The 57,507-nt window shown below is 60.3% G+C and carries 53 protein-coding genes and 1 pseudogene (1 of these 54 only partly in view); 17 read left to right on the forward strand and 37 right to left on the reverse strand.

The window, feature by feature from the left end; translation table 11 throughout:
• Together FHT70_RS30375 and FHT70_RS17855 are read left to right on the forward strand one after the other, a co-directional pair.
• A partial coding sequence (locus tag FHT70_RS30375; RefSeq protein ID WP_246721862.1) for a DUF4082 domain-containing protein occupies positions 1-2,510 on the forward strand: 2,510 nt, incomplete at its 5' end.
• A 299-nt stretch (positions 2,511-2,809) separates the two neighbouring features.
• Positions 2,810-3,835 carry an acyltransferase gene (locus FHT70_RS17855; protein ID WP_183703522.1) on the forward strand — a complete coding sequence of 342 codons (1,026 nt, stop codon included), beginning with the start codon at positions 2,810-2,812 and terminating at the stop codon, positions 3,833-3,835.
• A 694-nt stretch (positions 3,836-4,529) separates the two neighbouring features.
• Here FHT70_RS17855 and FHT70_RS17860 read toward each other — a convergent pair.
• The 4 genes from FHT70_RS17860 to FHT70_RS17875 form a co-directional block, all read right to left on the reverse strand.
• On the reverse strand, positions 4,530-5,174 hold the full coding sequence (locus tag FHT70_RS17860; protein WP_183703525.1) for a hypothetical protein: 645 nt from the start codon (positions 5,172-5,174) through the stop codon (positions 4,530-4,532).
• A 1,523-nt stretch (positions 5,175-6,697) separates the two neighbouring features.
• Positions 6,698-8,197 carry an AMP-binding protein gene (locus tag FHT70_RS17865; protein WP_183703528.1) on the reverse strand — a complete coding sequence of 500 codons (1,500 nt, stop codon included), beginning with the start codon at positions 8,195-8,197 and terminating at the stop codon, positions 6,698-6,700.
• Positions 8,198-8,226: 29 nt separating this feature from the next.
• Entirely contained in the window at positions 8,227-9,057 is an 831-nt protein-coding gene (locus tag FHT70_RS17870) for a p-hydroxycinnamoyl CoA hydratase/lyase (protein WP_183703531.1), read from the reverse strand.
• 87 nt (positions 9,058-9,144) lie between these two features.
• On the reverse strand, positions 9,145-10,596 hold the full coding sequence (locus FHT70_RS17875) for an aldehyde dehydrogenase (RefSeq protein ID WP_183703534.1): 1,452 nt from the start codon (positions 10,594-10,596) through the stop codon (positions 9,145-9,147).
• 118 nt (positions 10,597-10,714) lie between these two features.
• On the opposite strand from FHT70_RS17875, the gene FHT70_RS30380 reads away from it, so the two are divergent.
• From FHT70_RS30380 to FHT70_RS17895, 4 genes and pseudogenes are all read left to right on the forward strand, one after another.
• Entirely contained in the window at positions 10,715-11,209 is a 495-nt protein-coding gene (locus tag FHT70_RS30380) for a MarR family winged helix-turn-helix transcriptional regulator (protein WP_183703537.1), read from the forward strand.
• A gap of 43 nt (positions 11,210-11,252) precedes the next feature.
• Positions 11,253-12,461 carry a 3-(3-hydroxy-phenyl)propionate transporter MhpT gene (mhpT, locus tag FHT70_RS17885; protein ID WP_246721863.1) on the forward strand — a complete coding sequence of 403 codons (1,209 nt, stop codon included), beginning with the start codon at positions 11,253-11,255 and terminating at the stop codon, positions 12,459-12,461.
• Positions 12,462-12,476: 15 nt separating this feature from the next.
• Positions 12,477-13,465 (forward strand): annotated as a pseudogene (locus FHT70_RS30385) (amidohydrolase family protein).
• Positions 13,353-14,975: an acyl-CoA dehydrogenase family protein gene (locus FHT70_RS17895; RefSeq protein ID WP_246721873.1), complete on the forward strand. Its 1,623-nt coding sequence runs from the start codon at positions 13,353-13,355 to the stop codon at positions 14,973-14,975. The pseudogene FHT70_RS30385 and the gene FHT70_RS17895 overlap by 113 nt, the downstream one beginning before the upstream one ends.
• A 247-nt stretch (positions 14,976-15,222) precedes the next feature.
• Here FHT70_RS17895 and FHT70_RS17900 read toward each other — a convergent pair whose 3' ends face one another.
• The 7 genes from FHT70_RS17900 to FHT70_RS17930 all read right to left on the reverse strand — a co-directional run bounded on the left by FHT70_RS17900 (position 15,223) and on the right by FHT70_RS17930 (position 20,661).
• Positions 15,223-16,107, reverse strand: a complete 885-nt coding sequence (locus FHT70_RS17900; protein ID WP_348649556.1) for a LysR substrate-binding domain-containing protein — start codon at positions 16,105-16,107, stop codon at positions 15,223-15,225.
• A gap of 6 nt (positions 16,108-16,113) precedes the next feature.
• Entirely contained in the window at positions 16,114-16,983 is an 870-nt protein-coding gene (locus FHT70_RS17905; protein ID WP_183703546.1) for an alpha/beta hydrolase, read from the reverse strand.
• Entirely contained in the window at positions 16,980-17,381 is a 402-nt protein-coding gene (locus FHT70_RS17910) for a hypothetical protein (protein ID WP_029616264.1), read from the reverse strand. Before FHT70_RS17910 ends, FHT70_RS17905 begins: the two co-directional genes overlap by 4 nt.
• Positions 17,378-18,565 carry a muconate/chloromuconate family cycloisomerase gene (locus FHT70_RS17915; protein WP_183703549.1) on the reverse strand — a complete coding sequence of 396 codons (1,188 nt, stop codon included), beginning with the start codon at positions 18,563-18,565 and terminating at the stop codon, positions 17,378-17,380. The genes FHT70_RS17910 and FHT70_RS17915 overlap by 4 nt, the downstream gene beginning before the upstream one ends.
• A gap of 73 nt (positions 18,566-18,638) precedes the next feature.
• Positions 18,639-19,508, reverse strand: a complete 870-nt coding sequence (locus FHT70_RS17920; RefSeq protein ID WP_183703551.1) for a dioxygenase — start codon at positions 19,506-19,508, stop codon at positions 18,639-18,641.
• Positions 19,509-19,544: 36 nt separating this feature from the next.
• Positions 19,545-20,069 carry a flavin reductase family protein gene (locus FHT70_RS17925; protein WP_183703554.1) on the reverse strand — a complete coding sequence of 175 codons (525 nt, stop codon included), beginning with the start codon at positions 20,067-20,069 and terminating at the stop codon, positions 19,545-19,547.
• Positions 20,056-20,661, reverse strand: coding sequence for an FAD synthetase family protein (locus FHT70_RS17930; protein ID WP_183703557.1), 606 nt, complete (start codon positions 20,659-20,661; stop codon positions 20,056-20,058). The genes FHT70_RS17925 and FHT70_RS17930 overlap by 14 nt, the downstream gene beginning before the upstream one ends.
• 228 nt (positions 20,662-20,889) lie before the next feature.
• Between FHT70_RS17930 and FHT70_RS17935 the strand changes: the two genes are divergently transcribed.
• On the forward strand, positions 20,890-22,467 hold the full coding sequence (locus tag FHT70_RS17935) for a 4-hydroxyphenylacetate 3-hydroxylase N-terminal domain-containing protein (protein ID WP_183703560.1): 1,578 nt from the start codon (positions 20,890-20,892) through the stop codon (positions 22,465-22,467).
• Between the two features lie 712 nt (positions 22,468-23,179).
• Here the strand turns inward: FHT70_RS17935 and FHT70_RS17940 are convergent.
• The 5 genes from FHT70_RS17940 to FHT70_RS17955 form a co-directional block, all read right to left on the reverse strand.
• Entirely contained in the window at positions 23,180-23,863 is a 684-nt protein-coding gene (locus FHT70_RS17940) for a phosphatase PAP2 family protein (protein WP_183703563.1), read from the reverse strand.
• A 166-nt stretch (positions 23,864-24,029) separates the two neighbouring features.
• Positions 24,030-24,800: an SOS response-associated peptidase gene (locus FHT70_RS17945; RefSeq protein WP_183703646.1), complete on the reverse strand. Its 771-nt coding sequence runs from the start codon at positions 24,798-24,800 to the stop codon at positions 24,030-24,032.
• A gap of 323 nt (positions 24,801-25,123) precedes the next feature.
• Positions 25,124-25,444 carry a hypothetical protein gene (locus tag FHT70_RS17950; protein WP_183703566.1) on the reverse strand — a complete coding sequence of 107 codons (321 nt, stop codon included), beginning with the start codon at positions 25,442-25,444 and terminating at the stop codon, positions 25,124-25,126.
• A 2-nt stretch (positions 25,445-25,446) separates the two neighbouring features.
• Positions 25,447-25,647: a hypothetical protein gene (locus FHT70_RS30390; RefSeq protein WP_246721864.1), complete on the reverse strand. Its 201-nt coding sequence runs from the start codon at positions 25,645-25,647 to the stop codon at positions 25,447-25,449.
• A 143-nt stretch (positions 25,648-25,790) separates the two neighbouring features.
• Positions 25,791-26,516, reverse strand: coding sequence for an SOS response-associated peptidase (locus tag FHT70_RS17955; RefSeq protein ID WP_183703569.1), 726 nt, complete (start codon positions 26,514-26,516; stop codon positions 25,791-25,793).
• A 92-nt stretch (positions 26,517-26,608) separates the two neighbouring features.
• Here FHT70_RS17955 and FHT70_RS17960 point away from each other — a divergent pair, with 92 nt between their 5' ends.
• Complete coding sequence (locus tag FHT70_RS17960; RefSeq protein WP_311044535.1) at positions 26,609-27,022, forward strand: ATP-dependent carboligase; 414 nt, start codon at positions 26,609-26,611, stop codon at positions 27,020-27,022.
• 455 nt (positions 27,023-27,477) lie between these two features.
• Here the strand turns inward: FHT70_RS17960 and FHT70_RS17965 are convergent, their stop codons facing one another.
• On the reverse strand, positions 27,478-27,702 hold the full coding sequence (locus FHT70_RS17965; protein ID WP_183703572.1) for a hypothetical protein: 225 nt from the start codon (positions 27,700-27,702) through the stop codon (positions 27,478-27,480).
• A 309-nt stretch (positions 27,703-28,011) separates the two neighbouring features.
• A complete protein-coding gene (locus FHT70_RS17970; RefSeq protein WP_183703575.1) occupies positions 28,012-28,425 on the reverse strand; it encodes a hypothetical protein in 414 nt (137 codons plus the stop codon).
• Between the two features lie 198 nt (positions 28,426-28,623).
• On the opposite strand from FHT70_RS17970, the gene FHT70_RS17975 reads away from it, so the two are divergent.
• Positions 28,624-29,121, forward strand: coding sequence for a hypothetical protein (locus FHT70_RS17975; protein WP_183703578.1), 498 nt, complete (start codon positions 28,624-28,626; stop codon positions 29,119-29,121).
• 64 nt (positions 29,122-29,185) lie between these two features.
• On the opposite strand, the gene FHT70_RS17980 is transcribed toward FHT70_RS17975, so the two are convergent.
• Positions 29,186-29,527 (reverse strand): NIPSNAP family protein, encoded by a 342-nt coding sequence (locus tag FHT70_RS17980; RefSeq protein WP_183703581.1) that lies wholly within the window; start codon positions 29,525-29,527, stop codon positions 29,186-29,188.
• Between the two features lie 215 nt (positions 29,528-29,742).
• A complete protein-coding gene (locus FHT70_RS17985; RefSeq protein WP_183703585.1) occupies positions 29,743-31,704 on the reverse strand; it encodes an elongation factor G in 1,962 nt (653 codons plus the stop codon).
• Positions 31,705-31,937: 233 nt separating this feature from the next.
• Between FHT70_RS17985 and zwf the strand changes: the two genes are divergently transcribed.
• A complete protein-coding gene (zwf, locus tag FHT70_RS17990; protein WP_183703588.1) occupies positions 31,938-33,407 on the forward strand; it encodes a glucose-6-phosphate dehydrogenase in 1,470 nt (489 codons plus the stop codon).
• 141 nt (positions 33,408-33,548) lie between these two features.
• Here the strand turns inward: zwf and FHT70_RS17995 are convergent, their stop codons facing one another.
• The 9 genes from FHT70_RS17995 to FHT70_RS18035 are packed head-to-tail and all read right to left on the reverse strand — an operon-like array spanning position 33,549 to position 42,929.
• Positions 33,549-34,439 carry an intradiol ring-cleavage dioxygenase gene (locus FHT70_RS17995; protein ID WP_183703591.1) on the reverse strand — a complete coding sequence of 297 codons (891 nt, stop codon included), beginning with the start codon at positions 34,437-34,439 and terminating at the stop codon, positions 33,549-33,551.
• Positions 34,440-34,446: 7 nt separating this feature from the next.
• Positions 34,447-36,201, reverse strand: coding sequence for an FAD-dependent monooxygenase (locus FHT70_RS18000; protein ID WP_183703594.1), 1,755 nt, complete (start codon positions 36,199-36,201; stop codon positions 34,447-34,449).
• Positions 36,194-37,309 carry a branched-chain amino acid ABC transporter permease gene (locus tag FHT70_RS18005; RefSeq protein ID WP_183703597.1) on the reverse strand — a complete coding sequence of 372 codons (1,116 nt, stop codon included), beginning with the start codon at positions 37,307-37,309 and terminating at the stop codon, positions 36,194-36,196. The genes FHT70_RS18000 and FHT70_RS18005 overlap by 8 nt, the downstream gene beginning before the upstream one ends.
• A gap of 7 nt (positions 37,310-37,316) precedes the next feature.
• Positions 37,317-38,180 carry a branched-chain amino acid ABC transporter permease gene (locus FHT70_RS18010; RefSeq protein ID WP_097597505.1) on the reverse strand — a complete coding sequence of 288 codons (864 nt, stop codon included), beginning with the start codon at positions 38,178-38,180 and terminating at the stop codon, positions 37,317-37,319.
• Entirely contained in the window at positions 38,167-38,886 is a 720-nt protein-coding gene (locus tag FHT70_RS18015) for an ABC transporter ATP-binding protein (RefSeq protein WP_183703600.1), read from the reverse strand. The genes FHT70_RS18010 and FHT70_RS18015 overlap by 14 nt, the downstream gene beginning before the upstream one ends.
• A 2-nt stretch (positions 38,887-38,888) precedes the next feature.
• Positions 38,889-39,608 (reverse strand): ABC transporter ATP-binding protein, encoded by a 720-nt coding sequence (locus FHT70_RS18020; RefSeq protein WP_183703602.1) that lies wholly within the window; start codon positions 39,606-39,608, stop codon positions 38,889-38,891.
• Between the two features lie 50 nt (positions 39,609-39,658).
• On the reverse strand, positions 39,659-40,939 hold the full coding sequence (locus tag FHT70_RS18025) for an ABC transporter substrate-binding protein (protein ID WP_183703604.1): 1,281 nt from the start codon (positions 40,937-40,939) through the stop codon (positions 39,659-39,661).
• A gap of 56 nt (positions 40,940-40,995) precedes the next feature.
• Positions 40,996-42,057, reverse strand: coding sequence for a maleylacetate reductase (locus tag FHT70_RS18030; RefSeq protein ID WP_097597514.1), 1,062 nt, complete (start codon positions 42,055-42,057; stop codon positions 40,996-40,998).
• Complete coding sequence (locus tag FHT70_RS18035) at positions 42,054-42,929, reverse strand: dioxygenase (RefSeq protein ID WP_097597516.1); 876 nt, start codon at positions 42,927-42,929, stop codon at positions 42,054-42,056. Before FHT70_RS18035 ends, FHT70_RS18030 begins: the two co-directional genes overlap by 4 nt.
• A gap of 98 nt (positions 42,930-43,027) precedes the next feature.
• Here FHT70_RS18035 and FHT70_RS18040 point away from each other — a divergent pair, with 98 nt between their 5' ends.
• Both FHT70_RS18040 and FHT70_RS18045 read left to right on the forward strand, forming a co-directional pair.
• On the forward strand, positions 43,028-43,978 hold the full coding sequence (locus FHT70_RS18040) for a LysR family transcriptional regulator (protein WP_183703607.1): 951 nt from the start codon (positions 43,028-43,030) through the stop codon (positions 43,976-43,978).
• A 343-nt stretch (positions 43,979-44,321) separates the two neighbouring features.
• Complete coding sequence (locus tag FHT70_RS18045) at positions 44,322-46,028, forward strand: adenylate/guanylate cyclase domain-containing protein (RefSeq protein ID WP_183703610.1); 1,707 nt, start codon at positions 44,322-44,324, stop codon at positions 46,026-46,028.
• Between the two features lie 319 nt (positions 46,029-46,347).
• Here the strand turns inward: FHT70_RS18045 and FHT70_RS18050 are convergent, their stop codons facing one another.
• Entirely contained in the window at positions 46,348-47,289 is a 942-nt protein-coding gene (locus tag FHT70_RS18050) for a LysR family transcriptional regulator (RefSeq protein WP_183703652.1), read from the reverse strand.
• Between the two features lie 103 nt (positions 47,290-47,392).
• On the opposite strand from FHT70_RS18050, the gene FHT70_RS18055 reads away from it, so the two are divergent.
• Both FHT70_RS18055 and FHT70_RS18060 read left to right on the forward strand, forming a co-directional pair.
• Complete coding sequence (locus tag FHT70_RS18055; protein WP_085777303.1) at positions 47,393-48,133, forward strand: SDR family oxidoreductase; 741 nt, start codon at positions 47,393-47,395, stop codon at positions 48,131-48,133.
• Between the two features lie 79 nt (positions 48,134-48,212).
• Positions 48,213-48,602 (forward strand): limonene-1,2-epoxide hydrolase family protein, encoded by a 390-nt coding sequence (locus FHT70_RS18060; protein ID WP_183703613.1) that lies wholly within the window; start codon positions 48,213-48,215, stop codon positions 48,600-48,602.
• Between the two features lie 351 nt (positions 48,603-48,953).
• On the opposite strand, the gene FHT70_RS18065 is transcribed toward FHT70_RS18060, so the two are convergent.
• Positions 48,954-49,505: a DUF1003 domain-containing protein gene (locus FHT70_RS18065; RefSeq protein WP_085777301.1), complete on the reverse strand. Its 552-nt coding sequence runs from the start codon at positions 49,503-49,505 to the stop codon at positions 48,954-48,956.
• 342 nt (positions 49,506-49,847) lie between these two features.
• Between FHT70_RS18065 and FHT70_RS18070 the strand changes: the two genes are divergently transcribed.
• The gene (locus tag FHT70_RS18070; protein ID WP_183703654.1) at positions 49,848-51,116 is read left to right on the forward strand and encodes a DUF892 family protein; all 1,269 of its coding nucleotides are present in this window, start codon (positions 49,848-49,850) and stop codon (positions 51,114-51,116) included.
• 203 nt (positions 51,117-51,319) lie between these two features.
• Here the strand turns inward: FHT70_RS18070 and FHT70_RS18075 are convergent, their stop codons facing one another.
• The 6 genes from FHT70_RS18075 to FHT70_RS18100 all read right to left on the reverse strand — a co-directional run bounded on the left by FHT70_RS18075 (position 51,320) and on the right by FHT70_RS18100 (position 55,948).
• Positions 51,320-52,225 (reverse strand): NAD(P)/FAD-dependent oxidoreductase, encoded by a 906-nt coding sequence (locus tag FHT70_RS18075; RefSeq protein WP_183703615.1) that lies wholly within the window; start codon positions 52,223-52,225, stop codon positions 51,320-51,322.
• A gap of 112 nt (positions 52,226-52,337) precedes the next feature.
• Entirely contained in the window at positions 52,338-52,556 is a 219-nt protein-coding gene (locus FHT70_RS18080) for a hypothetical protein (protein WP_183703618.1), read from the reverse strand.
• Complete coding sequence (locus tag FHT70_RS18085; protein WP_097597531.1) at positions 52,553-52,813, reverse strand: DUF982 domain-containing protein; 261 nt, start codon at positions 52,811-52,813, stop codon at positions 52,553-52,555. The genes FHT70_RS18080 and FHT70_RS18085 overlap by 4 nt, the downstream gene beginning before the upstream one ends.
• A gap of 312 nt (positions 52,814-53,125) precedes the next feature.
• Complete coding sequence (locus tag FHT70_RS18090; protein WP_183703621.1) at positions 53,126-53,593, reverse strand: DUF2269 domain-containing protein; 468 nt, start codon at positions 53,591-53,593, stop codon at positions 53,126-53,128.
• Positions 53,590-54,876, reverse strand: a complete 1,287-nt coding sequence (locus FHT70_RS18095; protein ID WP_183703656.1) for an SDR family oxidoreductase — start codon at positions 54,874-54,876, stop codon at positions 53,590-53,592. Before FHT70_RS18095 ends, FHT70_RS18090 begins: the two co-directional genes overlap by 4 nt.
• 325 nt (positions 54,877-55,201) lie before the next feature.
• Entirely contained in the window at positions 55,202-55,948 is a 747-nt protein-coding gene (locus tag FHT70_RS18100) for a glucose 1-dehydrogenase (protein WP_183703624.1), read from the reverse strand.
• Between the two features lie 107 nt (positions 55,949-56,055).
• Between FHT70_RS18100 and FHT70_RS18105 the strand changes: the two genes are divergently transcribed.
• Both FHT70_RS18105 and FHT70_RS18110 read left to right on the forward strand, forming a co-directional pair.
• Positions 56,056-56,400 carry a helix-turn-helix domain-containing protein gene (locus tag FHT70_RS18105; protein WP_183703627.1) on the forward strand — a complete coding sequence of 115 codons (345 nt, stop codon included), beginning with the start codon at positions 56,056-56,058 and terminating at the stop codon, positions 56,398-56,400.
• Positions 56,401-57,368: 968 nt separating this feature from the next.
• Positions 57,369-57,507, forward strand: the beginning of a protein-coding gene (locus tag FHT70_RS18110; RefSeq protein WP_311044534.1) for a hypothetical protein. It continues 164 nt past the right edge of the window; 139 of the gene's 303 nt are visible here — the first part of the coding sequence; its start codon is at positions 57,369-57,371; the stop codon falls past the right edge of the window.

A 57,507-nucleotide genomic window follows, 5' to 3' on the forward strand; every position in this document is an offset into this window, starting at 1 on the left:
AACCCAACTTCACCGACGGGCCGGGAGTGGACTGGGAAGTCGGGATGCGCTTCGTCAGCAGCAATACCGGTTCGATCCAGGCGGTCCGCTATTACAAGTCCCCCAGCGAGACCGGCACGCATGTCGGCCGCATCTGGTCGGCTACCGGGCAGCAGCTGGCAAGCGTCACCTTCACCAATGAGACCGCCTCAGGCTGGCAGCAGCAGACCTTGGCAAGCCCACTGGTCATCAATGCCGGCACCACCTATGTCGTCTCGGTCAATGCCAACAGCTACTATTCGCTGACCTCGAACGGCTTCGCCAACCCGATCAGCAATGGCGGATTGACCGCCCCGGCCGGCGCCGGTGTCTACAACGAAACCATCGGCACGTTTCCAGCCCTCGTCTACCAGAACGAAAACTACTTCCGCGACGTCGTCTTCTCTGCTGGATCAAGCGTTGCCTTGCGGGACAACGCCACCATCTACGTCAGTGAAACAGCGGGCGCTGCAACAATCACCGTCGTTCGCACAGGCAGTACGAGCGGGCAGCTGACACTGGAGTACACGACCAACGAGATCGGCGGAGCCGGAGCGGCACAGGCTGGAGCGGACTATACGTTGCCGACCTTCAATGGCCGAGCCAATACCGGCCAAGTTGTTTTCGAGGACGGCGAGAGCAGCAAGACGTTTGCCATCCCAATCGTCAATGATCCTGATGCCGAAGGAACCGAGACATTTTCTGTCGGCATCCAGAATCCCGGACCTGGTGGCTCCCTGGCAGCGCCGCGGACTGTTCTGGTCTCCATCGTCGACAACGATTCCGCACCCACCATCTCCCTGAACAATCCGGTCATCACCTTGTCGGAGGCGGCCGCCGCCGCCACCATCACGGTTCAGCGCAGCGGAAACATCGATGCCACGGCCACCGTCGCATATGCAACGAGCAATGGCAGCGCGATCGCGGGCTCCGATTATACGACAACAACGGGCGTGCTCACCTTTGCCGCAGGGCAAGCGATCCAGACCATTTCTGTTCCGCTGCTCAACAACACGACGGCCGAGAGCAACGAAAGCTTCACTTTAACCTTGAGCAACCCGACAGGTGCTGTCCTGGGGAGCCAAACGACTGCGACCGTCAACATCCTGGACGACGACAGCAACCTCGGCAATCTGGTCCGACAGACCGTCGTGTCCGGCTTGACCGAGCCAACGGCCCTCGATTGGACCCCCGATGGCCGCTATATGATTGTCGCGCAGCAGAATGGCATTGTGCGGGTGGTGGACAACGGCACGCTCAGATCGACGCCGCTTGTCGATTTGTCCAGCCAGGTCAACTATACGCCCGGAGATCGGGGGATGCTGGGGCTGGCAATTCATCCGAACTTCGCGGCAAATCCATACGTCTATCTGCTCTACACCTACGATCCGCCGGAAACCGCGAATGGAACCGGCCTGGCGGGACCGGATACCAAAGGGAACCGTCCTTCGCGCCTCATTCGGCTTACGGTCAACCCCAACACGATGATTGCCGATCCGGCCAGCATGGTCGTGCTGGCCGGTACCAACAGCACCTGGGCATACACCAGCCGTCCGGATCTCGACAGTACCGGCGCTGTGAACATACCGCCGTCCGGCATCGTCAACGGCACCACCATTACCGCCCCTGCAAGCCAGATCGAGGTGGGAACGCAGGACAACGATCCAGATCGCGCCGGAATCCAGAACCAGAATATTCGGGACTATCTGGCGACGGACAGTGACTCCCATTCCAATGGAGCACTCCATTTCGGGCCCGACGGCATGCTGTACTTCAGCAACGGAGACGGCACCTCATACAATTTCATGGACCCTCGCACGGTTCGCGCCCAAGACGTTCACAATCTGTCCGGCAAAGTCCTGAGGATAGATCCGATGACCGGCGCGGGCGTTCCGGGGAACCCCTTCTATGACCCCGCAGATCCGAACAGCAATCAGTCCAAGGTATTCTATTCGGGCGTGCGCAACGCCTATCGCTTCACCTTCGATCCAGTGACCAACCTGCCCGTGCTCGGAGATGTCGGCTGGACCACTTGGGAGGAAATAAACACCGGCCCTGCAGGATCGAATTTCGGTTGGCCCTATCTGGAAGGTCCTGGCCGAACGGGCGGCTACCAGGATCTCCCTCAGGCGATCAGCTTCTACAACAATGGGAACCGAAACAGCCCTTCTGATCAGGCTGCTGTTTTTCCGCTGCTATCGAGAAGCCACGGTTCGCCCGACAACGCCACTGCGATCACCGTCGGGGACTTCTACAACGACAACACCCTGATGTTTGCGGATCTTGTCAATGGAAATGTCTACACCGCAACGATGAACGCAAGCCGGCAGATCTCGAACGTACAGGTCTTCGATACGGGCGTCGCCTATCTCGTAGACATTCAGAAGGGACCGGACGGCTGGCTTTACGGCGCTGATTTGGGCACCGGCACTATCCGTCGCTGGGCAGACCCCAATGCGCCGACCGGCGCGACCCTGTTGACACCGACTTGAGCCGCAGCATTCAGGATGGGATTGGTGGCACGGCTCATTCGGTCGTCGTGAACAAGGCTGCCGGCGTAACCGGTGTTTCACACCCACCTTGAACGATTCATTTGATAAGCAGATGTTTACCGTCGCGACGCATGGATAGGTGTTCATATCAATTTGATTGCAAACTGCTATATAGCTTCCCACTCTCATCGGCACGGACGGCGATCTACCCCTGCTCTATCAATAGTAAAAATTAGAATGTTAAACATTGTGAACGTTGTAAGTCGGAAGTCACCCTATCGGTCTGAATTCTGTTTCTTATGATCTACATGCCCACGTCCATATCCAACGTTCGGCGCATGCACGCTCTTGACGGCTTGCGCGGCCTGGCAGCGCTCGGTGTCGTGGCCTATCACTATCTCGATACACCCGCTTACTATGGTCTCCTTGGCGTCGAGCTGTTCTTTGTCATCAGCGGCTTCGTTATCCTGATGACGCTGGAGCGCGTTCGCTCGCTTTCCCAATTTGCCATGGGCCGTGCCTGCCGCCTGTATCCCGCTTACTGGCTTTCCGTCGCGGCAGCTGGCCTATTCTTGTGGGCAACCAACCAAACCCCCGGGAAAACCGTCCTCATCAATGCCACGATGCTACAGGCTTTCCTCTACGCGCCCAATCTCATCAGCCCATATTGGACCCTGGCGTACGAACTCGTGTTCTACGCTGCGATGGCCATCGTGTTTGCGGCCAAACGCCTTCGGAATATCGACGTTGTTGCGGTTGCTTGGCTGGCCCTCATGATCCTGGTCAGAAGCCTCATGCTCCTGACTGGACATGGCTTTCGCCTCTACAACGACTGGATGGTGCAGTCGCTGCTCATGCCGCAGTTCGGCCACCTGTTCATCGCCGGCATGATGCTCTACCGGATCAATACCGGCCGGGCGACGATATTGACCCGGGTGGCGCTCGTCCTTTCCGTTCTTTACTCGCTCTTCGGCCGTTCGGATTGGGCGCATATCGGTCCGCTCCTCTATTTCTCGGTCAATGCGGCGTTCGTCGTCGCCGTGTGGGCCGCCTCGACGGGCCGCGCACGAGCTTTGGCCACACCATTGCTGGCCGAGCTGGGGGTCTGCTCCTATTCCCTCTACCTGTTGCACTTGCCCGTGAAGCTGATTTTGAGCCATCTTTTCGGTCAACTGAGCGAGCAGCCGTGGTTCCCCTTCATTGTCCTTTTCCCAGCCGCCGTCGGGGCCGCGCTTCTTTCACGGAGATACGTCGAACAACCTGCTCAGCTGTGGGCCAGGAAGCGGCTCGAGCCTGCCCCTGCGACGGCCGAAAAAACTGTTTGAATCGCGCAGGCTGCGGAGACGGTGCGGTATTTCAGCTCAAGCAAGAGAAGACGAGACGGGCGTCACCAATGTCGTCGTCTGGCCCAGGCCATTCGAGCGTTCACGACGGGTTGCGCTCGGTGCCTCGACGGTGGCGGTCAACGGTCGCATCCAGCGGGAGTCAGAAGGACACATTCGGCCCGAAGCGGACAGGCCGGCTCCCTGAGGCGATTTGTCTTCGCGCCCATAGTTGACGGCCCCATGGGCAGGTGACATTTTCACGAGCATGGGTTTCCCCCGTACGCGCCCCAGTTGGTACCTCCTGAATAGGTGACGTCATCGTGAGTATGGGTCCGCACCGCAAAACCGATCTCGAATGTCGAAGTACGCGAAAGACAAGTAAAGCTGGGTCAGAAGATCGCTCTGCTGGTCGGCGCAATCGCAATCGCGGGCTTGGCGATCCAGTTCCTGTTGCAGCTTTGGCCTCTACGTCATTGACGTCCTCGCCGCCCTCTCAATGCCGTTACACGCGTTGCTCCGCTTCATAAGTCCATGGCAGTAGCTCATCGAAGGGTATCCATCCGAGCAAGGGATTTCGGGGATCGCACGGGGTAATGTCGGTTCATGGAAAGGCGCGTGTGAATTGCGCCGGGCGGCAGGGCTGGGAACGAAGTCTTGCTTCGCGTTGGGAGCAGACTGGGAAACGTCAAGCTGGTCAATGCGCCGTAATTGGACTCGGAGAGGTGACATCGATGCAGATGGGAGTCTCCAGATCAAGGGTCCAACAGGGTGGGATTGTCGGTTTCATTGCGTGGGCTCTGTCATAGTCCATAATTTGGACAGCCACTGGAAATGGCAGCTCTCCTGCACCCTGATCGTAGCGCATGATTGTCCTAATGAATTTCCCTGAGGTCTTCGATATCCAGATTTCTATCGCCGCACTCCATTTGTATCGGTGCCAATGTGCGGAGTAGTGAAAAGCAAGACCTTCTTCGGTTTGCGAGTCGCCGAGCTCTTTACAAGACGTGAAGACTGGCAGTCCCGAATCTGCATCGAGTGGGGTACGAATAGGCAGCCGCCGTTCTTCACCCCAGCCGGCATTTTCAATTTTGTAATAGACGAGATTGTCTATCGCTCGCACTTCCACGTAAGGCCTGAGATGACCATCTTCTTGCAACTCTGATAAGGTATAGCTGTAGCGCCCGCTATTATGCATGTTTTCGTATGCACGGTTGACGGCATAGCAGGATTTATCCTCCCCATTGAAGGCCAGATGAGAAGAGCGACTACCTTCCGCGCTGTGAGCGGTTGCGGTCTTGGTCAGAATTAAACAAAAAACGGCTGCAGCTATAACACGCATGGGAGACCTGGGAATGAAATGACTGATAAAGTCTGAAGATCTATTTATGCGTCGCATTGATGTCTGTGCAATTTCTTGCTTTTCTACGTCGACGGGGAAATCTGTAAGCGACACGCTGGTGTGATAGTGTCCACCACGAGGGTCAGGTTGTATGTTCGGACGCGAGCCCACCAACAGCCGGGATCAGAGGTGGTAAGTTAAGTGTCCTGTCCACCGCGCCACTGAAGTCGACTAACGCCCTACCAGAGCGCTAAGGGAGGGACTGAATATGCGGAGATATATATTTAGTTTTGTAAGAATTCTTATGATTATAGAAGATAGACATGGAATCTATGCTGTAATATCCGGGCTTTTAATTTCTGTATTTGCCTGGATTCCTCTGGTTATCTTGGCGAAAGAGTTGTCCTCTGAGTTCGCAATCGGACCGGCGCTTGCGAATTCGTGCGTTCTACTTGTATTTTCGCCTTTTGTTGTATTGTTTTACGTTTCATTTGCCTTGTTATCTGATGAGATTTCTGGATATTTAACCGGGCGAACCGTGATCGGAAAAGAACCTGGTTCTCTTAAGCGCAAAATTCGGCAGATAGCGCGGGTCTAAAATCGACGGAACAGCGCCATCTTTATAATCCGGTCCGTGAGAAATATCGAAAGTGTCGGGCCGTGCGGAGCGTCGCTTGGGAGCGGACCGGAAAATTGCCTCCGCACGACCCAACTCTGAGATGGGGTGGATCGCAAGCAGAAAAGGCGTGTGCGATCCGAAGTTACTACCTCTCTGCCGGCGATCCGGTGAGTTAACCTCACTGTGCTGCCTGTGGTTCCCGTACACTACCGGACAAAAGCCCTCGCAAGGGGGCAAGTCTTGGCAGGTGACGCCAGGCATTGTGGAGATTGGAACATGAGCCGCCGCCAAACATTATGTGCTTGCAACCTGGCTCATTCCCATTGAAGGAGATTCCACGTGAATAACTTAATCTGGCTCGTCGGCGCCGTCGTCATCGTGCTCGCTATCCTGAGCTTCTTCGGCTTCCGTTGAGAAAGAAGTGCGGCGGCTCAACTGCACCATCCATGAACGCAGGAGCACGCCGCTACGCCGGACGAAGAACCCGACCGGCGCAGCATGTTATATGGGGAGCATTAGCAGCGACTTAAATGTCTGCTGTCGTACCCACTGTGGATCGAGGCTGTCCGGTCGAACTCGCGACTGGATGCGTCCGCCTTTGATGGCGCCCCACATGGATACGGCGCCATGAGGCCGCGGGTGTTAGAACCCTTCACTTTGATACGATCCGCGGATGAGCTCGACTGAACATCACTCGTGACCGATGTTCCGACCCACGTTGTCCTTGCCGCCCTAATCTGTGATCGCCTTTCCATGGACGAGCAACGGGAGTTTCGCCATGGAGAGTACATTGGAGGTTCTCACGACCGGGAAGTCCGGACGTGAGGTTCACCGGCAACGGCCGGACGAGGTCAAGGCGCAGATCGTTTCGGAGAGCCTTAGGCCCGGCTTGCCGCCCGACGCTCTAGCGTTCCTCCAGAGCTTCCTTGCGCAATACGTGTTTCATCACTTTCCCGGAGCCGGTCCGGGGCAGGCTGGTGACGAAGCGAAACTCCTTCGGCACCTTGTAGCGGGCGATCAGCGACTGGCAATGCCGTGCAAGTTCCTCAGGGTCGGGGCGCCGATCCGGGGCCATGACAACATAGGCTCGTCCGACCTCGCCCCAGCGCTCGTCTGGAATGCCGATGACCGCCACCTCACGGACACCGGGGTGTTCGGCAAGCGCTGCCTCTATTTCGACCGGGTAGACGTTCTCGCCGCCGGAAATGAACATGTCCTTGCGGCGGTCCACGATCGAGATGAAACCGTCCTCGTCGCGGCGTCCGACATCGCCGGTTCGAATCCAGCCATCCGCCGTGAAGCTGCGCTGCCGTTCTTCCGGCCGGTTCCAGTAACCGGTGACGACATTGAGCCCGAAGACCAGGATCTCCCCCGGAGACCCGTCGGGCACGTCGCGGTCGTCGTCATCCACCAGCCGTATGGCCGTCAGTGGTCCCGCAAGGCCGACCGCGCCCGCCTTGGCGCGCAGAAGCTCCTGCGACAGGGGCATGCCGAGAGTGGTTCCGGTTTCGGTCATGCCGTAGCCGTCGACCATCCGCACGCCGTGATCGAGCCACCAGCGGATATTGGCCGGCGGGTTCGGCGCACCCCCGGTGAAGAGCGCCTTGAGCCTGCTCCACCGTTCGGGCGCGAAGTTCGACGCACGGCGAAGGGCTTCCGCCATCTGGGGCACGCAGAAATAATGCGTGACGCCGAAGTCGGGATTGCCCAGCCGCTCATTGGTCAGTTCGGGATCGAAGCCGGGCGAGACGATGAAGGTGCCGCCGCGCAGCATCGGCGGCCAGATCTGCGTGACAATGCCGATGACATGGAACATGGGGCTGTCGCAGAGGAACACGCAACCGGTGTCCACCTCGCCCAGAATATTGAAGTTCACCGCCGTCGCCAGCAAGAATTGCGAGGTCAGCAGCGCACCCTTCGGCACGCCTGAGGTGCCGGAGGTATAGAGAATGATGCAGGTGTCGTGACCGGAGTGCGACGTGCATCGCGGTCCCGGCTCCGCGACCGCGACATCGGAGGCGAAATTGCGAAAGCTCTTGGCGCGGCAGCCGGGCGGCAGTTCCGGGATACCCTCGTCGGTATAGAGGATCGACGGCGTGCAGTCCCTCAGCAACTGCCCGAGTTCCTGCTGTGACAGGCGCCAGTTGAGCGGAACGAAGATCGCGCCGAGCCGCATCAGCGCCTGCTGCAGGATGACCTGATGCACGTTGTTGCGGGCAAGCACAGCCACCCGGTCGCCCTTCACGATGCCTTCAGCGCCCAACACGGTCACGGCGCGCTGGATATCCGTGTCAAGCTCCCGGAAGCTCCACTGCCGATTGCCGGCAAGAGCGACGCAGGCCGTCGCCGCCGGCCGGAGGCGCGCGTGAAGCGCCACCGGATCGGGTGAAATGAAGTCCAGCATTTTTCCTCCTCCCTTTCTCCTCCTCGGATTCAGAGAACCGTGCGGTCTTTGTCATAGGCCCCGAGGCCCGGCTTGTAGGATTTTCCGTCGATGAACTGCCGGATGCCCTCCTTGCGCCCCTCGTTGTCGAAGGAGTTTGCGGCCTCCTGGGCGCGGACGAGATAATCCTCCGCCTCGTCATAGGTCATCACGCCGACGCGGCGGATGGCGTCCTTGGTGGCTTTGAGCGCGACCGGGTTCTTTGCGCGCAGGATCTTCGCCACCTCGATCACCCTATCCTTGAGCTGGGCAAGCGGCACACTTTCGTTGACGAGGCCCCACTCGGCAGCCGTCTTTCCGTCGATCGGCTCACCCAGCAGCGCATGATACATGGCCTTGCGGAAGGGCAGCAATTCCACGGCGACCTTGGTCGCTCCGCCGCCCGGCAAGATGCCCCAGTTGATTTCCGAGAGGCCGAACTTCGCTTCATCCGCCGCGAATGCGAGATCGCAGGCAAAGAGCGGACCGTAGCCGCCGCCGAAGCACCAGCCGTTGACCATGGCGATGGTCGGCTTCTGGTACCAGCGCAGCCGACGCCACCAGCCATAGCTTTCCCGCTGTGACCGGCGGACCCCCTTGAGCCCTTCGGCCTCCGTTTCCCGGAAATATTCCTTGAGATCCATGCCGGCCGTCCAGGCGGCCCCCTCCCCGGTCAGCACCAGCACCGCGACATCGGAACGGAACTCGAGTTCGTCAATTACCTCCATCATCGCCCGGTTGAGCGTCGGGCTCATCGCATTGCGTTTGTCGGGACGGTTGAAGCGCACCCATGCGATGCCATCGATGACATCAAATGCGACAGTCTCGGTATCGTTGGCCATGTGGCCTCCTTGGAAATGCATCAATCGGGTCGTTGCGGCGACGCGCGCCGCGGACTTTCTTTTCTGGCGGGCGCTGCCCCCAGCCTGTCAGAGCGGGAAGTGGCCCGGCTGTGTCTCGACGGTGATCCAGCGCAATTCGGTGAACTCGGCGATACCTGCCTTGCCGCCGAATCGGCCATACCCCGAGGCCTTGGTCCCGCCGAAAGGCATCTGCGCCTCGTCATGCACGGTCGGGCCATTCACATGGCAGATGCCCGAGCGGATGCGGCGCGCGACCGACAGCGCGCGGGACGTATCACGGCTGAAGACGGCGGCCGAGAGGCCGTATTCGCTGTCATTGGCCAGACGCACCGCGTCGTCCTCGTCCTTGGCGCGGAGTATGGCGACGACGGGGCCAAAGCTCTCCTCGGAATAAAGGCGCATGTCGGAGGTGACCTTGTCAACCACCTGCGCAGGCAGAAGCACGCCGTCGGCTGCACCTGCACCGGTGACGGTGGCTCCCTTGGAAACGGCGTCGGCTATCAGCGCTTCGACTTTTTCAACCGTGCGGGCATCGACCACAGCGCCCAGCGGAGCCTTTCCCTCGCGGGGATCGCCGGCCTTTAGCGCCTTGGCGCGTTCCGTGAACTTCACCACGAACTCCTCAGCCACTTCGGGCACGACGATGATGCGTTCGGTCGACATGCAGATCTGGCCCTGGTTGAAGAAGGCTCCGAAGATCGCGGCCTTTACCGCCTCGTCGACGTTGGCATCCTTCAGCACGAGAAGGGGCGCCTTGCCGCCGAGTTCAAGCAGGACGGGTTTCAACTGCCGGGCGGCGCGTTCCGAGATGATGCGCCCGACATTGGTCGAGCCGGTGAAGTTGATCCGGCGGATAGCGGGGTGATCGATCAAGGCGCCGACGATCTCGGCTGCGTCTTCCGGCGCATTGGTCACAAGGCTGACGACACCGGCCGGAAGACCGCCCTCCTCCAGCGCTTCGACGATCAGCGCATGGGTATGCGGGCAGATTTCCGATGCCTTGAAGACGACGCTGTTGCCGCAGGCAAGCGGCGTAGCAACGGCGCGCACACCCAGAATAACCGGCGCGTTCCACGGCGCTATGCCGAGCACGACACCGGTCGGCTCGCGGATCGCCATGGACAGGCAGCCCGGCTTGTCGGAGGGGATCACTTCGCCGGAAACCTGCGTGGTGAGGGCCGCTGCCTCGCGCAGCATGGATGAAGCCAGCATGACGTTGAACCGTGCCCAGGCGATCGTCGCTCCGATTTCCGAGGCCATGGCGGCAACGACGGCGTCGCCCTTGGCCGCCAACGCATCGGCCGCCTTCAAAAGGATGGCGCGGCGCGCATTGGGGCCGAGAGCCGCCCAGGCGGGGAACGCCGCCGCTGCCGCATCGGCCGCCGCAACGGCATCCGCGACGGTGGCTGCCACAGCCTCGCTCGCGACCTGACCCGTGACGGGATTGAGACGCCGGAAGGTCCGGCCGGTGGTGGCGGCGCGTTCCGCCCCAGCAATACGCATGGAAACAAAAGTCATCTGGCTCCTCCCAGAGCGACCCGGCAGCGGTTACCATCTGCCGGCGGGTTAACCGCTATGCGACATAGCGGATTGACTGCTATGTCGCATAGCATTATGGATATTGCAAGAGGACATCGTGAAGGACGACGAAATGCCACTGGAAATGCCGAAGCGAGAAGAGGACGTCGAGGCTTCGATCAGCCGGCTGGAGGATCTGGTCGGCTATCACCTGCGCCGTGCGTCGGTTTTCGACCTGCAGGGCGCCGTCTCGGCGCTGGAGCCGGCCAACACGCGGCCGGTGCCGATGAGCGTGCTTCTCAGCATCATCGAGATGCCCGGCATCAGCTCGGCCGATATCTGTCGTGCGCTCGGCATGCAGCGCGCCAATATCGTCTCGATCCTGGCCGATCTCGAGGAACGCGGGCTTTTCCTGCGTGAGGCGGATTCGTCTGATCAGCGAATCCAGCGTCTTTTCCCGACCCGCCGCGGCGAGGAGGAAGCCGCCCGATGGCTGGCGCTGATCGCCGACCATGAGCGCAACATGCTTTGCCGCCTAAGCGCGGCTGAACAGAAGGAGCTTCGCCGGCTTCTGGCGAAGATCTGGCAGGAGGATGGGCCGAAGCAGGGCTAGGCCCGAAACCGCGGGGAGAGGCCCCGCTTTCTGGGAGGAAGTAATGCAAACCAATATCGACCACCGCTCCGGCGGGCGGCAAGCGCTTTCGCTTGCCTTTCTCGCGGCCGTCATCGAAGGCTTCGACCTTCAGGCCGCCGGCGTCGCCGTGCCCAAGCTCGCACCGGCTTTCGGGCTGACCCCGCAACAAATCGGGTTCTTCTTTTCGGCCGCAACGTTCGGCCTGATCTTCGGGGCGCTTGCCGGCGGCCGCATTGCCGACGGATGGGGAAGGCGCACCGGTCTCGTGCTTTCGCTCGTGACCTTCGGCATCTTTTCCGTTGCAACGGTCTTCGTCTCCAGCTTCGAACAGCTCGTCGTCATGCGCTTCCTGACCGGTGTGGGTCTTGGGGGCGCCTTGCCGAACCTCGTGAACATTGCAGCGGAATCGACCGATCCGGCGCGGCGCGGGCGAGCCGTCGCGATCATGTATGCCGGCGTGCCGCTCGGCGGCGCTGTCGCAAGCGGGGTGGCCATGCTCGGCCTGCATGGCGACGACTGGCACTCGATCTTCGTCGTCGGCGGTGTCATGCCCCTCATTCTCGCACCGTTCATCCATAACCTGCTGCCGCCGCTGCGGGTGCTGAAAAGCGAGGTGAAAACCGTCTCGGGCGCCGTATCGCGCATCTTCGCGCCGCAGACGCTCATCACCACGACGGCGCTCTGGGTGTCGTTCTTCCTCGGGCTGCTGGTGGTCTACCTACTCCTGAACTGGATGCCGCAACTCCTCGTCGCCCGCGGTCTTGCCCGCAACGAGGCTTCGTTCGTGCAGATCCTGTTCAATCTCGGCGGCGTGGTCGGCAGTCTCATCGGCGGACGCATGCTCGACCAGAAGAACCCGGTCATGCCGGTTGCCCTCGGCTTTGCCGCTGCAGCGGGCGCCCTTCTCATGCTCGGCCTGCTGCCGGCCAATTTCGGCCTGACGCTTGTCGCCGGGGCGCTGGTGGGCGGTGCCATCCTCTGCGTACAGGCCATTCTCTACGGCGTGGCGCCGCAATGCTACCCCTTCGAGATCCGCGGCACGGGCGTCGGCGTTGCGGTTGCGGTCGGACGGCTAGGCTCGATTGCGGGGCCGCTGCTCGCAGGCTTCCTCGTGGCCGGCGGCAGCACGCCCTCCGACGTGATGTTCGCTCTCGTGCCGATCACGCTGCTGGCCGGCCTGACGACGGTTCTGCTGCTGGTGCGCCGTGAGCGCAGCCTGCAGATGGCCTGAGGAAGAGGCCGCCGCATGCTCGACCTATCGACGCTTCGGGCCATCGGTGTTCACACCCACGCCGAGGAGCCCTGCCGCTGCCACGCCGACGACGGCTATGACGATCTGCAGGCTGCCATGGCGCGGTATTTCCGCGCGCCGTGGCAGCACTTTCCCGTCGATGCCGAACGCGAGACCGGCTATCGGCGCTATGCCAACGAGGAGGTCGCGGAGGCGGCCTCCCGCCATCCCGATATCCTGATCCCCTTCGCCTCGATCGATCCGGCCCGCGGCCGCATGGGCGCAAGGAAGGCGCAGCGCCTCGTCGCCGATTTCGGCATCCGGGGCTTCAAGTTTCATCCGACCATGCAGGGCTTCTATCCAATGACCGGATGTGCTGGCCGCTCTACGAGGCGATTGCGGAGGCGGGCGTTCCGGCGCTCTTCCACACCGGCCAGACCGGCGTTGGGTCGGGCATGAGGGGCGGCAACGGAATGCGGCTGAAATATTCCAATCCGATGTATCTCGACGACGTGGCCATCGATTTCCCCGACATGCCGATCGTCATGGCCCATCACTATTTTCCCTGGCAGGAAGAGGCGCTCGCCGTCGCCGTGCATAAGCCCAATGTCTGGATCGACCTGTCGGGCTGGCGACCGCGTTATTTGCCACCGATCCTTGTCCAATACGCCAACACCCTGCTGAAGGAGCGAATGCTCTTCGGCTCCGACCGGCCGATGATTACACCGGAAGGCTGGATCGAGGGATTTGCCGACCTTCCGATCTGGGACGCCGTCCGCCCGAAGATCCTCAAGGAAAATGCCATGCGGCTGCTCGGCCTGCCTTCTGCCGATGAGAGAAGAAAAACCCATGATCCCCTTCGAAGCACCCGCCGAGACCATCCTCTTTTCGCTGCGGCATGTCGCCGGGGCCGGGCGAATTCCAGCCTGGGACGACGATCTCGTGCAGGAGGTTATCAGGCAGTTTTCCCGACTGGCCGAGGGTGTCGTCGCGCCCGCGGATGAGGCCGCCGATCGTGACGGTTGCCGGCTTGAGGATGGACGGGTGCATATGCCGGAAGGATTGGTCGCGGCCTATGCCGCGTTCGCCGAGCAGGGATGGCCAGGGCTTTCCATTCCGGAAGAGGCCGGCGGCCAGGGCATGCCGGCTCCGGTTCTCGGGGCCGTGACGGAGATTTTCGCCGGGGCCAGCCATGCGCTGCAAATGATTGCCGGCCTCGTTCCCGGCGCGTCGCGAACGCTTGTCGATTATGGCACACCCGATCAGCAGGAGCGCTGGCTGCCGCGTCTCGCCTCGGGCGAGTGGCTGGCCACCATGGCGCTGACGGAACCCGGCGCCGGTTCCGACCTCTCGGGCATCCGGACCCGTGGCGAACACGGACCAGATGGCTGGCGCATCTCGGGCGAGAAGATCTTCATTTCCGGCGGCGATCAGGATCTGACACCGCGTATCCTCCATCTCGTGCTCGCCCGCACGCAAGGTGCCGCGGGCAGCACACGCGGGCTTAGCCTGTTTCTCGTTCCCTCCCATGACGATGCCGGCGCGAGGCTGCCGGTGCGGGTGACGCGGATCGAGGAGAAGATGGGCCTGCATGGCTCGCCGACCTGCCAGATGCTGTTCAATGGCGCACCGGCCGAGCTTGTCGGCAATGAGGATGAAGGGCTGAAGGCCATGTTCACGATGATGAACCACGCCCGCCTCGACGTTGCCCTGCAGGGGGTTGCCCATGCCACCCGCGCGGCGCGGATCGCAACCGAATATGCCCGGGGCCGGCGGCAGGGGAAAATCGCCGGCGAGGCCGGTCCGGTGACGCTCGCGAGCCACCCGGATGTGCGGCGGATGCTCGATGAGGCCGAGGCCATCGCCATTGCCGGACGCGCGCTTTGCCATGTCGCCCTGGTCGAGCTGGAATTGCAGGAGGCGCCCGAACTCGTCGATTTCCTCACGCCCGTCTGCAAGTTCGCCTGCACCGAAGGCGGCGTCGCCGCCGCCAATCTCGCGATCCAGGTGCTAGGCGGATACGGCTATCTGCGGGAATACCGGGTCGAGCAGATCCTGCGCGATGCCCGCATCGCGGCGATCTACGAGGGCACGAGCGGTATCCATGCGCTTACGCTGGCGACGCGACTGCTGCGCCACAACGGAGGGAGCGCCGCAGATGCCTTCGCGCAGTTTGTCCGCTCTTCCGGTGCGGATTTCGAGCTTTCCGTATGGCAGGAAGCGCGCGGGCACATGCTCGCCGCCACGGATCCCGCGCCGGCGGCCGATGCCTTCATGCGGCTGACGGTGGAGACGGCATACGCGGCTATCTGGCGTCGCCTGTCTGCCGTCGCCGATCATGCTCCGGCCCCTGCCCGGCTCCGCGCGCTTGCGGCACGCCAAGCAATGTTCGGTCCGTCATCTCTGCGGCACAAGGCTGAAATCGTCTCAATAACCTTGAGGATGGACGAGCCGTCCCCGGGAGCCGCCCATCTGCACGAGCCTGCCCATATGAAAGAAAAAGAGTGGAGCTGAGCCGGTGACTGACGCGCCTGGGGCTGCTTTCGCCCGGCTGTCGCTCGTTGCCTGTCGGGGGTGTTTTCGGTGGGAATCAACACACATGAACGTCAAACCGTTCGCGGAGTTCATCGCGGAGCGCACCTACCTCTTGGTCGACGAACGTCAGAATGCCAAGGTCCGGATCTTCAGTGCACTCTGTTGTGGAAGTTTGGGCGCTGGAGATCCAATCGTCGCGCCGACCGAAACACCAGCGATCTCGGAATTACACGCGGGCAACTTTCCGCGCGAGCGCCAGAAACCCGAACAGGTGAGGCGAGCGGTTGTCGCGACGATAGTTTAGCGAGAGTTTGGTGCCCGGATTGAATCCTTCAAAATTCCGGTAGACGACCCCGGTCCGCTCATTGAGGGCGACCGACTGGGGGACGACGCACACACCCACGCCGACCGAGACGAGACTGATAGCGGTCAGGAAGTCCTGAGCCATCACCTGTGAGGCAGTGATGAAGCCGTTCCGCTTGCAGACGTCGAGGACGTAGTCCGCGTAGCTCGGCCTCGGCCGGCGCGGGAAAAGCACGAACGGCGTATCTCGCAGCTCCCCGAGTTTCAATGGATCTGGAACATTGGCGTATACGTCTGGTAGCGCAAGGACCAGCGGCTCCTCGATCAACGTCTCGGATTTCAGCTCCGGATCCTCGATCGCGGGACGCGCGACAGCAATATCGATCTCCCGTTGGATCAGTGCGCGCTGCAGCTCGGCGTTGTTCATGGCAGAGAGAGCCAGCTCGATATCCGGATGGGCGAGTCGAAATGCCTTGATGATGTTGGGGAGGACGCCGAACGTCGCAGTGCCGACGAAGGCGATCCGGAGACGCCCTGCAACCCCCTCGCCGATGCGCCTCACCTCGCGCTCCGTCTGGTCAACGCGCTCCAATATTTCTCTTGCCCGTTCCTGAAGCAGTTCGCCGGCTTGGGTGAGCCTGATCTGGCTGCGGCTGCGATCGAACAGGATCGCGCCGATCTCCTTTTCGAATTGAGCTATCTGGCGACTGAGCGGAGGTTGGGCAATGCCGAGCCGCGCGGACGCCCTTCCGAAATGCAGCTCTTCCGCTACCGCCAGAAAATAGCTCAGCCGTTTGAAGTCCATCATCGTCCGTCAGGCATGAGTCAGCTCCGCATGGGAGTGTCTCGTAAGCTCCAGCGCCTCCTGAAAATAGGGCCGGAAGGCGGCGGGGTTCTCGCTCATCGGAAAATGCCCAAGATCCTTCATGATGGCAAGGGTGGCGCCCTCAATGGCCTCCGCCGTCCGCCGGGCGTCCTCGGGTGTGCAGGTGAGGTCGTATTCGCCGCACATGATATGCACCGGCGTCTGTTTCGTGTCGATCGTTCCCAGCCTGCCAGTGAGGCTGTCGTCCTTCGTGTAGAAACTGAGATCGCCGCGGAACACGCCCGGCCCCGATTGCATGAACATCCACTGGGTGTTCCAGCGCTCGAGGGGGGGCGCCTGAGGGGCAATATTGGCGGACACGAGGGCGGCGCCCATCTCGCCGCCGTGGGCGTCGGGACGATGAAACCAATCAATGTCGTACCACGCCGGCTGGAAATCGGACGCCTCGATGGCGACGAAGCCGGCAAAGCGATCGGGATGCAGTGCTGCCAGTTGCAGAGCGATCCGGCCGCCCATTGAGCACCCCGCGAGCAGTGGCTTCTCCAGCCCCAGCGCACTGCAAAACGAGAGCACTGTTTGAATGTAGGTTCCGGTGGTCAGCAGGTATTCCGCAGTCTCGAATCCTTCCGGCGGCAAAGACTTGCCGTGCCAGGGCATGTCGAATGCCAGGAAGCGGTGCGACTTGGTGAAACCCTCGTCGTTGAGAATGAAACGCCATTGGCGTGTATCGGCCCCGGCCGTATGCAGGCAGACCACCGGACGGCCTTGGCCGGCTTCCTCGAAGTAGACCCGCAACGGTGTGCCCTCGACGGTCAGGCGGATATACCGGCCGGTGATCAGTTCGATCGACGATGTCATGGGCGTTCCTCCCGTCGACCCAGTGCCATGAATTCCTTGAAATAGCGTAGGTTCTTCACGAGAGTCAGAATGTCTCCGTCGATGCGGCCGTGCCCATATTTCACGAGGCCGAAGATGTCATGGTACCCAGGCTCTGGCAGCGGGTGCCAGAATTTGTCCAGCGCCTCACCTTTGACCCTGAGCGCGAAGCGCCACGGTAGTTTCTTGCTCGGACCTTCCTTGATCTCAACCACGCGGCCCTTCTCGAAGGTGAGGTAGAATTCATCCCGGTCTATTTCGAGCAGCACGGTCTCATTGAACAGGCGCCCGAGGCGCAGGAGATGAGGGGTGGCGTTGAGCCTCTCCGCCATGTCTTCGAGTTTGAACCGATGGAGTGCGTACGGCATTTCCGGTGTCATTGGCTTCCTGCCTTCCGGGCCATGAAGCGCACCTTATCTTCGTCGAGGATCATGCCGAGGCCTGGGCCGCTCGGTACATGGATCTCGAACTCCTCGAAGACCAGCGGCGCCGCGACCAGATCGTCCACGAGAATACGGGGGCCGAAGTGCTCGCTTCCCCATTCGAGCTTGGGGAGCGTCGAAAACACAGCCATGTGCGCTGCTGCGCCAATGCTGCTTTCAAGCAGGCATCCGCCATAAAGCTCGATACCGAATGCCTGCGCGATGCCGGCCGCTCGCTTGAGCTCAAGAAGCCCACCGCTTTTGACCAGCTTGAGAGAATAAACGCTTCCGCAGGCCTGCGAGGCGACACTCGCCAGTTCCGTGTTGGTGAAGGCCGCCTCGTCGATGAGAAGCGGGATACGGGTCCGCGAAGCGACACGTGCCATGGCGTCACGTTGGGACGCCGGAACCGGTTGCTCGATCAGGGCCACGCCGAGTTCCTCGAGCGCGGGAAAGAGCCTGAGGCATAGTGCTTCCGTCCACGCTTGATTGACATCGACGATCAGCCGCACGTCGTCGCCCAGGCCGGCGCGCAAGTGTTGCAGGCGCCTGACGTCGGCATCCGGCGTGTTGAAGCCGAGTTTGATCTTGAAGTCCTTGTGCTGACGCAGGCGTAGCTTCTCGCGTGCCTCCTCGAGTTCCTGTCCGGAATCGCCGGAGGCAAGCGCCCAGATCACGCCGATTCTGTCGCGGACCTGCCCGCCGAGCAACGCACTGGCGGGCAGGTCGAGCGTGCGGCCGACGGCATCAAAAAGTGCCGACTCAACCGCCGCCTTGGCAGCGAAATTGCGCGTGGCCGCCTTTGACATGCGCACGGCATTGGCCTCGAACATCATCGCATTCTGATCTGCTAGGGCGGGGGCGAGATATTTCTCGATGACCGCCTGTATTGACTCCACACTCTCCTCGGCCCAACGCGGCCCACCGAGCGTAGAGGCCTCGCCGATGCCCGTGACACCGTTCTCAAGCAGAACCCGCACGAGAACAAATCCCTGGTGGGCGATCTCCGTGTTCGAAAGCTTGTGCCGGCGAATGGTGGGAGCCTCGAGGATGGTCGCTACGATGGACCGAAGCCGCATGTCCCGCATACCGGCCGCGGATTGGTCAGGCGTTGGGGATGGTTCAGCGATGGCGGGGGGCATGTTCCTATTGCCTTTCGAGCTGATCCGCAGAGACGCCGCTCGGCGGATCGATGCTGGAATGCTGCTACGGTGATTACTCGGCGGCGACAGACATGGTGCCGGTAGCCGGCTTGAGCTTGAAATCGAATTCCATGACGAGGTCCGTGTCCGCGCCAGCTCCGGCTTTGCCCATCTTGCCGATGAGGCTTTCCTTAACGGCGAAGACGGCGTCGTTGTCGAGATACTCGGTGTCCGCGTCATAGATCTGCGACACAAGGCTTTGATAGCCATCTTTCTTGAGCATGAAGTGGATATGGCCAGGGCGCCACGGGTGGTGGCCCATATAGTTCAGCAGTTCGCCGGCTGCGCCGTCGTAGGGGATCGGATAGGGAACCGGCCGAATACCGACGAATTCGTATTTGCCTTTTTCGTCGGTCAGGAAGCGGCCGCGAAGATTGTAATCGGGCTGATCCGGATCCTGCTGTTCATAGAGACCGTTCGGCGCGTCCTCCCAAACGTCGACCGTCACGCCCTCAACGGGACGTCCGGCCGTATCGCGCACGGTTCCGCGGACACGTACGGTCTCAGAGCCTTCGAAGCTCTTCTGAACAATCGAGGCACCCTTCGGCAAAACCGGCGGGTTGTCGCGATAGAACAGCCCGAGGACAGTAGATTCGCTCTCACCATCGGTCACGGCGTGGTCGAGCATGTCGACCAGAACTTCGACACCCAGGATATCGGAAAGCAGAATGAACTCGTTGCGAGCGTCATCAGAGATGTGTCCGGCGCGGACGAGGAATTGACAGGCTTCAATCAGCTCCGCGTGGGTGATCTTCGCCTCGATACAGAAGGCGTGGATGTGGCGGATCAGGCTTTCAAGAATCTCACGGTTGCGGGCCGGGATATCCGAAGACAGCGCGGCGATTACGACATCCGAGATGTTTTGCTGGGTTACGTTTCGCATTTTCTCCTCCTCAAACGTGTAAGTATGCGGTTCATCTCACCACATAAGCTCGGTCTCGACCTGCAGCAGGCAAGCCGCAGTAGTTCGCGTATTTTCCATGGCGCCGAATTTGCCTTTGAAGAAAAGCAGCGGTTCATCGCCGTCGCTTCTCGCGAGCGCCTGAACCCGGCCGACGAAAATCGTGTGATCGCCGGCGAGGATTTCGTCATGGACGATGGCTGAGAACGTGACAAGCGCGCCGCGGATCACCGGAAGGCCATCGAGAGTGTCGAACAGATCGTGTAGATCAGCGTTTGGCTTGCCTGCGAAGTGCCAGGCAACAGCGTCCATGCCGCAAGCAAGAACGCTGACGGCGAAACGCCCCGATTTCTGGATCTTCTCGAGCATTCGCGCCTTCTCTGCAATTGAGATGGCAATCAGTGGCGGATCGAGAGAAATCGACATGAACGCGTTCGCGGTCATGCCGTGATCGTGGCCGTCGCAATGGGTCGTGATGATGTTCACGCCGGTCGCGAAGACACCACAGGCGTCGCGAAACGTGCGGGGATCAAGCAGTCGCATGGTGCCCTCCGTTGTCATTGGATACTCGAAACGGCGGAAGCTCCGACCATCCTTCCAGTCGTTCCGCCTCGAGGAAGCGTCCTGCGGCCCTAAGGGCTCGAATCCGAGTGCTCGATACAACCTCGCCAGACTCGCAGCATATGGCCGGAAGGATGCGAGTATCGAAGTGGCTGGCTAGCAATGCCGGGTTTCCCTTCTTGCAGGAACCGAAGCGGAAATCCGAGCCGAGCCAAATGACCTGCGGCGAAAGCCGACCGATTTCGCGAATGAAATCATTTGCTGTGCGGGCCCGATAGGACGCGTCGAAACGGGCGACGACGATGTGATCGGGGCCGAGGGCGCTTATCCGCTCGATTTTCTCATCGATCGAAGTGAGGGGGCGGGCACCGCACAGCACGGCCTTGGGAGGCGGATCGAATGTGTAGACGACAGAGGGAACGCCGAGACTTTGCGCATTTAGCACAGCCGACCGGATCAACGCCTGATGGCCGCCATGAACCCCGTCGAAGGCTCCGATCGTCAGGGCCGATCCGCAAAGCGTCAATTCTGCCTCATCTTGAATCTGCACATGAATGCGGGGGTGATGATCCATGGTCTCCTCCCATGTTCCCAGCCGTGGCGCCTTCTCCAGCGCCATCGATGAGTAAATCTAGCGCCTGACGGCATGCTCTGCGATGCCTGAAGCGGTATCGCATGATACCTATCAATCGCTCCCTTTAAGCGCATAGTTCTCTCCCTCGGAAAGGGAAGGAGTGCCCTTTCGGATCAAAGCGCCGCACCGGCACGCAGCCCACCCGGCCAAAATGGAGGAGTGAACGACATGCACAATCTGGCTATCGCGTCCGAGGAGAACGCAAACTCGACCGACGCCTACACCGGTTCGGAGTTCCTGGAGAGCATTCAGGACGGCCGCGAGATCTACATCTATGGTGAGCGCGTCAAGAACGTCACCGAGCATCCGGCATTTCGGAATTCCGCGCGCATGGTGGCGCGCTGGTACGATCGCTTCCACGAAAAGAAGAAGGAAATCGGCGTGCTGACCGACACGGGGTCGGGCAAGTTGACGCATCCCTTCTTTCTCGGCTCCAAAACGAGCGAAGACCTCATCAAGTCACGAGACGCTATTGCCGAGCTGCAGAAGGTCTCCTACGGCTGGATGGGCCGGTCCCCTGATTACAAGGCCTCGTTCCTCGGAACGCTGGGTGCGAATTCCGACTTCTACGGCGAATACGCCCAGAATGCGCGCACCTGGTATTCCCGCACGCAAGAGCGTCTCGATTATTGGAATCACGCCATCGTCAATCCGCCGATCGACCGTGACCGCTCGATCGAGGAGGTGCGCGACGTCTTCATGCATGTGGAGAAGGAAACGGACAAGGGGCTCATTGTCTCGGGAGCCAAGGTCGTCGCGACGGGCTCGGCGCTGACGCATTACAATTTCATCGCCCACTACGGCATTCCAATCAAGGACAAGTCCTTTGCGCTAATCTTTACCGCGCCAATGGACTCGCCTGGCATCAAGCTCATTGCCCGCTCGTCGTACGAGTTCAACGCGGCCGCGACCGGATCCCCGTTTGACTACCCGCTTTCCAGCCGCCTCGACGAGAACGACTCCATTCTCGTCTTCGACAAGGTATTGGTGCCTTGGGAGAACGTCTTCATCTACGGAGACGTCGACAAGATCAATCAGTTCTTCCCAGCATCGGGCTTCGTCCCACGCTTTACGCTGCACGGCCTTACGCGCCTGTCGGTGAAACTCGACTTCATCGCCGGTCTCTTCTCGATGGCTGTCGAGGCAACGGGCTCGAAGGATTTTCGCGGCGTCCAGGCCGGCGTCGGCGAGGTCATCGCTTGGCGCAACACGTTTCATGCACTCGGCGATGCGATGGTGAAGTCGCCGGTTCCCTGGCAGGGAACGGAAGGCTACAACCTTCCGAACCTCAATGCCGGCCTTGCCTACCGCGTGTTGGCGCCGATGGCCTACCCGCGGATCAGGGAGTTGATCGAGCGTCACGTTGCCAGCGGCCTCATCTATCTGCCGTCGAGTGCTGCCGATTTCGAAAGTGAGGCAATCCGTCCTTATCTCGACCGCTTCGTACGTGGCTCGAACGGCTATGCCGCGCTGGACCGGGTCAAGCTCCTAAAACTTCTGTGGGATGCCATCGGCACCGAGTTCGGCGGTCGCCACGAGCTCTATGAGCGCAACTATGCCGGTAACTATGAAAACCTTCGGATCGAGACCTTGGGAGCGGCGACAGCCACCGGCGATCTCGCGTCCATGCAGTCCTTGGTGAAGGCCTGCATGAGCGAGTACGACCTCTCCGGGTGGACGGGTTCTGATCTGATAAATCCTGATGACATCAGCCTCGTCGGCCGAGGGTCCGTCCAAGCAGCTTAGTGGTTCCACTTTGGTTCGCTTCGCCTTACCGTAGCGCCAGAAGCCTCCAACCCTTTAGATCAGGGTTGGAGGCATTTCTTTGCCACCTTGCTGTTTTTCCATACGTGCCGTTGCCGTCTGGATCGTATGAGCTCAAACCCGCCGTTCATCGTACCGGACCGCAACGGCAGCAACGAGTCGGATCGTAACCTTCGCGGTCTCCGGTATCAAAGTCCGCGTTTGGCGCATTCCTGCCATCAAAGCCGCAGCGGTAGCTTTCGGAACGGCCCACCGCTTGGTCAATATGGGAGGTAAACACCGCTGACCATCACTCGGCGATTTCTTTCGAATTGTCTTGGAAGTGGGCTCGAGCAGTCTCGTCAAGATCGATCAGCTTGTCGATCGCTTCCTGAACAGCGGCGGGGTGATCGGACATAGTGCGGTTCCGGTACGATGCCGGACAAAAAAAGCCCCGCCGAAACGGGCAAGTCTTGACAACACGGATCGCACAGGAGGAACACCCGTGCTTTCCTGTTGCCTCAACGAACGAGGACCGGCTAGGTTCCGTTACAGCGTTGGAGATAGTTAAACTCAGCTTCGGCCTTCTGATTAGGCCAATCTCCGCTTGCTACGGTTTCGATTTTCGCCAGCCGGCCGCTCAAGTCGTCTGTGTGATCCGGAACGGCCTGCAGTGGAAGGATGTGCTGTTTATCCGAGCTCGTCGATCTCGCAATCACGAGATGAGGTGTTGAATGGCCCTTCCGACGAGCCGCAGCTCGTCGAACTGCGTCACAAATTCATAGGATATGACAAAGAAACCAGAGAAGAACAGACCTGGAAAGCGCTCCTCAGCCGTTAGCACAGACGGCATCAATAGCTTCTGAAGAGGGCGTGCAACCAGAAGGGCTGTGCACACGCCTACAAAAGCGCCACCCAGGATGTCGGTCGCATAATGATAGCCAGCATAGATGCGCGGCAGGCAAATCACGAACGTCGACCAGATGAAGCAGGCCGCACCAAGCGGTCGGGATGCACGCCACATTGTTGTCGATACCGCGAAGGTCAGCGCGGCATGGTCACTGGGGAAGGAACTCCAATGCTCAAGCGCTTTCGGATCAACGCCCAAAGGCAGCACGAAGTCGGGATTGCCTGAATGCAGCGGCCTGAGACGCTCTGGCAGGAACAGTTGTATAAATCGCGATATGCCAATTCCGAAGAACATGTCGATGATGCATTCGACAACAACCGGCTTCCACTTATTTCGAAAAAACCATAGAAACCACAATAATATAAATAAAGTCAGAAATTTTACAGTGTTCAAGTCAAGAAAATGAATAATGAACTTATTCGCTATGATCGACTTGGATGAATATTGACCCATCAGCTTCATCACGAAGGTGTCGAGACCGTTCAGCATTGAGAAGCCAGCCAATTTCTTTGGTTTGGAATGATCTATGATGTATAGTTATGTCATCATCCCATTAAGACCACTCCGCGCAGCCGGCGACACAGCAATAGTGCTCGATAATCAGGTTAGCGCCCGGCGCCGATGATGCCTTTATGCCCTTGTCCACTCACGGTGATTACAGCAAACTCGTTTGCACCGGCTCCCCGGCGTTACTGATGATGGTGGAGCCATAGGCCTCGCGCGATATCACCCTGATTGCATCGTTCGGCAGCGGGCGGGCGAGCGCCTTCGCCTCTTCCCAAGGGGCGCGCATCCACACGTCGACTTCTTCTTGCGTCAGCAGCAAGACCGGCATCGCCTTTCCATGGATCGGTTTGACGACGTCGTTGGGGTCGGTGGTCAAGAAGCCGTAGAGGTCGTCGCTCGTAAGACCATCCTTGACTTTCCGAACGCTTTGCCATTGCGGAACGTGGATCCCAGCGAAGAACATCAACGGCCTACTGTCGTCACGGGCGAACCACGCGTTCGGCGTGCTTCCACCGTCCTGTTTGCTGGCGGGATCGGGTTCGGCAAAACTGGTCACCGGCACTATGCAACGGCTCTGGACGCCGAACCATTTCTTCCAGTGCGAAACATTGAGGTTGCGGACGTTGGTGACGCCCTTATCCGGCTCCATCCGGATGAGCATGTCCATGTCGACGGGCTTGGCTTTTTGGCGCAATTTCTCTGCCCGGGCCTCAGCTGCCTGTTTGATCACGAAGAATGGCGAAGGAAGACCCCATCTCGCATGGACAAGCTGCTTGCGGCCATCTGCTGTGTTGCGGACGATCGGGCCCAATTGGTCCGGGTTCATCTGGTAGGCCGGCATCAAATTGACCAGACTCTCGACGTCTTTAGCCCACTTATTGACCCAATCCTTCGCATCCATCCGGTATAGGTTGCACACATCTCCCTCCTTCGGCGTCCAGGCCCCATTGCGGGCCACTTCGTCCGTATCGATAAACTGGCCGTCCCAGCGATCCCTGAATTGCTCTGCAGCTTCGCGGCTGCTGAAGCAAAAGACAAGATAGCTATCCCACTCGATCGACGCCCTATAGCTCTTCGATCTGCTGTCCAGTGCGAGCGCGGAGGTGATGACCGTACCCCCGATCGTGAACGGAATAGGGGTGTTCGCCGGAGTGATAGTTGCCCCACCAGAGTATGACATGATGAGGAAGATCAGTTTTTAGGCGCCAGCGGGCGCTAGGGTTATCTCGGCGCGATGCCATCCTACAAAACTCCGTCTTCCCAGATTGGTTTTTTGACCGACGTCACCTTGACCAGTCGGCGCACTGGAAGCTTGCCGATTTCCGCCCCCCAAATCTGAACGACCTTCAGATTCATGTATTCCCTTCGGTCGCAGAGCTGACACCGGAACCGGCCGGCCAAGCGATCGAGGCTCACGTCCTTCGTCAGCTTCAACAGATCTCGCGGAAAAAACCGGTAAGTCCTTCGACACAGCTGGCACGTTACCTCGAGCAATTGGTTAGCATCAGCCGCGTCGCGCAGGGTCCACCCGCGCAACTTCTTGGAATAGTTGATTTCCGGCATGGTCAGTCTCGGTCGTATCTCGGCCGCCACCCACGCGTGATCCCTCGGCCCATAGCGCCTTCGGTCAGCACTAGCTGCCAGCGAAGGTGACGGATGTCTGCCAGGAGCGTTCCTATCGCCGCTTGCACATCGCCTTTGTGATGGGCAAGCACCTCGGCAATCTCATCATCAACCATGGCTTCGCCAATCGGCTGCTCGCGCATCCCGTGCTCCATACTTTAGTTTTCAGATTGGCGGCCGCACGCCGATGTTCTCATTATGTTCACGCGAGCGAAGGAGTCAATAATCCTCTACTTCTTTTCGAGGGCGGCTGATGTCGTGGCAGTGTGGAGGGCGGTTCCGCCTCTCAGCGAAGCTGACGACGCTGCGGACCAAGATTAACCGGGCTGATGATCTCGGGGCCGGTATTCTTCAGATTGTCAACGCCCGTGCCGATCGGCCACATGGTCAAAAGGTCGGCCGAGTATGGCTTCATCAGGTCGGATGGATTTGGATCAGGAGATAGCCAGCGCTCATAGTCTTGCCGACGGAGAATGACCGGCATTCGTTCACTGATTGTCGTCATCATCTCATTCGGCGCGCAGGTGACCACGGCGAAGGTGCGGATATCGATGCCGGCTGGGTGGCGCCAGAGCTCCCAAATGCCTGCGAGAGCAAACAGAACGTCCGTCTTCATCGCGATAGCATAGGGTTGCTTGTCTCGGCTGTGAGCGGAGATCAACTTCCACTCAAAGAAACCGTTGACTGGAATCAAGCAGCGCCGAGACCGGTAGGCAGGCCCGGCGAGTCTGTGTGCGGCAATCTTTTCGCAGCGAACATCGACCAATGGGCGACGCCGGTCGCTAGGCGTTCTAGATGCCGGCGCCAGTCCCCACTTTGCTATTGCAAAGACCGGGGCAACGATACCGGTTTCCGGCGCTGCTTCTTGGATGATGATCGGATAGACTTGGCCTGGTGAGCCGTTGTATCGAGGGATGCGGTCAACCAAGCCGTCAAGCTCCCCGTATCCGGCGAAAGAGAAACTACGCGCGAGCTCGTGAAGCGATTCTTTGATGTAAACGCGACTACACATTCGGCATTCCATGGAGAGACTACTTATTTAGATATAACCCTCCCTCAGCAGGTCAAGGCAGCAGAAATGTTTTCCTCGCCGCGACTTATGAAGTGTCAATACTCAATATGGGTCAATTGCATTTTAAGATATGGCTGTTCAACTTGCGGTATGACAAACGCCGCCTTTTTGCTATCATTGGCTATCAGAAGTCCAGCTCGGCATTCGGGAATATCGGGGCGCTGCTGCTTGCTGCGCGAAAAGAGGGCCAGCTGGTCTACGTCGGATCGGTCGGAACTGGCTCCAGGGCAAACGACGCGCTGGAGCTCCGCGCTGCGATGGACAAGCGTAAGGCGTCAGCGCCTGCTGTGAAGTCTACCGGCCGTCGCCGCAACCTGGTTTGGATCAAGCCAACACTCGTCGCCGAAATCGACCATCGAGCATGGACACATGATGGAAAGCTGCGCCACCCGTCATACAAGGGATTGCGGGACGCTGCTGATAGTGCGGCAATTTTTGAGTTATAGGAGATGGCGATTGATGGTGATAGGCTGCCAGCAAGTCTGCGAGATGGCGCACTTTCTTTGACATTCATGCTGAGCACTGAATTCTTTGGAGGCTAGGGTGACGAAGCGCCTGTGTATTAATTGTCTAGTAGCTTTCATCCTATGTTTATGTGGTGCCTATGCCCTAAGTATTTTCAGCGGTGGCGTGGAACATGTAAATGGATTCGCGAGATACATATACAATATCCTTTGGGCACTTCTTGCGATACTATTCTTGCCAGGCCCGTTGAGTTATTTATATTCCCGGTCGTGGCCGGAGATACGCAAGGATGAAGCCAATAGAGAATTTGTGCGCAAGAATCCCTTGTTGATGTTTTTCGTCTGGCGCGAAATCAGGGACGAGGGATTGGACGTGCAGCATTAGTGGCAGTATGCCGTTAACCTGCAGGAAATCGCGCTCGCGAAGAAACCGCAGATCACGCGGTGCCATCAACATCGCCATCTTCGTGCAGCTCATTCACCGGCAGATCATTAAGGGCCTGCGCGAGGTGCAGGATAACGCGGCCGTTTTTGACTTGAAAGGGCAAGGCTAAATAGTTCCCGCCAGGCCAAAAACTATGAAAATCAACATGACAGAGGTCACTACCACGAAAGAAGGTCCGGCGATAAAGAACTTCTCTTTTGGCTTCATCAACACGCAATCATCATCACCTCCGCGATCGGCCCAGTGGGCCTCGGGCCCGAAATCTTCGGTGAAATTGAAGCCGTTTCTACTGTAGAAGATGATCGATCTGATGAACCAATACCAGTAGTAGGCGCAAAAGGGGCCGACAATGCAGAGGGCAATCCATAGCTGAATTCGATCTTCGCTCAATCAAGCTTCCCCATCAACATCGCCATCTTCGTCCAGTTCGTGCACCGGAAGTATTCTTCTCCGTCCTCTCCCAGGCGATGAACCTGATGGCGTCGCAACGCCGTTGCTTTCATCAAGGACGTCCGCCTCGTGGCAACTATTGTAAAACGAAGCGCTTCTGCTCTTGCTCGACACGTTCCGGTGGATAGCAACCCTTCGCCCAGCTATAGCTGAATGCGACTCTATCAAACTTCCCTTGGAATTCGTTGACGGACCACTGCAGCAAAGCTCCTCGCCAAAACATGCCTGCCAGCTTCTGGCAACCGAACCGAACACATCGGAGGTAGACGGCATCGGAGGGCGTACAAGTAAAGCCAAATGCCTGCAGCTTACTGGCGAGGAGAGCTGGATTGCCGTTCGCTTCACTTACAAGGCTATCCACCCATCGCTCATATTCCTTGACGAGAAGCGGCGGTTGGCTGTCAGCGCGTAAGGCCGCCGCTTTGGCGGGGTAACACCAGGCAGAAATACAAAGTATGATCAGCAACCGATAGACACGATAATTGCTCAAGAGGCGCTCCTAAGTCGCGGCTTTCAGCCGAGAGGTTTCCATCTATCAAAATAGCAGCGAAACCTCCAATCCGAGTGTCACATTGGTGGGACAAGGTAGCTTAGGAGAAAAGCGCATAGAAAGCTGCGGGAGCCGGGCCGTTGTCATACGCACCTGCGCGTGCAATTCTGTCGCGTAGACTGTTTGGGCAAGGTGCACATGGCGGCAACAACATTCGCATCTCCACCCTGGCGGAGAATTGCAGTTGCACTAATCGTAGTGCCTTTGGTGGCATCCTTCGCATATGCGGTTTACGCACCAGCCTATCAGGGCCTGCCGGATGTTATGGAGCGCGTTGTCCAAACGACTGCAGTCGTCGCGTTCTTCGGTGCGTATCCGCCAACCGTTGCATTGGGGATACCATTGATCCTCTACCTCAGGGGACGAGTACGGGCATCTCTTGCAAATTGTGCGATGGTCGGGGCCTCCATTGCGACCTTCCCGTGGTTTTGCCTAGCTATATTTTTCGGCCCCGACGAGGCCTACACGAATGATCACATGACCTACCAACACGGACTGATGACGTGGTGGGGATTGCTGGAAGCAATCGAATTGCTCACAGAAATAGCTGTATTCGGAATTGCCGCGGGGGGATTGTTCTGGCTGATCGCCGCGGCCGGCATCAAAAAACAGCCCCCTTCTAAAGTGTTTGAATAGCGGCTCTCGGTATCGCCTGATGACGGTGCCGGACATGGTCATGCGATCTCGGCTGCCGTAACCGTTATTCCGACGGGTTGGAGAAACCACGGTAGAAGCGTGTCGGCTGCAGCAGCGAACTGGTGATGTTGGCGATGATCGGCCCATCCGCCTCGCTCTTCGCCTTCGCTTCCTTCCACTCCGGATCGGCGATGAACTCGGCCCATTTTTGCTCGCGCTCCGCCAGCGACCGCCATTCGAGCAGGTAGGTCAGATCGTTGCTGGAAGAACCGATCATCGTTGTCCAGAAGCCGAGTGAGCGGATGCCGAGCCGTTCCCAGATCGCCAGCGTCGCGGTCTCGAAACGCTGTTGCAGTGCCGGCAGCCTCTCCGGCAGACAAGTATAGATGCGCAATTCGTGGATCATCGGATGCCCCTCATGAATGCTCTTTTGGAGCGTCCTCAAGCCGCTCACGGTAATGAGGGCAGCTTATAAAGTTTCGCAGGGTAATCAATGGTTCCGCGGCGCGCCATCCTCGAAAGCGAGGATCGGAGCTCAGGCGCATTCTGAAACCAGTGCGAACTGGCCGCCCCCGGCCGCATACTGCCCCCCAAGGCCGTCGAGGTATTGGCGGGAAGATTTCAGTGTGCGCCGCCCGTTTCCTCCTGTGCCCTCACGATGGCGTCCGCTTCCTTGCCGTATAGCTCCTCGAAGTGATCGAAGGTCTTGGAAAAGTAACCAATGCCCTGCGTCGCCGAGCGCAGCGCCCGCGCCAGATCGTCAAGTGCGCCGCCCGGAACAAGTGCCCGGAAGATGTCCCATCCCTTGGCGTTTTCATTCCGGTCGAAGCCGAGAACCTGACCCTTGAGCGCGGAGACGATCTGGACGAGGCTGCCGGAATAGATCGACGGAATGTGAATTTCGCTGCGGAAGACCGGTTGCATTAAAACGGCCGAGCCTTCGGAAAGCGCCTGTCGCACTCCCATTTTCGAAGCAGTCCTGAAGGCGTGTTCCGAACTGTCGACAGCATGGTGCTGACCATCGAACAGCGTTACGCCGACATCGATGACCTGGAAGCCGAGCGGCCCTTTCTCCATCGCGTCGCGCGCGCCTGCTTCGACGGCAGGGATGTAGTTGCGCGGAACGACGCCACCCTTGACGGTTTCGCTGAAGGTGAAGCCCCGGCCACGCTCGTTGGGGCGAATGCTGAGCTTCACATCCGCGAATTGCCCGGCGCCGCCGGTCTGTTTGCGATGCCGGTAGTGAACCTCGGACGGTTTCGCGATGGTTTCACGATAGATCGGGCGGGGCGTTCGATCTGTTACCTCGATGTGGAAGACGTCGGACAGGGTTCGGCAGAGATCGCGCAGATGTACCGGGCCCTGGGCGCGGACGAGCTGGGCGCCGGTGCCTTCCTCCTGCAGAACGACAAGACCGCGATCCGTCTCGGCAAGTTTTGCCAGCGTTTCGGAGAGTTTGTTTTCATCGCGTTCGCTGCCCGGGACCAGGATCCTTTCAAGCATCGGCGTCGGTGGCTGGGTCCATTCGGGCGGGGCGACCGCCGCGTTTGATGTCAACAGCGACGGGACGGGCAAGTGGTCGGACTTGACTGTTGCGAAGACATCCCCCGGTGCAGGCGTGATCGCCGAGCTGGACCGTCCGTTTGCGGGATCCTGCACGGCGCCGAGGCCGGAGCCGCCGAGTGATGCGCCTTGCCGCAGTCCCTCGCCAAACGCACGCACCAGCACAGTCTTGCCGATATTCTGGCGATGATAGGCATGGAAGCTCACGGCGGTCAGCTTGTTTTCATCGACATTGCCCGCACGAGCCAGGCGCTGTCGAAGAGCCGTGACCTGCGGCGCCTCGTGGCGCAGCGCTTTCATCAGCCTCATCATGCCGTTGCCGTGACTTGCGGCGCCGATCAGGACCGGAATAATCCTGTTTTCGCTCAGAACCCGCGATGAAATGGCATAGAGCGCGTCGCTGGGCGGCTCGCGATCTTCGATCAGTTCCTCAAGAAGCCAGTCATCGAATTCGGACAGGTGTTCCAAAAGCTCGCTGCGCGCTTCGTGCTCGCGCTCGGCAGCACTTTCGGGGATTGCGATCAGCGCCGAAGTCTGGCCTTCCCGGTAGCGCCACGCCCGTTCCGAAATCAGATCGCAACTGCCGATGATCCTGTCTCCCTCGCGGATCGGGATCTGGCGAAGCAAAAGCGTGTGGTTGGCGTAGTCTTGAAGCGCGGCGATTACGTCCCTCAGCCGCCCTCTCGGTTCGTCCATCCGGTTGACGAAGAGGATGCAAGGCGTCCCCGAGGCTTCGATTATCCGCAGATAGGGCGCGGCGAGCACGGCCTCTTCGGGAGCCGGAGAAACACACAGAATGCAGGCGTCGCTGGCAAGAAGCGCGTGCTGCACATGCGCCAAGGCTTCGTTCGGTCCCGGCGCATCGAGCGCGCACCACGCCTCATTTCCAAAGGTGAATTCCGTGAGGTTCAGTCCATAAGGGGAGCTGGATTTTCTCGGCGTTCCCTCCAACGAGCCGAGCTTTTCGACGACCGTCGATTTTCCAGTCTGCGAGGGTCCAAGTACGGTAAAGCAACGCATCGGCATTCCTCCAACTGCCATAGACACAACTTTCAGCCATCATAGGATGCCCTGAACCGCTGCAAGGCGCCAGAGGGGTTCAGCCCCCTTGCTCCGCTACACGATCCATGCCTCTATTTAACCTTAGAGGGATGAGCTTCAACGTCATGGCATCACGCACGAAGATAGCCGCTTCGCGGCAGCGCGGAGCTGGGGTCGACCTCCATCCCCAAGCGACAACGGAAGGCTTGAGGATGAGTGTTTTGCGCAAGAATTCAACTCGGGTTGGCCCCGGCTACCCACAGGTCGTTGTGCTCGTCGGCGCGACGGGCGATCTCTCAAGGCGCAAACTACTGACCGGGCTGTTCCACCTCACCAATGCGGGCTTCATCCCAGGATGTCGCATTATCGGCGTCTCGCTCGACGACATCGATGCCGATGCCTTCCGCACCATCGCCCGTGACTCACTGGACAAATTCTTGACTCGCAAGTTCTCACCGTCCGAATGGGAAGCGTTTGCCGCATCGCTCGACTATGTTCCGCTCGCTGCCGGCGCCAATGCTCTCAAGGAAGCGGTCGATAGAGCCGAGAAAGCACTGGGCGCCGAGACGCGGCGCGTGCATTATTTATCCGTGCCACCAAGCGCCGCCCTTCTGGCCGTGCAACTCCTCGCCCAGGCTGAGCTGACTGATCGCTCCCGTATCATCATGGAAAAGCCCTTCGGCACGGACCTTGCCAGTGCCGTTGAACTGAACAAGAAGCTGCACGAGGTGTTCGACGAAAAGCAGATATTCCGCATTGACCATTTCCTTGGCAAGGAGCCGGCGCAAAACATCCTGGCCTTCCGATTCGCCAATGGCCTGTTCGAACCAATATGGAACCGCAACTTCATCGACCATGTGCAGATCGACGTTCCGGAGACGCTCGGCCTTTCCACCCGCGCCGCCTTTTACGAGACCACCGGCGCCTATCGTGACATGGTGGTGACCCACCTTTTCCAAATCCTCGCCTTCATGGCGATGGAGCCGCCCACTGCCCTTGAGCCTGCGCCGATCTCGGAAGAGAAGAACAAGGTGTTCCGCTCCATGTTGCCGATTGAGCCGCGCGACGTGGTGCGCGGTCAATACATCGGCTACCGTAAGGAGCCTGGCGTCGATCCCGAAAGCGACACTGACACCTTCATCGCCTTAAAATGCGCCATCGACAACTGGCGCTGGGCTGGCGTGCCCTTCTACCTGCGTACCGGCAAGCGCATGGCCGAGGGGCAGCGTATTATTTCCATCGCATTCCGCGAGCCCCCGAAATCGATGTTCCCTGCGGGCTCTGGCGTGGGGGCGCAGGGCCCTGACCACCTTACCTTCGATCTTGCCGATGCCTCCAAGGTCTCGCTTTCCTTTTATGGCAAGCGCCCTGGACCGGGCTTCCGGCTCGACAAGCTCTCGCTGCAATTCGCCATGAGCGAAACCGGCCTGATTGGCGAAGTTCTGGAGGCCTATGAGCGTCTGATCCTCGACGCCATGCGCGGCGACCACACGCTGTTCACTACGGCCGAGGGTATTGAGCGGCTCTGGGAGGTTTCCCAATCTCTCCTCGATAACCCGCCGCCCGTACGCCTCTACGACCAGGGCGGCTGGGGGCCGAAGTCGATCCACCAACTCATTGCCCCGCACGCCTGGCGCCTACCGTTCGAGCGCGCCTGGAGGGATGCGGCAAAGCGTGATTGAGGGTCTGCAGTTGGATCGGTGCCGGCGACCAGAATGGCGCCGACCAATTGCATGCGCCGGTTGCCGAAGCGGTTCAGCCCTCCCCAAACATTGCGGTGAACTCGTCTGCGCGTGCGGCGCCGCGAAATCTCGGAGGCTGGACTATTTTCGCTTGCGTTCCGGCGCCAGCACGAAATCGTGCTCGACCTGCCAGAACGATCCTGCGAATCCGAGCTCCCTTGCCCTTGTGGGATCGTCCATCAGCTTGAATTCGGCCAGCAAACTCTCCTTGACGCCGAATACCGCATCGGAATGGATGTAGCGATCATCGGGATCGAAAATATGGGTCGTCAGCGTCTCAAACCCGTCTGCCTTGATAATATAGTGCAGATGCGCAGGCCGGTAGGGGTGACGGCCGAGCGCACCGAGCAATTGCCCAACGGGTCCATCATTTGGGATCGGATAGTATTTCGGCTTCACCGCGCGGAACCAATAGCGTCCGTCCTTGCCGGTGCGGAATACGCCGCGCAAATTGAAATCGGGCTGGATGCCCTTCTGCTGGACGTCATAGAACCCTTCGTCATTCGCCTGCCAGACGTCGAGCACCGCGTTTTCGATCGGGCGGCTTTCAGTATCGAGGATACGGCCGCTGATCACCATATCCTCACCCTTCTGGTCGAGGCAGATATTGGCGCCCATCGGCAGCTCCGGCGCATCCGCGACATGGAAGGGGCCGAGAACCGTGCTTTCGGAGGCGCCCGATGGTTTACGGTTGTTGATTGCGTCGACCAACATCGATACGCCGAGTACGTCTGACAGCAGAATGAATTCCTGCCGCCAGTCGGTGCAGGTGTGACCAGTGCGGGTGAGAAAGAGGATCGCTTCCATCCATTCATCCTGGGTCGGCTCCAGTTCTTTCACCGCCTCATGCAGCTTGCGGGTCACCACCTCCATCACCTGCTTCAGCCGCGCATCGAGTGCATTGGTGTTGCGGCCGGTGACGACCTCGACAGAGTTTTCCTCAGTGAAATAGCCTTTTTCTTCAATGCTCATTGTCGCCTCACCGATCCAGAATTGCTGTCAACACACGACGCAGCTCGTTTTCCGGATCGGCGACTGCGGCATGCGAACGCCAGCCGACATGATGGTCCGGACGCACGAGCAGAACGCCGGCATCGCGGATTTCACGGGCGCGCGCCCAGTCTCCCGTCAGGTCCTGCCATTCCTGCCGCGGGCCGATCTTGTGAGTCGTGATCGGCAGGCCGAACTCCTTCGACAAAGCCCTCGCCGCCGCAATCCAGCCGTCGCCACCGATCCCGGTCAACAGGGTGAAGACGCCATGACCGGTGAGATCGAGGCTCGATACTTTCCTGCCGCTGTCGTTGAACAGCCAGGCATGCGGCAGCCGCGCACCCGGCCACGTCGTCGGTTGGAAATGCAGCTCGGCATCCTTCTCGTAGGCTGGCTCCGGCTGCCCGTCCTTGACGACGGCATTCGAAGCGTAGCGATGGTTCATCTCCACGCCATGCGCGTCGAACTCGTAGACCTTATAGGCGATCGCCTCGCGGATTGCCGTGCGCTGGCGTTCGGCATCGGCGGTATCATCGCAGCGCGCATCCATGTTCTGCTGCATTTTCACCGGATCGACGGAATCGAGCAGACCCAGCGACTTGAAGATCGGGCCGAATTCCTCGATCGACTTGTTGGCGCGGGTAACGATCTGCTTGGCAACCGGCGCACGTTCGGCCTGGTAGCTCTCGAGCAGGGCCATGCCCGCCTGACCCTTGAGGACCAATGCGAGCTTCCAGGCGAGGTTGAAGCCATCCTGGATCGAGGTGTTGGAGCCGAGGCCGTTCGAAGGCGGATGGCGATGGACGGCATCCCCCATGCAGAACACCCGACCGTTCGACATACTCGTCGCGTACATGTTGTTCACAGTCCAGGTCGAAACGGATTTGATCTTCGGCTTGAGATCGGCAACGCCGACCAGTTCGCGCACGACCTTGGTGGCGAAAGCATCGTCGACCTGAGGCGCGGGCTGATTGATGTCGTAGCCCCAGACGATCAGCCATTCGTTCCATGGCCGCACCATGCGCACAAGGCCCATGCCGATGCCGCCGACATCGGCGCCAGGCTGCAGCACCCAGTAAAGCACCGACGGGCGATGGGCGACATAGCGTGAGAGATCAGCCTCGAACAGAATGTTCATCGAGCCGGCAACGCCCATCCTGCCTTCGAAGGTCAGGCCGGCATGCTCCGCCACCTTGGAGTTGCCGCCATCAGCGCCGATCAGGAATTTCGAGCGGATCACCAGCTCCCTGCCGGTCATGCGGTCGAGACAGGTGGTCGTGACCCCTTCGGCATCCTGAACATGGCTCACATACTCCGTCGACATGCGCGCCTGCGCGCCGCGCGAGCAGGCTGTCTTGAACAGCAGCGGCTCCATGTAAGTCTGCGGCAGGTCGTTCATGTGGGTGGGTGATGAAAGAAGGTGCTCGGCACGCGACAGCGGGTGGTTGCCCCAGCTCTGCATGCGGCCGATTTCCTCGCCGGCAACCGCCGTGCAGAAGACATTCTGCCCCATCAGATCCTGTTCGACCGCGAAGAGATAGGCCTCCTCCTCGACGTCGCGACCGAGATCGCGCAGAACCTCCATCGTCCGCTGGTTGGTGATGTGCGCGCGCGGCGTGCTAGCCAGCCAGCGATAACGGTTGATCACCATCGGCTCGAGGCCGTAGGTCGCAAGCAGCGCTGATGTCGCCGAGCCGGCGGGTCCCGTACCGATGATCAGAACGTCGGTGGTGATGTCAGCCATTTGGCCCTCCCTTTTCATCATGTAGCGTTGATCCGCCTCTCAGCAGGCGGCGGACCGGAAAGAGTTCCCAACCGGTACGGCTGGATATGAGACCCCACAGACCCCGTGGCGCGAACAGCATCGTGACGATAGCAAGCGCCCCGAGCGCAAGGAGATACCAGGAGCCGTAGCTCGAAAAGGCATTCTGCAGCAGGAAGAAGACGAGCACGCCGACCAGCGGGCCTTCGATGGTGCCGATGCCGCCTATGACGACAATGAACACGACATAGGCGGTCCAGTCAGTGAGCGAGAAGGCGGCATCAGGCGATATGCGCGCCTTCTGCAGGTAGATGAGCGCGCCGACCATGCCGGTCACGGAAGCGGTTGCCAGATAGACAACGATCTTCAGCCGCCGGGCGTCGACGCCGAGCGCACGGGCCGCTGTCTCATTGTCGCGCACGGCGGCAAGGCCAAGGCCCTGCTTGCTGCGCAGCAGCCGATAGATGAAGCCGATCGTCAGCGCGACGAGAGCCAGCGCCAGCCAATAGGTGAGCGCATCGGCCGCGGCCGCGGAACGCATGCCGAACCAGTTCTGCAGCACCGAAATACCGAGCATATCCTTGGTGGCTTCGCGTGGCAGCGAAGTTCCCGTTCCGCCGCCGAGCATCTTCCATTGGGCGAACAGCAACCGCCCGACTTCGGCGATGACCCAGGTGCCGATCGCAAAATAGGGGCCGTAAAGCCGGAAGGAAAAGAAGGCGGCTGGCGCTGCGATCAGCATTGCAAAGAGGCCGGCGAGCGGAATGGCAAGGATCGGGTCGACACCGGCAAGAATGACGAAGCCGAACAGCGCATAGGCGCCGGAGCCGACAAAGAGCTGCTGCCCGACCGAGATCAGTCCGGCATAGCCGGCAAGCAGGTTCCAGCTCTGCGCCAGCGCCAGCATAGTCAGGATGAAGAACAGATCCTGCACGACGCCGCGCGACACCATGAAGGGTGCAGCGGCGAGCGCGGCCGCCGCGACAAGCGAGAGGATGATGAAGATGCTCGAAAGCCGCGTCCGCGTTTCCACCCGCCAGCCCGGCGGTGCAGCAATTTCGGTCGGCATTGTTTCGAAACCCGGAGTCATGGCGCCCTCAATCCACGGCGCGAGGGAAAAGACCGCGCGGCCGGAAGAGCAGCACGAGCAGGAAGGCGATATGCCCGGCAAGAATCTGCCATTCGGGATTGACCGCAGCGCCGACCGTCTGGGCAACTCCCAGGATGACGCCGCCTGCAAGCGTGCCCCAAAGCGAGCCGAGACCACCGATGATGACGGCTTCGAAGGCGTAGATCAGCCGCGCCGGCCCAGCCGTCGGATCGAAGTTCGCCCGCATACCAAGATAAAGCGCGGCAACCGTCACGATCATCATCGCTAGGCCGGTCGCGACGGCGAAGATCGTATTCGGCCGAATGCCCATCAGGCTCGCCGTCACCACATCGTCCGAGGTGGCCCGGAAGGCGCAGCCGAGCTCAGTGCGGTAGATGAGCTGATTGAGACCGACGATGACGAGGACTGCCGAGGCAAAGGTGATGAGCGGCATCAGGCCGGCGCCCACACCACCGAATTGGAGTGAAGCCGTTTCGAGGGCGCCCGCGGAGATCCGCCGGCTATCGGCCGTGAAGCCCTCCAACAGACCGTTCTGAATGACGATCGACAGGCCGAAGGTGACGAGCAAGGGTGGCAGGATGTCCTTGCCAAGGGTGCGGTTCAGCAGGTGATATTGTAGCAGCCAACCGACGGCGAACATCAAGGGTGCGGCGATCAGCGCAGCCAGGAAGGGATTAAGCCCCAACAAAGAAACAAGTACCAGGATCAGGAACGCCGCCAGGACGATGAGATCGCCATGGGCGAGATTGACCAGGCGCATGATGCCGAAAACGAGGCTGAGACCTGCCGCAAACAGCGCATAGAGCCCCCCGAGCAGAACACCTTGCAGAAGCGTATCAAGCCAGTTCATGGGTGTCCGCTCCAAAATAGGCCGCATGGATATCGGCGCGATCGAGTTCTGCGGGGCGGCCGGTCAGGGTGATGCGGCCCTCCATCATGCAGTAGATACGATCGGCCACCTTCAGCGCCTGGGCGATATCCTGCTCGACGATGACGGTGGCCGCACCCGCAGCGCGGATATGGGAAAAGGCGGCATAAATGTCCTTGATGATCACGGGGGCGAGGCCGAGGCTCAGCTCGTCGCACAGAAGAACCTCGGGATTGGACATCAGCGCCCGGCCGATGGCGACCATCTGCTGTTGCCCGCCCGAGAGCGCCGTCGCCGGATTGCGGCGTCTCTCCTTCAGGACCGGAAATAGCGAATAGATGCTGTCGAGCGTCCAAGGTCCAGCGACGCGGCGGCCATAGCGGCCGATCTGCAGATTTTCCTCGACCGTCAGCGACGGGAACAACTTCCGCCCCTCCGGCACGAGCGCGATGCCGCGCCGCACGACATCGGATGCAAGCATTGCCCCAATCGGCTCGCCATGGTGCAGGACCATATCGGGCTTGTTGGCGATGACACCGGCGATCGAGCGCATCAATGTCGATTTCCCCGCACCATTGGCGCCGATAATGGCGATGGTCTCGCCCGCCTCAAGCCTGATATCAACGCCGAGCACGGCCTGGAAATCGCCGTAGGAGGCCGTGAGGCCGCGAGTTTCGATGAGGCTCATCGTCAGACCTCCATCCCGAGATAGATTTCGCGCACCTCGCTCGAAGCCATGATCGCATCGGGCTTGCCGATGCCGATCACCCGGCCGAAATTGAGCACGACGATGCGCTCGGCCACAGCAGTAAGAGCATGCAGCACATGCTCGATCCAGATGATTGCGATGCCGCGCTGGTGAACCCGCTTGATCGTCGCGACGAGCTGGCGGCATTCGCCTTCCGTCAGTCCGCCGGCGATCTCGTCGAGAAGCAACAGCTTCGGCTGGGTGGCGAGCGCACGCGCCAATTCCAGCCGCTTGCGTTCAAGCAGGGTCAACGATCCGGCAGGCACATTGGCTTTGGCGATCAAGCCGGTCTCGACAAGGATGTCCGCGCACGAAGCCGAGACATCGCTTTCCCTCGCCTTGGCACCGAAAGCACCGGCAACCAGCACGTTTTCATAGGCCGTCAGACGCGCGAAAGGCTGCGGGATCTGGAAGGTGCGGCCCATGCCGGCAAGGCAACGTTGCATCGGCGGCACATGGGTGACATCGCGGCCGTCGAACTGGATCGATCCTCCGGCAACGGAGAGATTGCCGTTGATAAGGTTGAACAGCGTCGATTTGCCGGCGCCGTTCGGCCCGATGACGCCGAGCGCCTCGCCAGGCTCGACAGAGAAGCCGATATCCTCGGCGACGACGAGCGCGCCGAACGACTTCGAGACTCCCTTCAATTCCAGTAGGGGCATTGTCGTTCTCCGTTGGCGGCCGCCCGACCGAGTGCCGGGCAACCCTCCTTTCACGCAAGGGCTTCGAGCTTGCCGCCAAGCGGTACGTTGGGCGCCAGGCCGTTTTCAACGACGACGAGATCGTAGCCGCCGCCGGATTTCAGCCGCCATTGGCCGCCGACCAGCGGCGTCTTGGCGACATTCTTTTGCGCGAACGGCGGCAGCTTCTCGTTGCCCCAGGCAACCGGCCCGACGAGCGTGTCGAGCTTGGTCTCGCCGATCGCCTTGGCGACGGCATCGCCATCGCCCGCATCCTCGGCCCGGGTCATGACATCGACGGCGAGCTCGAACAGTGCATGGGCAAAGCCAATCGGCTGGGTCCATGGGCGGCCGGTTGTCTTGGTGAAGGCAGCCGCCACGGCGGCTGCGGTCTCGCCCGTCAGCGACGATTTGAACGGATGCGTCGGGGTCCACCAAACCTCGGTCGATAGATTGTGTCCGGCATTTCCCAACGCTTCGACGGTCTGCGGGAAGAGAAGCGCCTTACCGATCGAGGCGACCTTCGGCTTCAGGCCTTGCTGCTTGGCCTGGTTCCAGAAAGTGGTGAGGTCGGGGGGGATCATCACCCCGGTCAGGATATCGGTGCCGGCCTGCTTGAAGGCGTTGATCTGCGCCGAGAAATCATCCGTCAGATTCTGATAGCGGCCGGTATCCGTCAGCCCGTAGCCGAGCTTTTCCAGGACCGGCGGGAAGCCGACGACCTTGTCGCCCCAGGCATTGCCGTCACCATCATTCGGGAACAGGCCACCGACCTTTTTATTCGTCTCGATTTGGCTCCACATGCCGGTAAAGACGGCGATAATATCCTCAAGGCCCCAGAAGAAATGATAGGCGTAATTGAAGGGCTTCCAGGAGGCCGGATCGCCGGGATTACCCTGCTGGCCGATGAACCAGGGCTGCCACGGCGCGACCGTGGAAATGCAGGGCATCTCCTCGCCCTCGCAGGTCGTGGAAACCGGATTGGTCGTCTCCGGCGTCGAGGATACGAGCATCAGGTTGATCTGGCTGTCGACGATCAGCTCCTTTGCGACCTCGGCAGCGCGGTTCGGGTTCGACTGGCTGTCCTTGACCACGACCTCGTAGTTCAGGCCCTTTGCCTTCGTCGTCGCCAGAAAGGCATCTATGACGAACTTGTCGGCTTCGCCGAAAGCGGCGAGCGGCCCCGTCTGCGGGCTGACATAGCCGAGCTTGATTGCCGCATTCTTGCCAATCGCCGGCATGGGCAGGCCCGACGTTGCAATCAATGCGCCGCCGGCGGCCGTCGTCTTCAGAAAATCGCGTCTCGTGAACATGTTTCCTCCTCCCATTGTCTCTCCTCCCAAAGAGTGCGCCCGCAGGCGCCTGTGTCTCAGTCCGTCGGCCGCCGGCCCTCCCAAGCGTCCTGTAGAAGCTGGCGGATCGCAGTCCGTTCGATCGGCCGCGGATTCCAGTAGGGATTCTCGACAGCAATCGCAGCCGCGCGATCGAGATCGATTTCTGTCAGCCCGAATTCCTTGAGCGATAAGGGAGATCCGATCGCCCTTGCGAAATCCCAGAGCCCGCCACCGATGGCGCCGCTGAAAATATCGGCCGCTCCTGCCAGCTCCGATGCCGCGGCTGCGGCATTGAAGGCGGCCGTATGCGGCAGCATCACCGCATGGGTTTCGGCATGCGGCGTATCGAAGGAACCGCCGAGCGTGTGACAAATCTTGTGATGCAACGCCATGCCGACCGTGCCGAGCACCGATCCGCAGAGCCAGGCGCCGTAAAGGGCATCGCTGCGCGCCTCAGCGTTCTTGGGATCGTTGACGATAACCGGCAGGCTTCGGGCAAAGGCGCGCAGGCCTTCCAGCGCCATCAGGCTGGAAATCGGGTTGCGGTCTTGCGCGTAAAGCCCTTCGATGGCATGGGCCATCGCGTTCAGGCCACTCGTCACGCTCATGGCGACCGGCAGGCCGAGCGTCAGCGCGGGGTCGTAAATCACGATCTCCGGCAATATGCTGGCATCGCGCACCGTCGTCTTGCGGCCGCCTTCGGTCTGCCCGAGGATCGGCGTCACCTCCGACCCGGCATAGGTCGTGGGAATCACGATCTGGAGAAGATCGGTGCGATAGGCAATCGCCTTGCCGAGCCCCGTCGTCGATCCGCCGCCGAGAGAGACGACACAGTCCGCCGCGGTTTCCGCCACCACCCGCATCGCCGCCTCCGTCACCTCGACGGGCGTGTGCATGGTCGCGCCTGAGAAGACGCCGCAGGCAAGCGGCCCGATCTCTTCGGCCAGCGCGTCTGCATCAGCCTTCTGATGCGGCGTCGAGAGGATCAAGGCCCGCTTGCGGCCGGCTTTGGCGACCCATTGCGCGACCCGATTGCGGCTGCCGGCACCGAAGACGATTTGGGCGGGACTGCCCGCATAGGAAAAATCCTGGGTCATGCCGCCCTCCCCGGCTTTGCTCGAACCATCACGAAGGTGAGGCTCAACGCCTTGGCGGGCTGTCCATCGATCTCGGACGGCTCGAAGCAGACAATGAGCTCGGGCCGCACGCCGAAGAGGGCGTCTTCGCCAAGGTGTGGATCGCTCGCATCGTAAATCTGGGTGGTGATCGTCTCGAAGCCCTTGGCACGAACGACGAAATGCAGGTTCGCCGGGCGGCGCAGCGGATAGCCCGCCTCGGCGAGCAGCCGCCCGACCGGGCCATCGTCCGGCACGCCATAACCCGACGGCATGACGGAGCGATAATGGAACCGTCCGTCGATATCGGTATGGAAGAGGCCGCGCAGATTATGTTCCGGCTGCAAATCCGGCTGCTGGTTCTCGTAAAAGCCCTCTGCATTCGCCTGCCAAGTTACGACCTCGGCGCCTGCGATCGGCAGGCCATCGAGATCCTGCACCCGCACGGCCACCGCCAGCGGCTCGCCGATGCCATCGAGCGAGATCGAAGAGCCCGATACCCTTGCTGGCGCATCATTGCGGAAAAACGGTCCGCGAATGGTATTCGGCGTCGCCGCTTTCGGTCGCCGCGAATTGATTTCCTCGACCAGGGCCGACGCGCCGATGAGATCGGACAGAAGCACCCATTCCTGTCGCCGCTCGTCCGAGGCATGGCCGACATCGGTCAGGAAGGCAATAACCTTGCGCCACTCGTCCTGGGTCGGGCGAAACTGCTTGATGAGATCATGAACATGGATGACGGCGGCAGCGATCAGCCGTGACAGATTGCCGTCACTGCCGGCGGAGAAGCGTTCCGAGAAAACCTCGGCCGACGTCGCCTCGCTGAATGTGAGCGCCTTTGCACGCTCCGCCATGCTCATCCTCCACGATCTCACGTGTATCCGAGATTGATACTAGCAGTCGGAATTGCATGGATTGATGATTTTGTTGCAAAACAATATAACGGATTGTTATGAAGTTCGATGAACGTCACCTGATCCAGCTTGCCGCCGTTGTCAAAACAGGCGGCGTAACCGAAGGTGCGGCCTTACTGGGCCTCGCTCAGCCTGCCGTGTCGCGCACCTTGTCAATGTTGGAGAAGCGCGTGGCCGAGCCGCTCTTCGTCAAGGGTCGCCGGCCATTGCAGCCGACGCCGTTTGGACTTTCGCTCGCCGAGCACGGCCTCGTCATGCTCGCAGCCTCGCGCAAGGCCTCCGATCTCGTCGAAAGCTTCCGCGTCGGCAAGAGCGGCGTCGTGCGGATCGGCGGCACGCCCTTCTTCATGGATGCGCTGATTGCCGGGCTGTGCGCAGAGTTTCAGACAAGCCGTCCGGACGTGCGGATCGATCAAAGCTACGGTTATTTCCCGGATCTGCGCGCAGCGCTGAAGGCAGATCAGATCGACCTCGCCATATGCCCGATCGACATACTCGACGAGGGTTCCGGGCTCGAATTCCAGCAGATCCTCCCGGGCCGCAATGTCGTGGCCTGTCGGGTAACCCATCCGCTGCTTCTGAAACGGCGGCCGCAGCCGAGCCATCTGCTCGACTATCCGTGGATTGCGCCGCCACCGGGAAGTCCGCTGCTGGCGGACCTGCGCGCACTGCTGCTCTCCTTCGGCGCCACCGAGATCAAGATCCGCTACAGCGGCGGCTCGCTGATGAGTGTAATCAATTATCTGAAATCGGCGGATGCGCTGACCATCATGCCGCACAGCGTCGTCTTCGCGCAGCGCAAGGAAAAGACGATCACCGCACTGCCAATCACGATCCCTCATCCAGAGCGCGCACTTGCGATCCTCAAGCGCGTCGATGCTCCACGAGCTCCCGCCGTCGATCAATTTGCCGAATTCGTCCGCATGGGTTTCCAACATCTTCGGCACTTGATCAAACGTCATGAGGAGTCGGTGATTTGGGGAGTTTGAGAGCCCCCGTTAAAAACAGTCGGTCTGCCACAAGCCTGCAGCAGTGATCTAAGGTTTGCTTTTGCCGTTGATGGACGAACCGAGACCGCGTTCTTGGCTAGAAGCCCACTATCTCAAATGTTCCAGGAGCAGGCTCGGCTGCGGCCGAGAAGGAATGACCGATTTGGGGCCGGGAGCGGTCGTCGGCCTCTCGGCTCTCAAGAGAGAACTCGACGCCGGCGGCCACAAAGAGGGATGCGGCTTGATGGAGGTGGAGGTCGCCTGGGCATTAGCCCTTACCTTTTGTTGACTCACCCGCGCTTGAACAATAACTTGGGAACTTGGTCGTGGGGCTTGTCCTCAAATGACGGATCATTCTCTTCAGCGTCGCCTTGCCGTCATCGTCGTTGCCGATGTGGTGGGATATTCACGCCTGATGGAGGCTGATGAAGTCGCAACGCTTGAGAACCTCAGGGAACTCCGTTCCGGCGTTATCGAGCCGGCTGTGTTGCGTCACAATGGTCGCATCTTCAAGGTCGTGGGCGACGGCTTCCTTATCGAATTCGCCAGCGCGGTGGACGCGGTCGACGCAGCGTTGGAAATGCAACGAGCCACCACTGCTGTTGAGGGTTCCGAAGACCGGCGCCTGCTTTTGCGCGTGGGCGTCAATCTCGGAGATGTCATCGACGACGGTTCAGACGTCCTCGGCGACGGGGTCAATGTCGCGGCGCGCCTCCAGACGCAGGCCGCGCCGGGAGGTATCTGCATTTCATCAAGCGTTCACGGCGAGATCGTCGGCGAGATCGCCGACCAGTTCTTCGATGCAGGTGAACGCTATTTGAAGAACCTGACCCGCCCAGTCCACGTGTGGCATTGGCCGGATGCGCTGCAGAGCATATTGCCGCTGCCGGAAAATCCCTCGATCGCTGTATTGCCGTTCACGAATATGAGTGGGAATGAAACGGACGAGCCTTTCGTCGACGGCTTGACTGAAGACCTGATCACCGACCTTTCCCGCACGGCTGGCCTGTTCGTCATCGCGCGCAATTCCGTCTACGGCTACAAAGGCAAGCCGATCGACGTACGGCTCGTCGCCCAGGAACTCGGCGTCCGCTACGTCCTCGAGGGGAGCGCCAGACGCGCTATGGGCCGTGTCCGCATCAATGCCCAATTGGTCGACGCGCTTGGCGGCCAGCACTTGTGGGCCGAACGGTTTGACAGGACGTTGGAAGATGTTTTCGAGTTGCAGGATGAGGTCAACGCCAAGATTGTTGAAGCTCTCGTCGGCCGGCTGACCATTCCGACGCCGCGCAATCGGCCGAAAAACTTCGAGGCCTACGATCTGTGTGTGCGCGCCCGCCTGCTGACGGAAGAGTCGCCGCAAACCGAGCGTGAGGCCTATATGCTGCTCCAACGCGCGGTCAAGCTCGAGCCATCCTATGCCGAGGCGCTCGGTCTGCTCGCCTATAACCGTTGGCTTGCCTGGACTCATTTCGGCGAGCCCGAAGATCCCAACCGTCGGATGGCGGTGACATCAGCACAGAAGGCGGTCGACCTCGATCCCAACGATGCCGGCTGCCGTTACGTTCTGGGGACCATTCTGGCTTATGAGCGGCGATGGGAGGAATCCGAGGCCGCCTTCGCCATGGCCCTGAAACTCGACCCCAACCACGCCGATACCTGGGCCGCCATGTCTGATATGTCCGTGCTGGACGGCAGGATTGCCGACGGACTGGCGCAGATCGAAAAAGCTCTGCGGCTCAATCCCTATCCAGCCTGCTGGTATCTTTGTCATCTTGGCCAGGCGCAATACGCTGCGGGTGACTATGAGGCGGCAACCGGTACACTGCGCAGGAAAGAAACGTATCGCACCAACTCACGCAAGTTCCTGGCTGCTGCGCTTGCGCAGCTGGGCCACCATGAGGAGGCGCGGCGAGAGGCAGAATTGTTCCTGATCGCCCACCCTCATTTCACGATCGGCCATTGGCTCAGCTCCCAGCCGCTGCGCGATGCATCTGTACGAGACCACTTTGTCGACGGCTTCCGAAAGGCTGGCCTGCCGGAGACGTGACAGCGGGCGGGGACAATCCCGACGCGTTCAGGACTTGATCAACGGATATGCGCTGGCGGCGCGTTTCTGCCATCTCTGTCACAGCGCCATTATTCGAAACGGCAAGAGGCGCATGATCAAGGCGCGAAGCAACCAGCGCTAGCGATGATTGCGCCATAAGACATCACCGCTAGCGGTTTGCGAGGCGCCGCGCCGCCGGCGAGTTGGCGAATACGCACCTCCGGCCTCGTCATTCCGGGCCTCGGGCCTGGAATCCATGGCCACAGCCGATCAGCGCCGAAGTCTGGCCTTCCCGGTAGCGCCACCCCAGGCCGCAACACTACTGTCCGGCAAACACCACCTCGTCCCAAGGTGGACGCGCCGGGAAAACCTCATCGAGAAATGTCAGAAATGCTTTGACATTCGGATTGGCGCGGCGGCTCTCTGGCCAGAGTGCAATCATGCTGGAGCGGTCGACGGCGAAGGCGGCGAGGATCGGCACGAGTTCGCCGCGTTTCACATAGGGCGCGGCGATGTAGGTTGGAGAGATGCCGACGCCGCCGCCCGCGACGAGGACAGCGGCGACACCATCGCTTGTGTCCACCGTGATCCCAATCTCCGGCGTGGCCTCGAAGACTCGTTTTCCTGATGCAAAGGGCCAGCGAAGTGTCTGGCCCGAGCTCTGGAAGCGGAAATTGACGCAGTCATGCCCCGCCAGTTCGTCAGGATGTCGAGGCGTACCCCGTCGTCTCAGATACTCGGGCGAAGCAAAGGCGCAAAGGCGATGCGGCGCAAGCCGTCGGGACTTCAAACGGGAGTCGGCCAGTGCTCCAACCCGAATGGCGACATCTATACCTTCCTCGATCATGTCCACGAACTGATCTCCCAGGCGCAGATCGATTGCGAGTTTCGGATGGCGTGCGCGCAAGCGAGGAAGCGCCGGGCCGAGTATATGCACGCCGACCGGAAGCGGTGCGGATATCCGGAGAATGCCGGACGGTTCGGCGCGGGCGGCCATTGCGGCCTGCTCGATATCCTCGGCCTGCCGCAACAGACGCAGCGCGCGATCGTGCAGATCGCGGCCCTCGGGCGTAAGCGTCAGAGAGCGCGTGGTACGGAGGAACAGGACAATGCCGAGCTGCTGCTCGAGCCGCTGGACGCTCTTGCTGACGGCCGACGGTGACACCGCAAGCGCGCGGGCTGCCGCAGTGTAGCTTCCAAGGGATGCGGCCCGCGCAAATGCAATCAGGCCCGTGAGACGTTCGAAACCGATTTGTGCCATGATGGCATGAGTAAAGCGAATATTGGGCCAATTATCAATCGAGGCAATTGGAATTACTTTCTGGCAATGGGCGCAATCGAGCGCCTCCAAACGGAGCCAGAGCATGGGCACTCAATCAAACATCTCGGATACCCTTTCAGGCAAAACCATACTCATCGTCGGCGGCACCTCGGGGATCGGCCTCGCCGCAGCCACACAAGCCAAGTCCTTCGGCGCAAAAGTCATCGTGGTCGGATCTGACGCCGAACGGGCAAAACAAGCCGCAGAACAACATGGCCTCAGTGGCTGGAGGGCGGCCGATGTGACCAAGCGCGCGGCCATCGAATCCGCGCTCGCTGATATCGACCATGTCGATCACCTCGTCTTGATGGCCGGAAGCTTCGTCGTCGGCAAGGTGCTGGAAGCCGACGTCGACCATCTCCGCCGCGCGTTCGAAGAGCGCGTCTGGGCGGCGATATATACGCTTCGGTCCCTTGGAGACCGGCTCGCCGCCGACGGTTCGGTGACATTCATCTCCGGAGCACTGGGCGACCGGCCGAATGCCTATGGGACCGCCGTTCTCGCTGCCGCTTCGGCAGCGATGGAAGCATTGGCACGCGGCCTGGCGTTGGAACTCGCGCCGCGCCGGGTGAACACCCTTTCGCCGGGTCCGATCGATACTCCACTGCTCGGCAAGGCACTTGGCGACGGTCGCGACGCCTTTGTCGAGGGCCTCAGGGCAACATTGCCGTTACATCGTCTCGGGAGCGCTGAGGAAGCCGGGGCGGCAGTCGTGTTCTTGATGGCGAATGGCTGGATGAACGGCGCGACGCTCAACCTGGATGGTGGATCGCGGCTGGTCTGAAGGCTTTTCAGCATTGCGAGCCAGAACTCTCTGAAATTTGTCGCTCGGGTTTCGGACCCTTCAAGAAGGAATTCACTAAATGTCGACTGACCCAACCAAGACAGCCCTGACCTTCTTCGGCCACTGGAACGCGGGCCACATCGACGAGGCGATCGCCATGCTTTCCGAAGAAGTGCTGTATGACAACGTACCGCTCCCGAATATCGTCGGGCGCGAGAACGTCCGCAAGTTTCACCGGGATTTCGGAATTGGAACGACATTCACCGTCGATTGGACGGTGACACAGATCGCGGCGGCCGGAAATGTCGTCCTTAACGAACGGCTTGATGTGTTCCTGCATGAGGGCGGTGGAAAAATCATACTTCCGGTCATGGGGACGCTGACGGTCGTGGAGGGAGCGATCACCGTGTGGCGCGACTATTTCGATCCCTCTGATTTCGATCGGCAGTTGGCTCTCATCGGGAAATAACTCAATGGAATATATTGGAGGGCCAACGGCGAGCGGGCGGCAACGCCCCCCCCCACTCACCGTCATTCCAGGCCTTGAGCCTTGAATCCATTGCCACAGTCGCGGAGGCGGGCGTGGGTCCTCGGGTCAAGCGCGAGGACGACGGAGGGGTGAACCTTCTGCCGATACAGTATGCGCGCGCCAAAGGCGCACGCACCGCCATCGCAAGCCTCAGCGGAAACCGCGGCCACATCATCAACACGGCATCCGTGGCCGCCTACAAGCTCTTTCCGACAGCGGCCGTCTACTGCGCCGACAACAACGGCGAGGCACCAACATCCGCCCGCTTTTACAGCGCGAACATTGCCCCTTCTACTTGTCTTCTCCTTCCGCCTGGATGCGATCCAACACGGCTTCCGGCGCGATGTCCTTCTTCAGCTCTTCGACCTCATGGTCCGCCTCGGTCGGGACTTCAAGCTTCTTTGCAATGGCTTCGACCATGGCGATCAGGCGTGTCGTCTCGTGTTCGTTTAATAAGCTGATCTGGAGGTCGAGATCGGCGCGGATATTGTCTTGTGCAGCCATTCGGTTCTGGTTGATCAAGACGAACGTCGAGAGAAAGATCGCCTCGACCGAAGCCTCCATAGCGAGAATCACCAAAGAGGGGTCCCAGGGTGGAACCTGCGGGAGCAATCCTACGTTGGCGATGATCCAGACCCCGTAAAACACGATGTGAATGTAGACGAACATCATGGAACCGGCGAACTTGCTGATCAAAGCAGCGGAACGCTCCTGAGCAGACGCTGCATTTTGGCTCTGCCGGCGGCGCTGCATGATAGCCTCGATGTTACGGGTTAACGCAGGCGTTAATCCTTCCGCGGCCGGTGTTGTCGGGCTTTTGCGCTCCGGATGGTCGTCGTTCATTACGCAATCCTCGGATTGATGGTTTCCACCTTTGCCGAAAACTGCCCTACGAAGATCCGGTTCAATGTTGGCTGCAATTCCCTGGGGCGAACGTCGCCCCGGCAGTTTGCGCCAAGCGTTGCCGCCGTCGTTCTGCAATATCTCGCATTGAGTGGAGTTGACTGTGGGCGCGGCGAACTCAGACAGCAATCAAGTATCATGCGGCAACTCTGCGCTGGCGAGGAGGCTTGACCGAAAGATTGCACGCGCTTGACGACCGGTGACTACCTACCTCCTCCGCCGGCCCGTGTGGAACATTCGCCACCGAGTGCGGTTATGGGCCAGTTCAAAGGAGGACGCGGCATGTACCATCACGTCAAAAAGCTCATGTACACCGTTCGGGTGGATGAGCCTGATCCCCGATTCGGAAATATGCTCCTTGAGCAGTTCGGCGGCGCCAACGGTGAACTCGCGGCGGCGATGCAATACTCGATCCAAGGCCTGAACTGCGAGGATCCCGGGCGGAAAGACCTGCTGATGGATATCGGCACCGAGGAGCTCAGCCATCTCGAAATCGTCGGCACGCTTGCCAGAATGCACCTAAAACCCTTGAAGTCCGTTCGCGAGGAGGCTGAAGCCGATCCTTTGATTGCCATTGCTGGAGGCGGCGGCGTGAACCTCTTCAATTCCATGGGCAACCCCTGGACGGCCGACTATCTGAAGATAACCGGCGAGCTGGACGTGGACTTGCGAAGCAATATCGCAGCCGAAGCCCGTGCGAAGATCGTCTATGAACGCCTGATCGACTTCTGCCGCGATTCCGGCACGAAGGACGCTCTGCAATTTCTCATGACAAGAGAGATCACCCATATGCGGGCATTCCAGCTCGCACTCGAAAGCATGGGTAAACCTCCCCTCAGTGTTGGAAGAATCGCTCCCACACCGGGGCTCGTCGACCAATTCTTCAACGACTCGACGGGCGAAGGCGACCTCGGCGAGGTCGATGTTCGCGGCCCGTGGAACGAAGGAGAGCCCTGGAAATTCGTCGAGGCTCCGGCGTTCCAGGGGTTCAAGGGCGCCGACGAGACTGCACTGGCAATCGAAGCGCGAAGCGCGCCGCCGGAAAGATCGGAAGGGATCGAGGCGGTGCTCGTGGACGAGCTTCGCGACCTGCTGCATGCCGAAAAGCAGTTGCTCAAAGCGCTCCCCAGGCTGCAGAAGGCAGCCCGCTCCCAGCAACTGCAGACCTTGCTGCAGAAACATCTTGCCGAGACCGAAGCGCAGGTCGAACGGCTGAACGAGTGTCTGCGAGTACTCGGCTCCGCGGCAAGAGCAAAACCTTGCAAGGGAATGGCTGGCCTGATCGAGGAGGGTGAAGAGGTAATGGCGGAAGGCAAGAAGAGAGAAGACGCTCCTGCAGATCTGGCTCTCATCGGTGCAGCATTGCGCGTCGAACATTACGAAATTGCCGCTTACACCACCGCGCGTAATCTTGCCCTTCAGCTTGCACAGCCGGCGGTCGCTCGATTGCTGACATTGTCGCTGGGTGAGGAACAGAATGCGGGCCATCTCTTGGATCAGCTTGCTCAACCACTTATGTCCGCGGCAAGAATGCCTGCCAGCGTCCGTTGACGTGGCTGGTAATCGTGGCACCCGCGGAGGCGTCAGAGGCGCCGCCCGCGGGTGCCGCTTTACGGCAGAATTGGGCTAAGGCTCTATCGCACGCCTCCCCGTCGAGCTTCCTGGCAGCGGCTCAACTTTGATTTGCGAGATCGTGAGCGCCGACGTAGAGCAAGGCTCCAGGCTCACCCGGGGCCCAGCAGCGACGGCATCCCTTAGCGTGCTAGAGGACTAGCCTCGTTCAGATCGTTTCGGATCGCGGTGGCCGCTATGCCCGCCTGCCCCATTGCGGTCCCGATCTGATCCAAGCCGATGACCACGTCTCCCGCTGCATAAAGGCCGGGAAGGCTTGACCTTTGGTGACTGTCGACGATGACGCAGCCGTTCTCCGACAATTCTGCGGCGACCATAGCTGCCAGTTCCGACCGAACGTCCGATCCTAGCGCCGGGTAAATAGACGAAAACACGCCGATGCTGGAAGCTGTTGCGATTGTGATCCTATCGCGCTCAGGGTCGATAGATTTTATCGGACCTTCCTGGAGGCCGATCCGCAAGTCCCGCAGCCGATTGAGCTCAATCTCCGAGAGCTCGTGTTCCTCTTGCGGAGTAATGATCGTTACGTGTGTCGTATAACTCCGCAGGAACAGCGCCTCTGCAAACGCCCTCGATCCGCAACCGATGACGGCGACAGGCTTGTCGGTGATCTCGAACCCGTCGCACACAGGACAGTAGCGGATAAGGCCGCGCGCAACAGCCTCGTCATGACGCTCGGCCAACATCGCTGGTTTGCGGTCGATGACGCCGGTGGCGAGAAGGACTGTTCGCGCCCGCATGCCGCCGTGGCTGGAAACAACGTGAAAGCCGTCATGCTCCTGCTGAAGCTGGCTGACGCTCTCAGTGCGGATCTCAACTTTGTACCTTTGAAGCTGCGTGCGCATCCTGGCGAGAAGCTCCCTTCCGCTGATACCCTCCGGGAACCCTGCGAGGTTGTGGGAAATCGGAATGGTGGCGGCACGACTGCTATGGTCATCGAATACGGTTGTCGAAAGGTGGTAGCGCGCAAGATAAATGGCCGCAGTCAAGCCAGCAGGTCCACCTCCGATGATAATGCAGTCGCGCATAGTGTCTCCAGACCGTCGCCGCTCAAGATGTCGTAAGGCATTGGAATAACTCACATCGCCTGCATCGACCAGGTAGACCGCTCCGAGGAAGCTGTCCGGCGTCCGCTGCTCTTCAGGCGGATACCAAGATGGTGATCATCACTAGTGCGGAGCCAACGCCCGCCCCAGCGAGGCCCGTTGTCATATAGCCGGCAAATCTCCCGGCTTGGCCGTGCCTGATCTCCTCAGCGGTGCCGAGAACGGCGGCCAGGCCGGCAGCAATCCAGCATGTCAGCGTCAACGTCCCCAAAAGTATCGCCCAGTGCGGTGCGTCGATTGAAAGCGCGGTCATGCGAATACCCTCGCGGCGAGCGCCGCCTCCATGAACGCCCTGCGGGCTCCCTCGGCGCTTCCACGGCGAGCGATGGCATCGACGCATCTGCGCTTGGCGATGCCGAACTCACGAGAATTGGTCGACGGCCAGCGATGGAGAAGCGCCGCAAGCGCCGCATCCGGGCCCTCAATGCGCTCACGCATGCCGTCGCCGATCCGGACATATACCGGTGGCTTCCAAGTGACATGGAAGTCGATATTGATAACCTTTTCCATTGCAGACCTCATTGCCAGGTTTTCCCCGACAACCGCCTTCAGCTGTCCGAGTTCCCAAGCCGTAATGGTTGGTCCGTTATCGGACAGCTTGGAAGAGAACATGGGGAGAAGGTCGTGATCGTTAAGATCTTATACGAGCGTCGATCGGGACGGATTCGCTGGAGTGTGCAGTCTGAGCGACGGCGTCCGCGATGACGCCAAGTTCGTGCTGCGGCGGTGGAGCCGGCGCGCGCCGAGTCCACATTTCCGGTCGGAGGGTGGCACGGAGGTCGGACAGGCAGGAGGTTGGTCGAAAAGCCGGAACTCCGCGGATTATCCAACCGGGCGGGTGATCATCAGCCAGAGAATTGCCAGCACCGCCGCGAAAGCCGGAAAGCCGAAATAAAACCAGGTCCAGAACAGCCGATGGTATCGCGCCGGCAGCGGCTCACCGTTGGCCGCTGCTCCCTTCGTAATCTTGAGCATCTCCATCTGCATCCAAACGACCGGCAGCCAAAAAGCACCCGTGATGAGATAGAGAACGATCGACCAAACGATCCAGCGCTCCCAAAGGGAATAGCCGACATACCAGGCGAGCGCTGCGCCGGTGACCGGCTGAGCGATCACGGCCGTTGTTGTGAAGACGAAATCCGCAATGACCACGATCCGCGCGACGGCGGCCACGGTCGCTGCATGGCCGGTACGATGCGCGACCAACATGAAAAAGGCGATGCCCGCGCCGGTGCCGAGGAGAACGGTGGCGCCGATGATATGCAGGAATTTCAGCACGAAATAGGTCATCGCTCCTCCAAGATCGCGAGAGCAACCAGGTGCAACACGAGGATCGGCCATATCTTTGTCAACGGGCCAAGCGGCTCATTCCATAACTCCGGCAATATCGCGGTGCCGACCGCCGCATAGAAAAGTGACAGCAGGATAGCTGCGTAAAGGCCCCACCGCGCAGTGCGGCGTATGGCGATGGCGCATCCTATCGCGATGTCCGCAAGTGCCCCGGCAATAACGGTTGGTACCGCCAAACTACCTGCACCGCCCCCCATCATCAGCTTGACACCCTGCTCGAAGCCCGATGTCAGCGAAATTATTCCCGTCGATATCCAGAAGATGGGCAGCAGCACAAAAGTGACGGGCTTCAGGAAGTAGAGTTTTGCAAACCAACGCTCCTGAACCGAAACCGGGCGACGTGCCAAGGCATCGTCCAACGACGATGGCCGGATACCCGTTGTGTCGATCCATTCGCCTCGATCTCCGACGGCGCCGCGCGCGATCTCCCTTGCGGCCGTGCTTCGAACCGGCGGCCGCCAGCCCAGCAACCCGGCAAAATCGCCGAGCGAATAGAGAAGGCTGGCAAGCGGGCGGGGCAGCAGATAGCACTTGGCCGGACGCCAGCCAAGCCATCTGCGGTATCGCGCCACAATCTCTTCAAACTCGAGCGCCTGCGGGCCGACGATTTCGAGCGCGATTTTCGACGGGGCCGTTTTGTCGAGCAGCCGAATGACGGTTTCGGTGACGTCTTCGAGCTGCACCACCTGAAGTTTCCCGGTCGATGGCATCACTGGCAGAAACGGCAGCGCCGCAAGTCCGCGAAACAATGCACTGGAGCCGAAGGCCGCATCACCAAGGATCACGGACGGACGCAGTATTACCCAGTCGAGATCCGTCTCCATTAAGGCCATGTCGCCGGAAAGTTTCGTCCGCGAGAACGTCGATGGCTGCTGCCGATCCACTCCAATTGCCGAGAAATGAATCACACGGCGCACGCCGGATTGCTCGCATGCGCGGAACAGCGCTCCCGGTCCCTGCGCATGGACGCCCGCCATGTTGTGGGTCACTCCGTCCTGCAATGCCCCGGCGCAATTGACGACGGCGTCCATTCCCTCGAGATGATGCAGCCAGGCAGAGGGCGCCACTGCTTTGGCTACATCGACTTCAATCCAGCAGCCGGTGCCTTCAACCGGCCGTTTTCCAGGACGCACCACACAGATGATATCATGTCCGCATGCCGCTAGCCGGGCGCAGACGGCACAGCCAACAAGTCCTGTTGCGCCGGTAACAAGGATTTTCATACGGACGACCTTCGCACTCAAAAGCCCCGAACCTGTGCGTGCAGGATTTCGTTCCAGCGCCCTTCCTCGTGACAATGCCGGGATAAGTTTTGAATTGAGTCGACCCAGCAATTCCGAGTGCTTGAGTTCCCAGATCGCGTCTGCTCGATGCGGCGAGTTGGACGGAAACGCACCCTCATTCTCCGTCATCCCAAGGACCATGGCCACAGCCGAGGACGCCGGCGTGGGTCCTCGGGTCAAGCCCGAGGACGACGGAGGGGTGAACCTTCTGCCGACACAGTATGCGCGCGCCTCCATAAAGGCGCACGCACCGCCATCGCAAGCCTTAGCGGAAACCGCCGCTCGCGACCAGCCGTTCGCCCGTCAGCCAGCGGGCATCGTCGGAAGCGAGGAAGACGGCAACATCGGCGATATCGTCCGGCTGGCCGATGCGGCCGAGCGGCGTCTGGTCGGCCATGTTCTGTTCGAGATCGGAGCCGATGACGCCGGCCGTGTGGGTGCCCTCGGTCTCGACCATGCCCGGCAGAATGGCGTTGACGCGGATCTTGCGCGGGCCAAGCTCCTTGGCAAGCACGCTGTTGATGCCCTCGACGGCGCCCTTGGTGCCGGTGTAGACGGCAGTGGCCGGCAGCCCGATGCTGGTGACCACCGAGGAGATGTTGATGATGCTGCCGCCCTCGCCGAGATGCTTGGCCGCTGCCTGGGTGGTCAGGAGAACGCCGAGAACATTGACGTCGAACATGCGGCGATAGTGCTCCTCGGTCACCTCGCCGATCGGGGCGAATTCATAGACGCCTGAGTTGTTGACCAGCACGTCGAGCTTGCCGAATTCCTTGACCGCGGCATCGACCACGCCCTGCGCCTGCTCGGCTTTGGAAACATCGCCCTGCACCGCGATGGCCTTGCCGCCGGCCGCGCCGATCGCCTCGATCACGGCGTCGGCTCCGGCCTTGCTCGAGGCGTAATTCACCACCACTTCAGCACCTTCAGCCGCCATCGCTTTGGCAATCGCGGCGCCGATGCCCTTGGAGGCTCCCGTGACCACTGCGACCTTTCCTGTGAGCTTAGCCATTTCTTGTTCCTTCTGATCCGGATGGCCGCCGGAATTGACGGCCTTGTTCCGTAGTTCAGAAATTCGGAACTGTTGATCTCGATGTCAAGTGGCCCTATATAAAATTTATGCGACCGATTTTTCACCCCGCCCTGGAGGACATAAAACCCGAGGCGATCCTCTATGCGCTCTCTGATCCGGAGCGCGTCGCGATCTTCGCCAAGCTCGCCGGCACCGCCTGCGGCGGCACGTGTTCAGCGCTCGCCGATCTCGGCGACCGCGTCATTCCGAAATCGTCGCTGTCGAACCATTTCAAGGTGCTGCGCGAATCCGGGCTGATCCGCAGCGAGCGCCAGGGGGTGGAGATGCGCAACCAGACCCGCTGCGCCGAGCTCGACGAGCGCTTTCCCGGGCTGGTCAGGGCGATTCTGACGGCTTTTGGGCAGCTTCCCGAGCAAATGAAGACGGGTTGACGGTCCTTGAATACCTTCGATGGGTGCTGCCGGTGCAGGCCTGGGTCCTCGGGTCAAGCCCGAGGACGACGGAGGGTGGGGAGGCGATTGCGGCAAACGCAGACCCCTGGCAAAACCAAGACATCGCGCTTTCTGATCTCACCGCCAAACTTCATCACTCACCGTTAGCCGACGCGCCATCCGCTGCGAATTTGGCAGAACGTACCTTCAAACTCCGTCATCCCGGCCTTGCGCCTCAGTCCCTGAGTCTGGGATCCATGCCCGGCTGATCGAGACTTGCCGACGCGTTATAAGGTTTTGGCAGAAACTTATAACGAAGTGAAATGAGGACTTCGCAGCCTATGCAATATGGAAGTCATGTTGCCGCCCTCCTGAAGCCATTGTGATGTCGCTGCCATTGCCGGCCAACGGCTACGCAGCCCTGCCGGCGCGGCCTAAGGCGGTTGCCATTCGTCGTCGCGCAAAAAGTTAACGAGATCGCGCACTCGGCTTGCGTCACCCCGGGGCTTTGAGCCATGGGTCCCGGTTGCGTGTGCCCCTCACCCTAACCCTCTCCCCGTAGTGACGGGGAGAGGGGACGTGCCCTGCGAAAGGTCGGCGTGGGACGGAGAGCGTGCGGCATATCCCCTTCTCCCCGTCAGAACGGGGAGAAGGTGCCGGCAGGCGGATGAGGGGCAACACGCATCGTCCGGCTTTTTTCACACCTCAGCGGACGCGACCGCGGCGCTGATGGCGTCTGCGAGTTCCCGCGCAATTTAGTTAGAACACAACCATACGTATTTGCCTTTGGTTTAAGTTCCGCTGCTAGTGATTGCGCATCGCGATCGGGTTGTGACACAGCCACCACAGGAAGGCCGCCTTTGCATGTTGCATCATTTCATTGTTAACCGATCCGCCAATTTCGGAATTATAGAGGCGGCAAAGGGATGATGAGAGTTTGTTCGTTGGTCGTAGGGTGTCTGCTGGCCGTGTCCGGCGTGCTGTTCAGATCTTTCTGGTTGTCCGAATGGGGTGTGCCCAGCTTCATCTTCCTCGCGTGGCTCCTGGCCCTCGGCTTGGGGTGGGGAGGAAAGGACAAGCCCTACTCGATCCGCTTCGGGTTCATCT

Source organism: Rhizobium sp. BK049, from assembly GCF_014193135.1.
GTDB lineage: Bacteria > Pseudomonadota > Alphaproteobacteria > Rhizobiales > Rhizobiaceae > Rhizobium.

Coding starts and splice junctions, on each gene's coding strand:
- zwf (WP_183703588.1), top strand. CDS start 31,938: ATGAGTGTTTTGCGCAAGAATTCAACTCGGGTTGGCCCCGGCTACCCA.
- FHT70_RS17975 (WP_183703578.1), top strand. CDS start 28,624: ATGGCGGCAACAACATTCGCATCTCCACCCTGGCGGAGAATTGCAGTT.
- FHT70_RS18090 (WP_183703621.1), bottom strand. CDS start 53,593: ATGACCTATTTCGTGCTGAAATTCCTGCATATCATCGGCGCCACCGTT.
- FHT70_RS18065 (WP_085777301.1), bottom strand. CDS start 49,505: ATGAACGACGACCATCCGGAGCGCAAAAGCCCGACAACACCGGCCGCG.
- FHT70_RS18050 (WP_183703652.1), bottom strand. CDS start 47,289: ATGGCACAAATCGGTTTCGAACGTCTCACGGGCCTGATTGCATTTGCG.
- FHT70_RS17940 (WP_183703563.1), bottom strand. CDS start 23,863: ATGCTGAACGGTCTCGACACCTTCGTGATGAAGCTGATGGGTCAATAT.
- FHT70_RS18045 (WP_183703610.1), top strand. CDS start 44,322: ATGACGGATCATTCTCTTCAGCGTCGCCTTGCCGTCATCGTCGTTGCC.
- FHT70_RS17870 (WP_183703531.1), bottom strand. CDS start 9,057: ATGGCCAACGATACCGAGACTGTCGCATTTGATGTCATCGATGGCATC.
- FHT70_RS18075 (WP_183703615.1), bottom strand. CDS start 52,225: ATGCGCGACTGCATTATCATCGGAGGTGGACCTGCTGGCTTGACTGCG.
- FHT70_RS18000 (WP_183703594.1), bottom strand. CDS start 36,201: ATGGCTGACATCACCACCGACGTTCTGATCATCGGTACGGGACCCGCC.
- FHT70_RS18040 (WP_183703607.1), top strand. CDS start 43,028: ATGAAGTTCGATGAACGTCACCTGATCCAGCTTGCCGCCGTTGTCAAA.
- FHT70_RS18105 (WP_183703627.1), top strand. CDS start 56,056: ATGCGACCGATTTTTCACCCCGCCCTGGAGGACATAAAACCCGAGGCG.
- FHT70_RS18055 (WP_085777303.1), top strand. CDS start 47,393: ATGGGCACTCAATCAAACATCTCGGATACCCTTTCAGGCAAAACCATA.
- FHT70_RS17900 (WP_348649556.1), bottom strand. CDS start 16,107: ATGATGGACTTCAAACGGCTGAGCTATTTTCTGGCGGTAGCGGAAGAG.
- FHT70_RS30390 (WP_246721864.1), bottom strand. CDS start 25,647: ATGCGCGAGCAGCCGATTGGCGAAGCCATGGTTGATGATGAGATTGCC.
- FHT70_RS17930 (WP_183703557.1), bottom strand. CDS start 20,661: ATGGATCATCACCCCCGCATTCATGTGCAGATTCAAGATGAGGCAGAA.
- FHT70_RS17950 (WP_183703566.1), bottom strand. CDS start 25,444: ATGCCGGAAATCAACTATTCCAAGAAGTTGCGCGGGTGGACCCTGCGC.
- FHT70_RS17935 (WP_183703560.1), top strand. CDS start 20,890: ATGCACAATCTGGCTATCGCGTCCGAGGAGAACGCAAACTCGACCGAC.
- FHT70_RS18100 (WP_183703624.1), bottom strand. CDS start 55,948: ATGGCTAAGCTCACAGGAAAGGTCGCAGTGGTCACGGGAGCCTCCAAG.
- FHT70_RS17875 (WP_183703534.1), bottom strand. CDS start 10,596: ATGACTTTTGTTTCCATGCGTATTGCTGGGGCGGAACGCGCCGCCACC.
- FHT70_RS17915 (WP_183703549.1), bottom strand. CDS start 18,565: ATGCCCCCCGCCATCGCTGAACCATCCCCAACGCCTGACCAATCCGCG.
- FHT70_RS17920 (WP_183703551.1), bottom strand. CDS start 19,508: ATGCGAAACGTAACCCAGCAAAACATCTCGGATGTCGTAATCGCCGCG.
- FHT70_RS18020 (WP_183703602.1), bottom strand. CDS start 39,608: ATGCCCCTACTGGAATTGAAGGGAGTCTCGAAGTCGTTCGGCGCGCTC.
- FHT70_RS18095 (WP_183703656.1), bottom strand. CDS start 54,876: ATGAAAATCCTTGTTACCGGCGCAACAGGACTTGTTGGCTGTGCCGTC.
- FHT70_RS17860 (WP_183703525.1), bottom strand. CDS start 5,174: ATGCGTGTTATAGCTGCAGCCGTTTTTTGTTTAATTCTGACCAAGACC.
- FHT70_RS17980 (WP_183703581.1), bottom strand. CDS start 29,527: ATGATCCACGAATTGCGCATCTATACTTGTCTGCCGGAGAGGCTGCCG.
- FHT70_RS17985 (WP_183703585.1), bottom strand. CDS start 31,704: ATGCGTTGCTTTACCGTACTTGGACCCTCGCAGACTGGAAAATCGACG.
- FHT70_RS17910 (WP_029616264.1), bottom strand. CDS start 17,381: ATGACACCGGAAATGCCGTACGCACTCCATCGGTTCAAACTCGAAGAC.
- FHT70_RS18085 (WP_097597531.1), bottom strand. CDS start 52,813: ATGGAAAAGGTTATCAATATCGACTTCCATGTCACTTGGAAGCCACCG.
- FHT70_RS17955 (WP_183703569.1), bottom strand. CDS start 26,516: ATGTGTAGTCGCGTTTACATCAAAGAATCGCTTCACGAGCTCGCGCGT.
- FHT70_RS17995 (WP_183703591.1), bottom strand. CDS start 34,439: ATGAGCATTGAAGAAAAAGGCTATTTCACTGAGGAAAACTCTGTCGAG.
- FHT70_RS18060 (WP_183703613.1), top strand. CDS start 48,213: ATGTCGACTGACCCAACCAAGACAGCCCTGACCTTCTTCGGCCACTGG.
- FHT70_RS17925 (WP_183703554.1), bottom strand. CDS start 20,069: ATGCGACTGCTTGATCCCCGCACGTTTCGCGACGCCTGTGGTGTCTTC.
- mhpT (WP_246721863.1), top strand. CDS start 11,253: ATGCAAACCAATATCGACCACCGCTCCGGCGGGCGGCAAGCGCTTTCG.
- FHT70_RS18010 (WP_097597505.1), bottom strand. CDS start 38,180: ATGAACTGGCTTGATACGCTTCTGCAAGGTGTTCTGCTCGGGGGGCTC.
- FHT70_RS18070 (WP_183703654.1), top strand. CDS start 49,848: ATGTACCATCACGTCAAAAAGCTCATGTACACCGTTCGGGTGGATGAG.
- FHT70_RS18015 (WP_183703600.1), bottom strand. CDS start 38,886: ATGAGCCTCATCGAAACTCGCGGCCTCACGGCCTCCTACGGCGATTTC.
- FHT70_RS18035 (WP_097597516.1), bottom strand. CDS start 42,929: ATGGCGGAGCGTGCAAAGGCGCTCACATTCAGCGAGGCGACGTCGGCC.
- FHT70_RS18030 (WP_097597514.1), bottom strand. CDS start 42,057: ATGACCCAGGATTTTTCCTATGCGGGCAGTCCCGCCCAAATCGTCTTC.
- FHT70_RS18080 (WP_183703618.1), bottom strand. CDS start 52,556: ATGACCGCGCTTTCAATCGACGCACCGCACTGGGCGATACTTTTGGGG.
- FHT70_RS17855 (WP_183703522.1), top strand. CDS start 2,810: ATGATCTACATGCCCACGTCCATATCCAACGTTCGGCGCATGCACGCT.
- FHT70_RS18005 (WP_183703597.1), bottom strand. CDS start 37,309: ATGACTCCGGGTTTCGAAACAATGCCGACCGAAATTGCTGCACCGCCG.
- FHT70_RS18025 (WP_183703604.1), bottom strand. CDS start 40,939: ATGTTCACGAGACGCGATTTTCTGAAGACGACGGCCGCCGGCGGCGCA.
- FHT70_RS17865 (WP_183703528.1), bottom strand. CDS start 8,197: ATGCTGGACTTCATTTCACCCGATCCGGTGGCGCTTCACGCGCGCCTC.
- FHT70_RS17905 (WP_183703546.1), bottom strand. CDS start 16,983: ATGACATCGTCGATCGAACTGATCACCGGCCGGTATATCCGCCTGACC.